The organism is Actinosynnema sp. NPDC023794 (assembly GCF_040639675.1).
GTDB classification, from domain to species: domain Bacteria; phylum Actinomycetota; class Actinomycetes; order Mycobacteriales; family Pseudonocardiaceae; genus Actinosynnema; species Actinosynnema luteola.
Genome location: NZ_JBFAFR010000023.1, coordinates 57,672 through 115,342, shown reverse-complemented (window position 1 = coordinate 115,342; position 57,671 = coordinate 57,672). Strand labels below are relative to the sequence as shown.

Sequence of the window (57,671 nt, the reverse complement as noted above, 5' to 3'; positions counted from 1 at the left end):
GGTGTTCGAGCAACTCGTCGCCGACCCGGACCGGCCGATCAGCCGGATCGACCTGCTGGCGCCCGACGAACGGCGCCGGCTGCTCCACGAGTGGAACGACACGGCCCGCGCTGTCTCCGGACCGACCCTGCCGGACCTGTTCCAAGCCCGAGCGCACACCGCACCCGACCACCCGGCGGTCGAGCTGGGCGACGAGGTGCTGACCTACGGGGAGCTGAACCGCCGGGCCAACCGGCTCGCCAGGCTGCTGGTCGAGCGAGGCGCCGGGCCGGAGCGGTTCGTCGCGATCGCGTTGCCCCGCACGGTCGACATGGTCGTCGCGGTGCTCGCGACGCTCAAAGCCGGTGCGGCCTACCTGCCGGTGGACCCGGCCTACCCGGCCGAACGGGTCCGGCACATGCTCACCGACAGCGGTGCGGCCGTGCTGCTGCGGGCCTCCGGGGTGTCCGTGCCCGGCGCTGACCGGTTCGACGGCGCGATCGTGGTGGAGGACGACGCGGAGGTGCGCGAGGTGGTCCGGCGGCTGCCCGACCACGACCTCGCCGACAGCGACCGGACGTCCCCGCTGCTGCCCGACCACCCGGCGTACGTCATCTACACCTCCGGGTCGACCGGTCGGCCCAAGGGCGTCGTGGCCACGCACGGCGGCGCGACGGCGTTGTCGACCGACCAGCGCGACCGGTTCGCGGTCGACCACGACACCAGGGTGTTGCAGTTCGCATCGCCCAGCTTCGACGCCGCCGTGCTGGAGACGCACGTCGCGCTCACCTCCGGCGCGACCCTGGTGCTGGCCTCCGACGAGCGGCGTGCGCCCGGCGCGCCGCTGGCCGCGTTGATCAGCGACGCGCGCGTGAACCTGGTATGCCTGCCGCCGACCGTGGTGGCGGCGTTCCCGCCCGACGCCGAGCTGCCCGCCGACCTGCGGATGCTGGTCGCGGGCGAGGCGTTCCCCCCCGAACTGGTCGACCGGGTCGCTGGGGTCGCGCTGGTGGTCAACGGGTACGGGCCGAGCGAGTGCAGCGTGGCGACCACGATGAGCGCCCCGCTGAGCGCCGGCGGAGGCGCGCCGATCGGCGCGCCCATCGCGAACACGCGGGTGTACGTGCTGGACGACCGGCTGCGACCCACCCCGGTCGGTGTCGTCGCCGAGCTGTACGTGTCCGGTGCCGGGGTCGCCCGCGGCTACACCGGCCGGCCCGGGTTGACCGCCCAGCGGTTCGTGGCGTGCCCGTTCGAGCAGGGCGCCCGGATGTACCGGACCGGGGACCTGGTCCGGTGGCGGGCGGACGGGCAGCTGGAGTTCGTCGGTCGGGTCGACCACCAGGTGAAGGTCCGCGGCTACCGGGTCGAGCTGGGCGAGGTCGACGCGGTGGTGGGAACCTGCCCCGGTGTGTCGCAGGCGGTCACGGTGCTGCGGACCGACGAAGCGGGTGCGGCGCTGGCCTGCTACGTCGTCGCCGCGGAGCCCGGCGTGGACGCCGCCCGGCTGCGGGAGCACTGCGCCCGCTCGCTGCCGGACTACCTGGTGCCATCGGTGTTCGTCCTGCTGGACGCGTTCCCGGTGACCCCAAACGGGAAACTGGACCGGACCGCGCTGCCCGCACCCACGGCGGTCGGGACAGGCCTGCGCGGGCCGCGGACACCGCAGCAGGAGGTGCTGTGCGGGTTGTTCGCGGACACCCTGGGGCTGCCCCGGGTCGGCGTCGACCAGTCGTTCTTCGAGCTGGGCGGCCACTCGCTGCTCGCCACCCGGCTGATGAGCCGCGTCCGCGCCACGTTCGGCGTCGAGCTGCCCATCCGGACGCTGTTCGAGGCGCCGACCGCGGCCGATCTCGCCGACCGCCTCGGTGGTGGCGCTGGCGGCGACGAGCTGGACGTCCTGCTGCCGTTGCGGCCCAGGGGGGACGGGCGCCCCCTGTTCTGCGTGCACGCCGGTTCGGGCATCAGCTGGGTCTACTCCGGGTTGATGCGCAGCCTCGGACCCCGCTACCCGCTGTACGGCCTCCAGGCTCGCGGCCTGACCGACCGGGAGCGGATGCCCGCGTCGATCGACGAGATGGCCGCGGACTACGTCGACCAGGTCCGCACGGTCCAGCCGCACGGTCCTTACCAGCTGCTGGGCTGGTCCTTCGGTGGCGGCGTCGCGCACGCCATGGCAGCCCGGCTCCGCGCGGCCGGCGAGGAGGTGTCCTTCCTCGGCCTGCTCGACGCCTACCCGCGCAACGACGAGATCGGCGGCGGTCGCGAGCTGGACGAGCAGGGGTTCTACCGGGTCATGCTGCGGCTCGCCGGGCTGGACCCGGCCACCGTGCCCGCCGGTCCGTTGCGGCATGAGCAGGTCATCGACCTCGTCCGGGCCGAGGGCAGCCTGCTGGCCACCCTCACGCCCGAGCACGTGCGCGGGATCGCGGCGGTGTTCAACAACAACTCGGTGATCCAGAAGGACTTCGTGCCCGGCTTGTTCGACGGCGACGTGCACTTCTTCACCGCGACCGTCGACCAGGTCGGCGAGGCTCACGAGTGGGCGCCGCACGTCGCCGGCGAGCTGCACGTGCACGGCATCGCCTGCGCGCATTCCGAGATGACCGACCCCGGACCGCTGGCCGAGATCGGTGCGATCGTCGCCGCGGCCCTCGACGGGAAGAGGTGGGCGTGAACGGTCCGAAGTGGACGGAGTCCGCCGAGGACGGCGGCTACTGGTCCGTGGTCACGCACGACCTGGCCACCGAGGTGCTCAAGACGCCGGGCGTGTTCACCTCCGAGGACGGGATGCGCCTGGGTGGCAATCCGGCGGCGGTCCGCGCGGCGGCGGGCAGGATGCTGACCGTCAGCGACGGTCCGCGGCACCGGCGCATCAAGGCGGTGCACACACCGTGGTTCAACAGCCGGGCGATGGCGGCCCTGTCGGACGACCTCCAGGAGCGCCTCGACGGTCACGTAGGCGCGTTGGTGGCACGGGAAGAGCCGTTCGACGTGATGTCGGAACTGGCCCGGAAGTTCCCGGCGTGGACGGTGTTCCGCATGATGGGGATCCCGGAAGGGGACTGGGATCACCTCGCACGGTGCACCGACACGGCCTACGACGAGTCCGAGGCCGGACCGGACGGCCGGATCGCCCGCAGCGTCGCGCACATGGAGCTCCTCGACTACTTCGCCACCCTGGCGGATCGACGCCGAGCCGATCCCGGTGACGACATCGTCTCGGCGCTGGTGCACACGGAGGTCGATGGGAGCACCCTGTCCGATGACGAGGTGGTGCTCAACTGCGACGGCTTGGTCGTCGGCGGGTTGCAGACCACCCGGCACGCCGCCGCTGGCGCGGTCGTGGCGTTCGCCGAGCACCCGCGGGAGTGGTTCCGATTGCGCGCCGATCCAGCTTTGCTGCCCACCGCGACCGAAGAGGTGCTCCGTTGGACATCGCCGCCGATGCACGTGCTGCGCACAGCGCGCACCGACGTGGTGTTGGGTGGGGCGCCGATCCGGGCGGGTGAGCGGATCGTGGTCTGGATCCCGTCGTGCAACCGGGACGAGCGGGTCTTCCCCGACGCGGAGGTCTTCGACGTCGACCGGCGGCCGAACCCCCACCTGAGCTTCAGCGCCGGACCGCACTACTGCGTGGGTGCCCGGCTCGGTCGCCTGGAACTGGAGTGCTACCTGCGTGCGCTGGCGCGGTTCGTGGCCGGTTTCGACCTCGTGGGCAGCCCGGTTCGGCTGAAGTCGAACTTCCTCACCGGGTGGACAGCCGTACCGGTCAGCTGCCGACCCGGCTGATCCGGTCGCCATCGGTCGAGGACCAGGCGTTGAGCTGCAAGACGTCGAGCCCTTCACGGCTACGCCTGACGGACGCTGCGGGGCAGCAACCGCAGGAGGGCAGGCAAAGCGTGGTCGCTGCGGTGACGGTGGCCGAGCCGAGCGCGGTGGCGAGTTGCTGCCCGCGGTCGAGGTGCCACTCGCGCCAGGACGGTCCGGCGCATCTCCGGGGTGAAGTGGCGGGCGACTGGACGTCGCGGACCTGAGGTCGTTGAAGTCCGCTGTGGACGGGCTGCACGTCGACCGCCTCGACGCCGTGCCCAGCGTCGACCCGTCACCTCGCTGAACACAAGAGCGCCAGGCGCGCGGCGCACGGTCACAGGGGGTCGGCTCACAGGGAGGTGCGGAAGGGCCCCGTGATCTCGTAGGTGATGCCACCGCTGCTGGTGCCGGTGGTGCCGAGCTGGGAGGAGAAGTACAGGCGGTTGCCCGCGGGGTTGAAGGCGACGCCGCAGAGTTCCGACGAGCTCTGCTCGGTGACGCGGGCGAACGCGGCGACGACGTCGTCCGGGGTGATGACGCAGATCTCCATGTTGCCGCCGTCCTCGGCGACGTACAGGTCACCCACGGTGGCGCCGGTGATGTTGTCGACGCCGGTCAGGGGCGGGTCGCCGGCGAAGTCGTCGTCGTAGGCGATCGCGATGGTGTTGTCGACCGCGTCGTAGGCCCACACGCGGTTGTCGCCCTTGGTGGTGAAGAAGCACGTGCCGTTGCGGTAGTAGCAGCCCTCGCCGCCGTCGAACACCTTCATGCCCGAGACCTGCTTGCGGGTGAGGGTGGGGCTGCCGTCCGGGTCGGGCACGGTGGCCCAGGACAGCGCGCCGCCGACCTCCGTGAGCACCTGGAGGGTGCCCGAGGACAGGTCGCCCCAGGTGGTGGGGACGAACCGGTAGAACCCGCCGTCGCTTTCGTCCTCGGTCAGGTAGATCACCTCGCGGTCCGGGTCGGCCGCGGCGGCCTCGTGCGTGAATCGGCCCATCGCGTCCCGGCGCACGGCGGGCTTCACGCCGAACGGGTCGGTCTCGAAGACGTGGCCCCGCTTGGTCTCCTCGCACGACAGCCAGGTGTTCCACGGCGTCGCCCCGCCCGCGCAGTTGCGGGTGGTGCCGGAGAGGATGGTGTAGGCGTCGGTGATGTTGGCTTCGCTGTCGAAGCGCACGGCGCTCACGCCGCCCGAGCGGCCGTCCAGTTCCGCGTTGGACACGTAGATCCACCCGGTGCCGTCGGCGAAGCACGCGCCGCCGTCCGGGGCGCGGTGCCAGACGTGGTCGGTGCCCGGCACGGTCTCGGTGGAGCGGGCGATCACCCGGCTGGTGAACCCCTGCGGCAGCATGATCCCGTTGGCGTCGGCCGCTTGCAGCGGCCCGTAAGGGCTCGGTCCGGCCTTAGCCGGGTAGCCCAGGGCCTCCGGCCACAGGGTGAACCCGAAGGCCATCGAGGTACCCGCACCCACGACGGCCGTGCGGAGGAATGTGCGACGATCCACGCTGCTCTCCTTACGAGACTGGGAGTTCCATCCCGGACGATCCGGGTTGGGCTGCCGCCGGCACTCCGACGACCTCACGCAGGGTTGCGGTCATGCGCGAACGACCGTGAACAGCGTGGCGCCGGCCATGCCGGACCAGTCCCCGGCGGGACCTCGCTCGGTCCGGATCCCGTTGATGAAGACCGCGCCGGTGCCCGGTGAGCCCGCGATCGGCGGGATGACGAGCCCTCGCACCGCGGCCGGCCCGTTCGTGACGACGTCGACCCGGCCCGCCGCGTCCCGGGTGACCCGGACCTCCGTCGACGGCCCCTCATCGCGCACGACGGTGTGCGCGTCGGCGTCACCCCAGTAGCTCAGCACCAGGTCGTCGAAGGGGCCGTCGCCCACCCTGTCCTCCGGCTGCACCATCGGGATCAGCGCGCCACGCCGGACGTACAGGGGGATCTGACCCAGCGGCTTGCGGGTCCGCAGGTGGACGCCGCCGGCGTGGACCTCGCCGGTCCAGTAGTCCACCCAGTCACCGTGCGGCAGGTAGAGCGTGCGCTGTCCCTCCTGGTTGATCGCGGGAGCGACCAGCATGTCGGGACCCCACAGGTACTCCAGGTCCGCGGACCAGGCGCCGGGGTCGTCGAGCCCTTCCGCCACGAGGGGACGCAGCACCGGCACAGCGGTCTCGGCGGCGGCGACGACGGCTGAGTACAGGTAGGGCATGAGCCGGTAGCGCAGGCGGAGCGCCTCGGCGACCAGCGCTTCCGCCTCGGCGGGGAAGTCCCAGGGGAAACGGGTCTCGTTGCCGTGGAACCGCAGCAGCGGCGAGAACGCGCCGAACTGGGCCGACCTGACGAAGACGTCGGCGGTCGGCGCGCCGGTGAACCCGCCGACGTCGTGGCTCCAGTAGGGCACGCCGCTGAGCGCGTACGAGAGGCCGCCCCGCAACGTGCTGGCCAGCGCCGGGTAGGTCGCGTTCGTGTCGCCGGCCCACTGGCCGCAGTGCCGTTGCCCGCCGGTGAACGACGACCGCGCCCACACCACCCGGTGCCCGGCCACCCGTTCGGTGATGTCGACGACGGCGTCGTTGAACAGCAGCGAGTAGACGTTGTGCAGCGCCTCGCCGGTGAGCCCGTTCGCGGCCACGGCGTCGACCGGGACGCCCTCGCCGAAGTCGGTCTTGAACAGGGTCGCCCCCTGGTCCAGCAGCGGCTGGAGCAGCTCCTGGAACCAGGCGGTCGCCGCCGGGTTGGTGAAGTCGGTGATGCCGCACGCCGCCTGCCAGCCGTGCCAGACGTCCGCGACGTAGGTCGAGCCGTCCGGCCGCTTGAGGAAGTAACCCTTGGCGTCCCCTTCGGCGAACACCTCGGTCTCCACGCTGACGTACGGGTTCATCCACAGGCAGGTGCGGAAGCCGAGCTCATCGAGGCCGGTGAAGAGCTTCTTCGGGTCGGGGAACTGCTCCGCGTCCCACTCCATGTGCGACCAGAGCCCGTGCCGCTGCCAGTACGCGTCGATGTGCAGCACGTCGCACGGCAGGTTCCGCTCCCGGATCCGGCGGGCGACGTCGAGCGTCCGCTCCTGGTCGGAGCGGACGAAGCCGTTCGACATCCAGGTGCCCAGGGCCCACTTCGGCGGCACCTGCGGTGCTCCCGTGAGCCGGTGGTAGCGGCGGAGGATGTCCGGGACCTGAGGTCCGGCGATGACGAAGTAGTCGAGCAGGTCGTCGGGGGTGATGATCTGCGCGCACGTGTGGATCGAGTGGCAGAGGTCGAACTCGGTCGCCATCCCGCTGTTCACCAGCACGCCGTAGCCGCGGCTTGAGATGTAGAACGGGACGTTCTTGTAGGAACGCTCGGACTCCGAGCTGAACGCGTCGTAGTTCCAGCTGACGACGCGCTGGCCGCGCTTGTCGAAGGCGGTGAACTTCTCGCCCAGGCCGAAGAAGTGCTCGTCCGGCTCGGCGGTGAAGGTCTCGTGGTAGGCGATCACCTGCCCGTCACCGGTGGTCGACCGGCCGAACGGCAGCACTCGCAACCGGTAGCTGACGTCGGAGGCGTCCCCGTTCTGCGCGACGAGAACGCGGCCGGAGGCGTCTCGGAAGGACAGGTGCCACGGGTCCAGTCGGATCTCGGCCACCAGTCCGCCCGCGTCGACGGTCACCAGCCCGTCGTCGACGGTGACGGAGGCGCCCCGCGCGACGCGTTCCTCGACGAGGGCGATGGCGGGCTGGGACCGGGTGCGGACCTCCGCCGTCGGCGCCAGCCGCACGCGGACGACCGAGTCGTCGGTCGCGGTCACCGCGGCGAAGAGGTGGTCGCCGGCGGAGGTCTCCGCGCGCATGGTCACCTGGCCGTTCCCGGACTCCAGCACGGTCGCGCGGACCACGCGGGCGGCCCCGGGGTCGCCTGGCGCCCGCGACGGCAGGTCGAGCGGGTCGGCGACGTGGTTGATGAACGGCGTCAGCGGTGGCGTGTACGGCAAGGTCTGCTCCTGTCGTCGGGCGGCGGGCACGGGGGCGGACGACGGAACTCGCCGACCGGGGCTATCGGGTTGCCGGCGGGACAGCGCTCGGTGAGTCCGTCGGGGAGCGGCGGCGGTGGACGCGGAACTCGTCGCCGTCCGCGACGGCGCGCGACATCGCAGAATCACCGCACCATCTGCGGGACGCTGCGCCGGGTTATCGGAGGCGTTGTCCCGCCGCGGGACAACGCCTCCGATAAAAAGCTGACTGAATCCCCAGTGCTCAGACGATCTCGAACCTACTGCGTCCGGAACGGCGCTTGTCAAGGTTGATCGGATGACGCCTACGGACCCACTGTCGAATCATGATCGAATGATTATCGAACCGCGATCGAATAGGCTGGCTGAATGTCCTCCCGCCTGCGTGTTCGGGGGACTGTCCGGCTGTCGAGGCAGTGATCGTGGTATGATCGACTTATCGTGGTCACCGCTGTGTCGACCGCTTCTCGAGGTCGACTTCGCTCTGTTGGCGAGCTTTCTGCGAAGTGACTCCGAAAGGGTGGATATTCAGACCGCTGCGCGAACCGGGTTGTCCCTCCTTTTAGACGTGAGGTAACGTCAAATCGGACATACCGGAATGTGGTCAAGGGGGGTTGACTTCACGTGGTCGTTGCACGTGATCTTGAGTTTGCCGACCGGGGTGGTTCGCCGCGCGCGGGGTGTCGACCGCGGCCGGCCGAGAGTCGGGCTCCCGCGACGCGGTGATCATCAGAGCTCAGGCGTGCCTGGTCACAGCCGGTGCCGACCGCGAGCATCGCGAGATCCGGAGCTGAACGAGCCGGTGCCACCCGGGTTCCGCAGACCGTCGGACCGACCTCCCGCCGGAGGCGTGGCGCCAGGTTGTCGTCGCGATCCCGGATCGACGAACACCCGGCCGTGATCGTTTCGCACGAAATCAGCACCAGGCCGGCGAGGGACATCTCGCCGAATAACGCCACCAGCTGCCCCAGCAGAACTCGGAACAAGAGAACGGGTGGCGGGACGACCGAGCCCTCGCGCCGTTGAACAGGTGTCGCGCGGGAATCGGTCGGGCCGGCCTGCCCTACGACGACGAGGAAGTGGAAGTGCCTCAGCCATGACCAACGCCGCCGACCTTGACGCCGTGAGCAATCAGACCAGGCACGACGTGCCGCGGGCATCGCCCACCACCGGCAGGACGCCCACAAGGGTGCCGATCGCCACCCTGGTGCTTGCCGACTCGCCCCGGGTCGACGGGGAGAACGACGAGCACGTCCGGCTGCTGGCCAACCTGAGCGAGCCGCTGCCGCCGATCCTGGTGCAGCGGGGGTCGTTGCGGGTGATAGACGGCAGGCACCGGTTACGCGCGGCGGTGCTGCGCGGTGACCGTGAGATCGACGTGCACTTCTACGACGGCGACGCGAACGACTCGTTCCTGCTGGCCGTTCAGATCAACATCACGCACGGGTTGCCGCTGTCCCTGGTCGACCGCTCGGCGGCGGCGCACCGCGTCGCCAAGGCGAACCCGCTGTGGTCCGACGCCGCGATCGCCGAAGCGGTGGGGCTGGACCCCAAGACCGTGGCCGCGCAGCGCCGTGGCTGGACCGACGTGCCGGAGCCCGCCGCGCGGATCGGCCGGGACGGGCGGGTGCGCCCGATCGACACGGCCGCTCGACGTCAGGAGGCGGGTCGACTGCTGGCCGAGAACCCGAACGCCTCGCTCCGGCAGATCGCGCAGGAGGCGGGCATCTCGCTGGGCACGGCCTCCGACGTGCGCAAGCGGGTGCGCAGCGGCATCAGCCCCGTGCCCACCGGCCGCCCCGCCGCGGCGCCCGACGTGCAAGTGCCCCGACCGAGGCCCGGGGACTCGATCCACGCCGAGCCGAACGCGCGCGTGCTGTTCCAACGCCTGCGCCAGGACCCCTCGCTGCGGTTCAGCGAGCCGGGCCGGGCACTGCTGCGCTGGCTCGAGTTCCAGATGGTCGACGCGGACGTGCGGGAGCGGTTGCTCAGCAGCGTGCCACCGCACTGGCTCGACGGCATCGCCGTGCTCGCACAACGTTGTTCCGGCGCGTGGCAGGAGTTCTCGGAGCAACTGGAGGAGCGCAGGAACACCATCTCCAGCGAGTCCCGCTGAGCCGGGGTGTTCAACCCGGGACTTCCCGGGTTGAACACCCCGACCCGATCCGGCTCCGCGTCACAGCTGCTCGACGTGCTCACCGGACAGGTGGCGTCGGCAGTCGAAGATGTGCCGAGCGTGCCGGGTGATCTCGTCCGGCACGAACTCGTCGTGGTCGGTCAGCAGGACGACCAGGTCGGCGGAGGCAAGTTCGCCCGCCGTGCCGTCGACCCGCCGGACCACCCCGTCGAGCGGGGACGGCTCGACCACGTGCGGGTCCGCGCCCGCCACGTCCGCCCCCATGTCCACGAGCAGCTGCGCGACGCGCACGGCGGGCGACTCGCGGGCGTCACCGGTGTTCTTCTTGTACGCCAGGCCCAACAGCAGGATCCGGGAGCCCCGCACCGCGAGGCCGCGCCGGTTCAGCGCCGCGGTGACGCGGCCGACGACGTAGTCGGGCATGTGCCGGTTCACGTCGTTGGCCAACTCGACGAACCGGAAGCTCTTGCCCAACGTGCGCTCCACGCGCCACGACAGGTACGACGGGTCGATCGGCAGGCAGTGCCCGCCGACACCCGGACCGGGGGTGAACCGCATGAACCCGAACGGCTTGGTCGCGGCGGCGTCGATCGCCTCCCACACGTCGACGCCGAGCCCGTCCGAGAACATCGCGATCTCGTTGACCAGCGCGATGTTGACGTGCCGGAAGGTGTTCTCCAACAGCTTCGCGAGCTCCGCCGTCCTGGTCGAGCCCACCGGGACGGTCTGCTCGACCAGGGTGTCGTAGAACCGGTGGACCCGGTCGAGCGACGCCGCGTCCACACCGGACACGACCTTCGGCGTCGAGACCAGCGTCCAGTCCCGGTTGCCCGGATCGATGCGCTCGGGGCTGTAGCCGAGCGCGAAGTCCTCGCCCGCGGTCAGCCCGGACTCCTTCTCCAGGATCGGCGCGATGACCTCCTCGGTGGTGCCGGGATAGGTGGTGGACTCGACCACCACGCACGCGCCGGGACGCAGGTGCTCGCCCAGCGTCCGGGCCGCGGCCTCGGCGTAACTGAGGTCGGGCTGGCCCTCCCGCAGTGGCGTCGGCACGGTGACCAGCGCGACGTCGAAGCCGGAGCAGTCGCTCGCGTCGGAGGTCGGGTAGAGCGACCCGCTTCCGATGAGCTCCCTCATGTCGGCATCCGGGACGTCCTCGACGTAGGACTTCCCCGCTGCCAGGGACTTCACCCTCGACTCGTCCGGGTCGAAGCCGACCACCCGGTGCCCGACCCGGGCGGCGCGCACCGCCAACGGCAATCCGACGTACCCCAGACCCATCACCACTACCCGCTCGCTATTGATGTGCATGATCCAGCCTTTTCCCCTCGGCGAATGGAGTGCGACTGCGACAGCAGAAGCGCGTAGCGCTCGACGGGATAGTCATACACCCTTGCTCGGGCTACGGTGGATTCCACGGTGGCTGAACAAGTGCTCACCGAGAATTCGCAGAACTGAACTGGAGCGCCGGTGAAGGTTCTCGTGGCAACGCCCTGGTACCCCACTCCGCAACACCCGATCGACGGTGTCTTCGTCCGTGAGCAGGTGCGTGGCCTGGCCGAACACCACGACGTGGCCGTCCTGCACATTGCGCCGCCGGTGACCGGACCGGCACCGCCGACCCGCGTGGACGGAATTCCCGTCTTCACCGCCTCCTGGCGCGCTCGAACGGGGCCGATCGGTCGGGTGAGAGCGGTTCTCGACGCAGTGCGGCGGATTCGCCGAAGCGGATTCGAACCCGACCTCGTGCACGCGCAGATCGCCGCGAAAAGCGTCCCGGCGCTGGTCGCGGCGAAGCGGCTGTCCGTTCCGCTGGTGGTCACCGAGCAGTGGTCGCGCGTGATGGACCTCGACCCCCGGCCACTGCCTCCGGGGCAGCGCAGGTCGGCGGCGGCAGTCTACCAAGGGGCCGACGCCGTCCTCGCCGTCGGAAGCGAGCTGCGCAGGGCCATCAAGGACCTCACCCCGCGGGCACGGGTCCTGGTGGTGCCCAACCCCGTCGACACCACCGTGTTCCACCCCGGGCTGCGCCCGACGGCCACCGAGGACGGCCGCCTGCGGCTGATCACGACCGGTCGGCTGGTCGACTACAAGGGCGTCGACCAAGTCCTCCAGGCCACCGCTCTGCTGCGCGATCGCGGTCTGAACCCGCACCTGGACGTCATCGGCGAAGGCCCGGAGCTGGGCCGCCTCCGCGCGATGGCGGCCGACCTGCGGCTGGCCGACGCCGTTCGGTTCCACGGCAGGCAGCACAAGGCCGACTTCGCGCCGCTCGTCGCCGCCGCGCACGTCGCCGTGGTGGCCGGCGACTTCGAGACCTTCTGCGTCGCCGGTATCGAGGCCCTGGCGTGCGGCACCCCGGTGGTGGCCACCCGCTGCGGCGGCCCCCAGGACTACATCACCCCGCGCAACGGGCGGCTGGTGCCGCTCTGGGAACCGGGGTTGATGGCGAACGCGATCGCCGGGCTCGTCGACCGCGCGGACGTCGGCTCCCCGGAGGAGATCGCCCGGGCGACGGCCGCGGAGTACGGCATCGACGCCGTCGGCAGGCGCATCGCCGGGATCTACCAACGACTGCACCGACGCTGACCCGCTGGGAGCCGACCACGATGCACATCGACACCTACCACCGGGTGGTCCGAGCGGTGGACCTCCTGACCCCGCAACGGTTCCACGCACCCGTCGTGCCCGCGTTCGCCGGGTGGGCGATGCGCCGGGTTCCCGACCGCCGCCTGCTCGAACGCCGGATCCTGCCCGGCATCGCCGCGGCGCGGCACCGCAGGGTGCTGTTCGTCGGCACCAGCCGGGTGCCGGACACCCGCACGTACCACCTCGACTACCCGTGGGGCGACACGGAGTTCTGGACGATGGACAAGGACCCGGAGGCCGCGGCGTGGGGTGGCGACCGGCACTGGTCGGGCGACATCTGCGCCGTGTCCGAACGCTTCCCGGCCGGTTGGTTCGACTGCGTGCTGCTCAACGGCGTGCTGGGATGGGGCGTCGACACCGGGCCCGCTCAGGAGCTGGCGCTCGAGCAGTGCCGGGAGGTGCTGTCGCCGGGCGGGCTCCTGGTGGTGGGGTGGAACACGTCCAAGTGCGCCGACCCGCTGCGGTTGTCCGCCGTGGCGCGGCACTTCGAGCGGACCACGTTCGCCGGGCTGCCCGCCCGGTGCGAGTTCGCCGAGACCGACCACGTCCTCGACTTCCTGTCCGCCCGCCGCACGCCGCCGGGTGGGCCGGATCAGCCAACCGACGGCACGACGGTGAGGAACCCATGAGCGAACTGAACGACGGCGCGCGCGGTGCGGACTTCCTGGTGGCCGGGCTCAACCACGGCGCGCACGACTCGTCCGCCTGCCTGGTGCGCGGCGGCGAGGTGGTCGTCGTGGTCGAGCAGGAGCGGGTGAGCCGCCGCAAGCGCGCGATCGACGAGCCACCGGTCGAGGCGCTGCGCGCCTGCCTGGACCACGCCGGGTACAAGCTCGAAGACCTCGACGCGGTCGCGCTGGGTTCGGACATGGACCGGTTGGCCGCCTGGATGGACCTGACCGAGGCCGAGCGCCCCGAAGTCCTGCCCTACGACGACCCCGACCGGCTGTTCCCCGAGTCGGTTTTCGGCGACGGGACGCGTCCGCCGCTGGTTCCGGTCCCGCACCACATCGCGCACGCGGCGAGCACCTTCTGGCCCAGCGGCTTCGAGGAGGCCGCGGTGCTGGTCATGGACAACCGCGGCGAGGACACCGCCACCACCCTGCTCCGCGGCGGTCCGGACGGGTTCGAGGTGCTGCGGGAGCACGGCATCGAGCACTCGCTGGGCCTGTGGTACCGCATCGCGACCCAGTACGCGGGCCTGTACTCCAAGGACGGCACGGCGGGCAAGCTCATGGGGCTGGCCTCCTACGGCCGGCCGAAGTACGACGTGGCGTTGCGCCACACCGGGCACGGCCCGGAGTGGCGGGGTGTGCCCGGTGCCACCGAACGCGGTCGTGCGCTGCCCCCGCAACGCACCACGCAACTGCTCGAGTACTTCGCGGAGCACTGCTTCCCGTACGAATCCGGCATCACCGGGGAGCCGATGGCGTACGCCGACTTCGCCGCGTCGGTGCAGGACGCGTTGGAGACGACGATCCTCGAGCTGTGCCGCGAGCTGCACGACGCGACCGGGCTGACGTCGTTGGCGCTGGCCGGTGGGGTGGCGCTCAACTGCACCGCCAACGGGCGCATCGCCCGCGAGGGCCCGTTCGAGCGGATCTTCGTCCAGCCGATGTCGCACGACGCCGGGGTCGGCCTCGGCGCGGCGCTCGAGGTCAGCAGGACCGCGCGTCCGGACCTGTTCTCCCCGGAGCCGATGACGCACGCGTACCTCGGGCCGGGCTTCACCGACGAGGAGGTGGCCACCGCGCTGCGCGACCGGGGGCTGGAGTCCGAGGAGCTCGGCGTCCTCGAGCTGGCCGAGCGCGCCGCGGACCTGCTGGCCGCGGGCGCGGTGCTGGGCTGGTGCCAGGGTCGCGGCGAGGTGGGGCCCCGGGCGTTGGGCGCGCGCAGCCTGCTCGGCGACCCGCGCAGGCGGGATCACCTGGTGCGGATCAACCAGCTCAAGGGCCGTGAGGTGTGGCGGCCCCTGGCGCCGAGCGTGCTCCGCGAGCACTACAGCAGGTTCTTCGCCGGTGTGCCCAATCCCTTCATGATCGTCGCCGCCGAGGTGCGACCGGAGGTCCGTCCCGCTGTGCCCGCCGTGGTGCACGTGGACGGCTCCGCCCGACCGCAGGTGGTCGACGGGGACAGCGCGCCGCACTACGCCGCGCTGCTGCGGGCCTTCGAGCGGCGGACCGGACTGCCGCTGGTGATCAACACCTCCCTCAACAGCGCGGGCAAGCCCATCGCCAACACGCCGGCCGAGGCCGTCGACATGTGCCGGGAGATGGGTGTGGACGCCATCGCGGTCGGGTCGCACCTGGTCCGGTTCCGCTGACGAGGTGAACCGATTTCCACAGAGGAGGGACGATGGCCTGGCGCCGAGAGCGGCTTCGAGTGCTGTACCTGACCTGTCATCTGCCGTTCCCGGCGCACAGCGGTGGACGGCTGCGCGACGCCGAGCTGATCAGACAGCTCGCCGAGCACGCCGACGTGCACCTGCTCGTGGTGTCGAAGACCTACGAGCAGGACCGTGCGCACGAGGCCGAGGCGGTCAGGCACTGCGCCTCGGTCTCGATCCTGCCCGCCTCGCGGCCCGTCGACTCCGACACCGCACCGGAGAAGGTGCGCAGGCACCGCTGCCCCGGCATGCGCGCGCTGATCGCGGCGAAGCTGGCCGCGACGGACTTCGACGTGGTGCACGTTGAGGGCTACTACCTGATGCAACACGTCCCTCTGGACTGCCGGGTGCCGGTGTTCCTCGGCACGCAGAACGTGGAGTACCTGCTGGAGGAGCAGCGCTGCCTGCTCGCCTCCGCCGAACCCTCCCCGTCGGACCGCCGTGAGGAGGAAACCGCGTGGTCCCGGGCCGACGCGTGCGGCGCCGTCAGCCTCGACGACCTCGTCCACATCAAGGCACGGCTGCCCGACGCGGTCGTGCGGTGGACGCCCGACGGAGCCGACCACGTCCGTCGGGAGCCGCACGTGGCGGACCCGTTGCCGCAGCTCGGGACCGGCCCGCGAGTGCTGTACCTGGCCAACTTCGGCTACGAGCCGAGCGCGGACGCGGCGAGGGTGCTCTGCGACCGGATCTGGCCCGCGATCCGGTCCCGGGTGCCCGAGGCGAACCTCGTCCTCACGGGCGCCAATCCGCCGGGCTGGCTGGTCGCCGCCGCGTCGCGCCGTCCCGGCATCACCGTCACCGGCCCCGTGGAGTCCGTCGGGCCGCACCTGGCCGCGGCCGACGTGTTCCTGGCCCCGCTGCGGATCGGTGGCGGCGTGAAGGTGAAGATCCTGGAGGCGCTGGCGGCGGGGTGCGCGGTCGTCACGACGCCCATCGGCGCGCAGGGTCTGCCCGACGAGGCGCGGGCGGCGATGGTCGTGGCCGAGGACGACCAGGGCACGATCGACGGCACGGTCCGCCTGTTGCGCTCGGAGGAGCAGCGGCGGTCGCTGGAGGCCGCGACCAGGGAGGCGGTGCGGTCGCTGCCCGGCTGGGGGCAGGCGTCGCGGTTGCTGCGGGACGGGTGGCTGGCGATGCTCGACCGGGTGCGGACCAAGGCCGAGGACGAGCAGCTCTGCGCCAGCGCGGGCTGAGCCCACCGACGAGGCCGTGCGGCGCGGTTCGACCCCGCACGGCCTCGTCGGTGTCACAGCTGTCGCACGGCTGCGGCAGCAGCGGAGAAACCGGCGTGGATCGCCGCCACCGCCTGGTCGATGTCCCGCTCCCGCATCGCTTCGCAGACGAACCAGTGGTGGCTCGGGTGCAGCAGCAACCCTTCGCGCAGCGTCGTGGCGTAGAACGCCTGGGACGCGACCTGGTTGATCCGATCGTCCTCGTAGTGGAACTCGAGCCACGGCGTGGGGGCCAAGCCGATCGGCCGCGCCGGGATCCGGCAGTCGGCGGCTGCCGCGGCGATGCCCGCCTGGAGCCGGCGGCCGAGCTCCCACAGCACCGCGGACGTCTCGCCGGTGCGCACCACGTCGATCGTCGCCACCGCCGCCGCCATCGCGTCGGAGCTGCGGTAGAAGGTGGACGAGCTGGAGATCCGCCTGGAGTGGACCATGATGTCGCGACGACCGGCCACTGCGGACACCGCGTACCCGTTGCCCATGGCCTTGCTGTAGGCGACGAGGTCCGCGCGGACGCCGAAGTGCTCTTGCGCGCCGCCCGGCGCGATCCGGAACCCGGAGCGCACCTCGTCCAGGATGAACAGCGCGCCGCGGGACCGCGTCAGTTCCGCGACCGCGGCGAGGTAGCCCGGGGCGGGTTCCTCGATCTCGTAGGGCATCATCACCACGCACGCCAGGGCGTCACCGATCTCCGCGACCCGGCGGCGCAGCCCGGCGATGTCGTTGTACTCGAACGTTTCGACGTGGTCTGCGGCGCCGGGGACGAGCCCGTTGGTCCTCGGCGCGCACCACTCGTGCCACCCGTTGTAGCCCCAGCGCAGCACGTGCGCACGCCCGGTCGCCGCCCGCGCGAGCCGGACCGCGACGGCGGTCGCGTCGGACCCGGTGCGGTGCAGCGACACCATCTCGGCCCCGGGCGCCGTCTCGACGAGCAGCTCGGCCAGCCGCAGCTGGGTCGGGGTGTGCAGGCTGCGGGCGACGCCGTCGGCCAGTTCTGACTTGACCGCGGACTCCACGCGGGGGTCGGCGTGACCGAGCACCACGCTGCCGAATCCCAGGATGAAGTCCAGGTACTCGTTGCCGTCGACGTCCCACACGCGCGCGCCGCGCGCCCGCCGGGCGAAGACCGGGTACACGGGTTCGGCGAAGTCGCGCCCCAGCACGCCCGGCCTGCCGGTGAAGCTGGCGTCCACGCGTTCGGCACGGGCCAGCATCCGCCTCGAATCGGTGACACCCGGCCACTTCCCGGTTGGCTGACGACTGATCAGGTCCACGGGGCCTCCTCGGTTCGCTTGCCGATCCGGGTGAACTATTGCAGCGGCGGCGCGGTGTTCTGAATAGTCGATCGAGGAGCGGGACGCCGCGCGGACCAGGTCGAGCCCGCGTTGCCACCGGCACTCGCCGCTGCCGACGAGCCCAGGAACGGGGATCCATGCGCGCACTGATCACGAACGACGACGGCGTGGCGGCACCTGGCCTGCACGCCCTCGCCGACGCGCTGGCCGCGGAGTTCGACGACGTGGTCGTCGTCGCCCCGGCCGCGGACTGGAGCGGCGCCGGCACGGCGATCAACCCGGGCACGCGCACCGGTGATCTCCGCCCACGAGCGGTGGAACTGCCCGGCCTGGCCGGGGTCCCGACCTACGCCGTCGCCGGTCCTCCCGCGCTGGCCGTGCTGGTCGCCCTGACCGGCGCCTGCGGACCGCGCCCGGACGTGGTGTTCTCCGGGATCAACAGCGGTCCGAACATCGGCGTCGGCCTGCTCCACTCCGGCACCGTGGGCGCCGCGCTGACCGCGGCCATCGGGGGAGTCCGGGCGCTGGCGGTGAGCCTGGACGGCCACTGGCACCTCGGCGTGGACCCGAACAAGGAAGTCCGGCGCCGGCACTGGGGCACCGCGGTCGGGGTGGTCGTCGACCTCGTGCCGACCCTGGTCTCGCTGGACGAGCCGTTGGTGCTCAACGTCAACGTGCCGGATGTGCCGTCGGACCGGCTGCGCGCGGTGCGGGACACCGCGATCGCGCCCGTGGCCGTGCTCGACCTGGTCGACCTCGACGGCGTCGCGCGGCTCGACATGCGCCCCGGCGTCGATCCACCGCCGGGCGGACAACCGACCGACGCGGCGTTGCTGGCCGCCGGGCACGTCACCGTCACGGCACTGAGCCTGGCGAGGTCGCTCGTTCCCGCCGACTTCGCGGATCCCCGGGCAGCGGTCGTGGAGGCGTCGTGAAGCCGGAACTCACCGACGCCCCGCCGGCACGCGCGCTGGACTGGGTGCGCAAGGCGGTCGGACGTGGATCGGACGTGCTCGACGTGCGACCGTTGGCCGGAAGCACGTCAGCGGTGCACGCCTTGACCGCACGCACCGCGTCCGGTGCGGCGATCCGGCTGGTGCTGCGGCGTTATGTCCGGCCGGAGTACTTGGCCTCCGAGGGCGATCCGCCCGGCTACGAGACCAACGCGCTCCGGTTGCTCGACGGCGGACCCGTGCCGGCGCCCCGACTCGTCGCCGCCGACGTCACGGGGGACGAGTGCGACGTGCCCGCCGTGTTGATGACGCTGTTGCCGGGCGAGCCGCGCAAGCCGCCGCCGGCCGCCGAACTCGCCGACTACCTGCGCGGGCTCGCCGAACCGCTACCCGGCATCCACAGCACACCGGTGAACAGGGCCCTGCGCCCTTACCGCCCGTACTTCGCGGACGTGCAGCTGCGCCCGCCGTTCTGGGCGAAGGACCCCGCCATGTGGGAGCGGGCGATCGCCATCCACATCGGACCCGTGCCGCAGGGCAGCTCGTTCATCCACCGGGACTACCACCCCGGCAACGTGCTCTGGCTCGACAACGCCGTCCAAGGCGTCGTGGACTGGGCGAACGCGAGCGCGGGACACCCGCACGCGGACATCGGCCACTGCCGGGAGAACCTGTGCACGGTCGGTCCGGACGTCGCCGAGCGGTTCCTCGACGCCTACCGGGCGGTGTCCGGGGACAACTCGGAGTACGACCCCTACTGGGACATCGCGGCGGCCGTGGGCTGGGCCCCGATCTCCGAGGAGGCTCCCGACCGACCGGACCTCTACGAGTCGTTCGTCGCGCGCGCCGTCGCCAGGGCGGCGCGCACCTGAATCGTCACCCCCGGCCTTCCGAAGAGGTGGAGCATGGCACCAGACAGTCGAACGACTGCGTCATCGGCCGGTAGCAGGCCATTGCGGTACCTGATCACCGGTGGCGCGGGCTTCATCGGGTCGCACCTGGTCGACGCGCTGCTGGCGCGGGGCGACCAGGTCACCGCGCTGGACACCCTGTCGACCGGCCGCGCGGTCAACCTCGAAGCGGCGGCGCGCGATCCGCGCTTCGAGTTCGTGCGCGGGTCGGTGCTCGACGAGTTGGTCGTCGACGAGCTGGTCCACCGGTGCGACGTGGTGGTGCACCTCGCCGCGGCGGTCGGCGTGCGGCTGATCATCGAGCAGCCGCTGCACTCGTTCACCACGAACATCCGCGGTTCGGAGATCGTCATCGAGGCCGCCCACCGCTACCGGCGCAAGGTCGTGGTGGTCAGCACCTCGGAGATCTACGGCAAGAACGGCGACCTCCCGCTGTCCGAGGACGCCGACCGCGTGCTGGGCAGCCCGACGGTGGCGCGGTGGGCGTACAGCACGGCCAAGGCGGTCGACGAGATCCTCGCCGCCGCCTACCACCGCGAGCGTGGTCTGGAGACGGTCACGGTGCGGTTGTTCAACACCGTCGGCCCACGGCAGAGCGGGTCCTACGGCATGGTGATCCCGAGCCTGGTCGACCAGGCGTTGCGCGGCGACCCGCTGACCGTGCACGGCGACGGGAAGCAGACCCGGTGCTTCGCGCACGTCGCCGACGTGGTCGACGCCTTCCTGCTGCTGCTGGACAGTCCCGGTGCGGTCGGCGAGGTCTTCAACGTCGGCTCCCAGCACGAGATCAGCATCCTGGACCTGGCCAGGGAGGTGGTCCGGGCGGCGGGCAGTTCGTCGACCGTCCGCCTGGTCCCGTACGACGAGGCGTACCCGGTGGGCTTCGAGGACATGCGCAGGAGGGTTCCGGACACCACCCGGCTCACCGCCCTCACCGGGTGGCGGCCCAGCCGCACGCTCCCGGAGATCCTCGCCGACGTCGTCGCCGAGAAGACGCGGACGGCGGGCCTCGTCCACGCCGCCGACCAGGTGACGCCGTGACCCGGCTCCGCTGGGGGATCATCGGCACCGGGTACGCCGCGACGCTGTTCGCCTCGGACCTGGCCAGGGCCGAGGCGAGCCGTCCGCACGCCGTGGCCGGACGTGATCCCGCGCGCACGGCTCGGTTCGCCGCGGAGTTCGGCGTGCCCGTCGCGCACCGCACCCCCGAAGAGCTGCTGGCCGACCCGGACGTCGACGCCGTCCACGTCGCCGTTCCGCACACCGAGCACGGGCGCTGGGTGCTGCGGGCGATCGAGGCGGGCAAAGCGGTCCTGTGCGAGAAGCCGCTCGCGGTGGACCCCGACGAAGCACGGGCGCTGGTGGCAGCGGCCACCCGGTCGGGCACCTTCCTCATGGAGGGGTTCATGTACCGGCTCCACCCGCAAACCCGGCTCGTCGCCGATCTGGTCGCCAAGGGCGTGCTCGGCGACGTGCGACTGATCCGAGCGTCGTTCACCATCGACGCCGCCCGCGACCCCGGCCACCGGTTGTTCGACCCGGCGCTCGGCGGCGGCGCGATCCACGACCTCGGGTGCTACCCGATGTCGATGGCGCGGCTGATCGCGGGTGCGGTCGAGGGACGGTCGCACGCGGAGCCCGACCTGCTCGCCGCGGCGGGGCACATCGGCCCCACCGGGGTGGACGAGTCGGCGTCCGCGCTGCTGCGCTTCCCGACCGGTGTCGTCGCCCAGCTGAGCGCCGGTCTGACCGCGCCCGCCGAACGGGGGCTGCGGGTCGAGGGGACCGCGGGCGCGCTCGTCGTCACGGATCCCTGGTCCGGCGGTCGCCCCGCGGACGTGCTGACCGCCGACCAGACGGCAGACAGCGGCGCGGTGCGGCTGCTCACGGCCGGGGGCAGCGAGGTGATCCCGGCCGTGGCGGACCTGCCGCTGTTCGCGGGCGAGGCCGACCACGTGGCCGAGTGCCTCGCCACGGGACGCACGCAGTCGCCGGTCGTCTCGCTGGACGACACCCTCGGCAACGTCGCCGCGCTGCACCGCTGGCGCGCGGCCATCGGCTGACCCTCGAACCGGACAGGAGGACCATGCCCCACCAGAGCACAACCCCCGGTCGACCGTCGCACGGGCTCCCGGCGCCCGCCAGGGTGCTGGCCGTGGGCGCGCACCCGGACGACGTCGAGTACGGCGCCGGCGGCACGCTGGCCAAGTGGGCGGCCGCGGGCAGCGAGATCCACACGGTCATCTGCACCGACGGGTCCAAGGGCACCTGGGACCCGGCCTCGGATCCCCTGGAGCTGGCCTCGCGCCGCCAGGCCGAACAGCGGGACGCCATGGTGGCGCTGGGCGGGAAGGCGGACAACGTCGGCTTCCTGGGCTGGCTGGACGGCGAGCTGACCGCCGGGCTGCGCCAGCGCTGGCAGCTGACCCACTGGATCCGCCTGTGTCGGCCGACCGTGCTGCTCGGGCACGACCCGTGGCGGCGGTACCTGATCCAGACCGACCACCGGGAAGCCGGGTTCCTGCTGACGGACGCGCTGGTCGCGGCGGCGGACCACACCTACTTCCCCGAGATGCGGCTGCCGCCGCACCGGGCGGAGGCGATGTTGCTGTGGGACGCCGACGAGCCCGACCACGTCGAGGACGTGGACGAGCACCTCGACGCGAAGCTGGCGGCGCTGCTCGCGCACCGCAGCCAGTACCGCAACTCCATGGGGATCCACCCCGGGACCGAGGAATCGGACACCGCCGCGTTCCGGGCGCGGATCACCGGCAAGCTCGCCAGGCAGGCGGCCGGGCTCGGGTTCGGGCACGGTGAGGCGTTCAAGCTCCTGCGCCTGACCGATCCCAACGAGGGCTGATGGCGGGTGGGACCCGCTTCCCGGGTCCCACCCGCCTTCGCGGTCAGCGCAGGTCGTCGTCGGGCACGATGTCGACGAACCGGTCCTGCCACAGCTCACGCAGCCGGGCGACCAGCTCGCGCCCGTCGTCCGCCACGGCGCCGCCCGCCGCGAACCCGCCCGGCGTGGGTGGTTCGGAGTGGCGCAGGAACTCGGCCAACTCGGCGGTGATCGGCTTGGTCTTGCCGCCGGTGTAGGTGAACCGCACCTCGTGCCGGGCACGGTGGCCGGCGGGACCGGCGTCGTGACTGCTGATCACCGACACGGTCGGCGCGAGCACGACCCGCAGCCCGAGGAACGCGCGCCAGTCGTCCGGCTTGCGGCGCACCACGACGGAGTCGATCACGAGGGCGTCCAACCCGGTCGTCAGGAAGCAGCGCACCGCGTCGTCGAGGGTCTGCACGATCGGCTCGGCGTGGTTGTTGAACGAGGTGTTGAGCACCACGGGCACCCCGGTCAGCTCACCGAAGCCGTGGATCAGGTCCCAGAAGCGCTCGTTGTCCGCACGCCGCACGGTCTGCGCGCGGGCCGTCCCGTCGACGTGGGTCACCGCGCCCAGCTCGTCCCTGACCTCCGGGCGCACCCTGACGACGTAGGACATGAAGTCCAACCGCGCCCTGGTCGCCGGCAGGTCGAAGTAGTCCGCCGCGCGCTCGGCGAGCACGGCCGGGGCGAACGGCCGGTAGGACTCCCTCAGCTTGACCATCTCGTTCACGCGGTCCTGGTTGGACCTCGGCCGCGGATCGGCGAGGATGCTGCGGTTGCCCAGGGCGCGCGGCCCGAACTCGGAGCGGCCCTGGACCCACCCGATCACCGAACCGCTCGCCAGGAGCTCGGCCGCGGTGGCCGCGATGTCGTCGACCTGCTCGAACTCCACCAGCGCCGACCAGCGCTCCAACCCCTTCGCCGCGTCGCCGCCGGGCACGGCTTCCGGCCCCAGGTAGGCCGTGCGGAGAGGCTCGGGGCTGAACGTGCGCGGCGAGTGCTGCCGGGCGACCTCGAACGCCGCCCCGACCGCGGCGCCGGAGTCGTGCGCGGCCGGGTCGACGAAGACCTCGTCGAACAGGCCGGAGGAGAGCAGACGCCCGTTGAGCGTGCTGTTGTGGCCGACCCCGCCGGCCACGCACAGCCGCCGCAGCCCGGTCGTCTCGCGCCAATGCCGGACGACGTGCAGCACGATCGTCTCCAACGTCTGCTGCAACGCCGCGGCGAAGTCGCGGTGGCGCTGGTCGAACGGCTCGCCCTTGCGGCGAGGCGCGAAACCGGCGTCGAGGAAGTGCCGCTGCAGGCGGCGCCAGTCGAACTCGTACCCGCCGTCGGGCAGCAGCTCGTAGAGCTGGTCGAACACCGGCAGGTACGTGGAAGGGTCGCCGTACGGGGCGAGCCCCATCACCTTGTACTCGTCGAACCGCTTGTAGCCCAACAGCTCCACGGACTGCAGGTACAGGTGTCCCATGGACTTGGCGATGGGCAGCGAGTGCAGCGCCCGCAGCTCGTGCCCCTCGCCGTGGAAGAAGGTGAGCGACTCGTTCTCCCCGTTGCCGTCGACGACCGCCACCAGCGACTCGTCGAACCCGGAGTGGTGGAAGACCGACCGCGCGTGCGCGAGGTGGTGCTTGACGAAGACCACGCGCTCCGGGTCCACGGTCGCGCCGAACTCCGCGCCGAGCTGCTCGACGATCAGCGAACGGCACCAGCGGACCGGCACTTCGGGGTGTTCGACGTATTGCACGCCCAGTTCCCGGTCGGTGTGGTCCTCGCAGAAGAAGAACGCGATCAGATCGACTTCCTCGAATGTGACGCCCGCGTGGTCGAGGCAGGCGCGCGCGGCCCGCCTGCTGAACTTGTTCGTGTGTTTTATGCGATTGAGCCGCTCTTCCTCGACCGCCGCCAGCAGCACGCCGTCGCGGACGAGCGCGGCGGCGGAATCGTGGTAGAACCACGTCGGCAGACCAGGGATGAAGTCATGCTCCAGATCCCCGAAGCAGCAGCTCAGACCGAGAACGAGCATCGTGGTGAACTCTCCTCTGTTCGGCGGTGCCCGGACCGGTGACGGCAGGCGGCGCACACGTCCCGACTGAAACGGAAAGGGGAAGCAACACCGGGCACGGTCCATCGTGCAGCAGTCGAAATAGTGCCGCAACCGTGCACGACGCCCATTGTCAGTACCTTTCGCGACCGCAGGCGACTCGCCCATAATGCCGTGACGGGCACGGGTGGAAACCGGCCCTCACCTGCCGACCGAATCGGGGATCGCCATGCCGCGCCAACCGGTGCTGTTCGCCTACCGGCCGTACGGCCTCGGGGACCTGCTCGTGGTCGTGCCCGCGCTGCGGGCGCTGGCCGACAGCTTTCCCGACCACCACCGGGTGCTCGTCACCCCGGCCGTGTGGGCGCCGCTGGCGGAGCTGACCGGGGCCGTCGACGAGGTCGTCGACACGCAGCGCCACACGATCACGTGCACGCCGTTCACGCGTCCGCCGATCGAGGAGGCCGCGGTGGTGGTCAACCTCCAGGGACGTGGACCGGGCAGCCACCGGATGCTGCTGAGCGGGTTTCCCGCCGCACGGCACATCGCCTTCGGCAACGCCGAGGCGGGGGTGGCGGGCCCGGCGTGGCGGCCCGGTGAGCACGAGATGGCCAAGTGGTGCCGGATGCTCAGCGAGTCCGGCATTCCCGCCGATCCCAGCCGGTTCCGCCTCCCGGCGCCGGACCGCGAGCCTCCCGAACGGGCCGTGGGCGCGGTGCTCGTGGCACCAGGAGCCGCCTACGGCGCGCGTCGGTGGCCGCTGGAGCGGTGGGTGGAGGTGACGCGCTGGTTGCGGCGCAACGGCCACCGGCCGGTCATCACCGGCCACGGCGCGGACGAGGTGGCGCAGGCGCGGGAGATCGCCCGGCAGGCGGGCGTGGACGACGGTGCTGTGCTCGCCGGCGCGACCGGTGACGTGCTGGACCTCGCCGCCGTCGTCGCGGCGGCGGTCGCCGTCGTCGCGCCCGACTCGGGTCCCGCGCACCTGGCGACGGCACTGGGAACTCCGTCCGTGCTGCTGTTCGGCCCGTCGGCGCCGGCCGTGTGGGGTCCGCCCGCACGGGAGTCCCGTCACCGGGTGCTGTGGCACGGCGTGACCGGGGACGCCTTCGCCGACGAGGTGGACCCCGGACTGGCGCGCATCACCGTCGACGAGGTCCTGACCGAGCTGGACGGTGTGCTCGCGGGCTCACCCGCCCGGTGAGCTCAGGCGCGGGCCCAGCGGTCCAGGAACTCGTGGCCGGTGGTCACGACGTGCTCGGACCACTCGGTCCCGCTCGCCCAGGTGAGGTTGCGCAACACGCAGTGCGCCGCGTAGACGGCCAGTGCGCCGCGGTCGGTCGTGCGAAGGATCTCCTCCGCCAGTCGGTCCCGGACCCCTGGCCCGGCCTTCGGCCAGGCCGCCAGGTCCCAGTCGACGGTCATCAGGTCGTAGGAGGCGTCACCGGTGCGGCACGACTGCCAGTCCAGCACCGCCGTCACCCGACCACCGTCGACGAGCACGTTGGCAGGCCCGAAGTCGAAGTGGACCAGGTCGTCCGGGGTCCGGTCGGGCAGCGGAACCGCGGCGGCCGACGTGCGCAGGCGGGACAGCAGCTCGGCAACCGGCGGCTCGCACCCCACCAGCGCCGAAGGCCGGCACAGCGGCGAACGGTCCTCGACCAGCCCTCCCAGGACGAGGTCCCACCAGTCCCCGCCGGTCCCCGAACCGGCGCCCCGCTCGCGGTCGACCACCGCGATCAACTGCTCCAGCGTGACGCCGTCGACGTGCTCGACCGGGCTGCCCGCCACGTACTCCTGCAGCTCGAACCACCACTCGCCCACCCGCCCGGCGGCGACCTGACGCGGAATCGGGCAGCCCGCCGCCCGCAGCCTCGCCAGCGCGGGCTCCACGTGCTCCTCGGCATGCCGGGCTTCCCGCCCCCAGGGCAACCACTTGAGCACCAACCGGGCGCCGTCCGGGCCGGTCACCTCGTAGGCGCCTTCGTCGCCCGTGGCGAACCTGCCCACCAGCGTCAGCGCCACACCGCGCTCGCGCCGCACCAGTTCGACGACCTCGTGAACCTGCTCGTCGACGTCTGCCATACCGGCGTGTTCCTCCTGCCTCTCCTCGGGCACCGGGCCGCACGCGCGTCAGCCGCCCTTGCTCTGGTAGCCACGCACGCTGTGGAGCCACCACCAGCACGCCGCCGCGAAGGCAATCAAGTCGATCAAGGGTACCGCGTGGGCGATGAACGCGGGCGCAGGTCCGTCACCCGCACGTCCGAGGATGACGGACGCGGGGAAGAACGCGATGAAGGCGATCGGGAAGACCGTCATGAAACCGATCCGCAGCAGCATCGGGAAGATGCCGATGGGGTAGTTGGCGAAGGCGGTGATCAGGTTGTCCGTCCAGGTCATCAGGATGTCCGACGCCTCGGTCCGGAACGCGAACGACGCCATGACGAGCTGGATCGCCCCCTCCAGCAGCGCGGCGCCGATCACCGCCGCCACCAGGAACAGCAGCAGCGGCAGCGTCCACTGGATGTCGAGCAACTGCAGCGCCGTGGTGAACAGCACGATCGCGACCGCGAGATCGCCGAACACCGAGACGTGGAACTCCCGCAGCAGCACCTGGAGCAACGGGGAGACAGGCCGGTGCAGCACCACGTCGAACTCGCCGACCCGCACCATCTCCGGCACCCGCGACAGGTTCTTGAACAGGAAGAGGTGAACGCTGTGGCTCAGCACCCGCAGGGCGGCCACCAGCATCACCTCCGGCGCCGTCCAGCCGCCGAGCGAGTTGAACTGCTGCAGCACGACGACCGCGAAGGTCAACGCGCTCAACTGGAACAACGCGGCGTAGAGCAAGGACAGCAACAGGTCCATCCGGAAGCGCAGCCGCACGCGCAGGTTGGCCCGGGTGAGCCGCCAGATCAACGTGAGGGGGTTGCGCGGGGTCGGTGGGGCGGGCGTCCACACGTCGTCGACCACGTCAGCCTCCCGAGATGACGAGCCGTCGGGACGCCGCGTGCCACAGCACCCGCGACAGCAGCGCCAGCAGCACGCCCCACCCCGCCTGGACCAGCAGGATCGTCGTGGTCTGCGCGGGCGTGATGCGTCCGATGTGGACCGAGACGGGCAGGTTGAGCGTGGCCTGGAACGGGAGCAGCTGGTTGACGCTGATGAACCAGGGCGGGAAGAACCAGATGGGCACGATGGCGCCCGAGCAGAGGTCCTGCACGAAGGTGTTGAGGCTCCTGAGCCCGCGGTTCGTGGTGAACCAGAAGCACGACACCTCGACGAGGAGGGTCAGGTAGTACTGCACGACCTGGCCGAGCACCAGGCTGATCAGCGTGACCGCGAGCACCCCGGGCGATGACGGCGCGGTGACCAGACCGAGGAACCCGCACGCCACCGCGCCGACGAGCGCGAGGGCGCTGCCGTAGAGGGCTTCTCCCGCCGAGCGCAGGAAGAAGTACCGGCCGGGAGCCATCGGACGGGTGAACCAGTACACGATCGCGCCGTCGGTGACCGCGCGGTACACGGAATCCCTGGTCAGCACGCGGGTTCGGCTGATCAGCACGCCGAGCGCGGAGTACGACACCGCCTGCTCCAGCGTCATTCCGCCCTGGATCCCGGACCCCGTGTCGTAGAGGGTCGTCCACAGCACCCAGTACAGGAAGATCTGCACCGTGATGCCGAACGCGGTCGCGTAGAGCCTGCCGCGGTCGGCGAGCTCCACCGCCGGTCCCAACCGGAGCAGCCGCCACGGGCTCCCGGTTCGAAAGCCGCCCGCCGTCACGACGCGCGCCGGTCCGCCGCGACCAGCTCCGACGTCCCCTGGTACACATCGCGCATCAGCTCTTCGAGGCTGCGCTTGCGGAACGAGCAGTCGGCGACCGGCGCGGACGCGGTGAGCGCCCTGAGCACCCGCTCCGGCTCGGCGTCGCCGGCCAGTCGGTAGCGAGCCTCGGCACCGCTCTGCTCGACCAGGAGGCAACCGGGCAGCACGGGAGCGCGGGTGGGGCGGGCGAAGACCACGCAGAGGTCGCGCGTCGCGCCGGTGCGCCGCTCGAGCTCCTCGACGTCGCCGTCGAAGACCAGTCTGCCGCCGTTGATCAACAGCAGTCGCCGGCACAACCGCTGGACGTCGCCCATGTCGTGGGTGGTGAGCACCACGGTCCGGCCCAGCTCTCGCACGACGTGGTTCAGGAAGCCGCGCACCTGCTCCTTGACCACCACGTCCATGCCGATGGTCGGCTCGTCGAGGAAGACGATCGGCGGCGCGTGCAGCAGCGCCGCGGCGAGGTCGGAGCGCACCCGCTGGCCCAGCGACAGGTGGCGCGCCGGGGTGTCCCAGAACGTCGACAGCGCGAGCAGGTCGTCGAACTCGGCGAGCCTGCGCCGGAAGACCTCCCCGGGGATGCGGTGGATGTCGTGCAGCACGTCGAACGAGTCGCGAACCGGCAGGTCCCACCACAGCTGGGTGCGCTGCCCGAACACGACCCCGATGCCCGCGGCGTGGCGGATGCGGTCGCGGTGCGGGACCCGGCCGTTGACCACCAGCGACCCGGAGCTCGGCACGAGGATCCCGGTCATCATCTTGATGAGCGTCGACTTGCCCGCGCCGTTCGGGCCGAGCAGACCGACCAGCTCGCCGCGCTCGATGGCGAAGCTGACCCGGTCCACGGCCGTCCGCTCCTCCCGGCGCGGACGCACGAGCGAACGCAAAGCCCCGGCGATACCGGGATCCCGCCGCACCACGCGATAGGCGCGGGTGAGGTTTCGAGCCTCGACGACGGGATCGGAACTGCGTGCGGGGATCGGGCTCACTGCGAACTCCAGTGGATCGGCGTTGCGCGGGACGATCGACGTGGGTCCATCACCGGGATCCGTGTCTACCGCACGCGCGGCGCCTCGGTCACGTCGCACGGAGACGGACCGGGTCGAACATTGCCCTGATCGGCGACCCGGCAATAGCGTCGTGACGCGGCCGCATCTTCGACGTCATCCGCACAACCCCCGGAGAGCAGGAATGGAGCACTACACCGCGGTTCCGCCGACTCCGACCACCGACCTGGGCACGGCGAGCAGCGACCTGGCCGAGTCCGGGTACTGCGTGATCACCGATGTGCTCGGGCGCGCCGAGCTCGCTGCGCTGCGCGCCGGCTTCGCCGAGGTCGAGGCGAGGGACCGGGCGGCAGGCAACCCGTGGTACTCACGGGGCAACTACCGCATCACCTCGCTGTTGAACCACGGCCCCGAGTTCGTCGCCCTGGCCGAACACCCCACCGCACTCGCCCTCACGGAGCAGCTGCTCGGACCGCACCACCTGCTGTCGAGCATCACCGCGCACGTGACCCTGCCCGGGAACACGGCCCAGTCGGTGCACGCCGACCAGCAGTACATCCCCGAGCCGTGGCCGTACGCGATGGGCACCCAGGCCTGCTGGCTCCTCGACGACTTCACCGAGGCCAACGGCGGCACCGTGGTCCTGCCCGGCAGCCACCTGACGGGCCGGGCGCCCACCAAGGAGGAGGTCGCCGCCGCGACCACCGTCTCGGTCAGCGCGGCGGCCGGCAGCCTGCTCGTCCTCGACGGCCGGGTGTGGCACCGAGCCGGGGTGAACACCACGCCCGACACGATCCGCCGCGGCATCTTCGCCCACTACTGCTCGCCGTTCATCCGACAGCAGGAGAACTTCTTCCGCTCCCTGCGCCCGGAGGTCCGCAGTGGACTGTCGCCGACCATGCGCCGGTTGCTGGGCTACGACATCTGGGAAGGGCTCGGCGGGGTCGACGGGCTGCCGGTGGAGTGGATGGGCACGGGTCGACGGACCGGGCCGACGAACGCGGACGGCCTGTTCGACACCTGAACCCCGGCCGTCACCGGCGACCGACGAGCCCGGCCACGACGGCGCGGAGGTCGGGCCCGCCGGGTCGGACGAGCAGCCCGGTGGCGCCGGCCGCCTCGGCCGCCTCGACGTCGGAGGCGCGGTCTCCCACCACCACCGCACGGGCCGGGTCCACCCCGAGCTCGGCGGCGGCGCCCTCGATGAGCCCGGGTGCGGGTTTGCGGCACCGGCACCCTTCGGCGGGCGCGTGCGGGCACACGGCCCAGACGTCGAACGGTCCGAGCAGCCGCTCGATGCGATCGGCGACGGCGAGGACCGCGCGCCGGTCGAGCAGGCCGCGCCCGACGCCGGACTGGTTGGTGACCACGCCCAGCGCCACGCCCTCGGCGCGCAACGCGTCCACGGCCCACCTGGCGCCGGGAACGGGGAAGACGAGGTCCGGATCGCCGTTGTACGGCACGTCGTGCACCAGGGTCCCGTCGCGGTCGAACAGCACCGCTCCCGGCAACCCGCCGCCGGCCGGTCGGAGGGGGCGAGCGCCACGGGAACCGCGGATCAGCCACATGCGATCTCCCTCGCGTCACGGCAGGGCCCGCCGCGGTTGTTCCGGTTCAGCGCAGTCGCAGATGTGGAGGTTACTGGTATGGGCACCGACGAACACCACGACGACGCCGGGTTCGCCACGGGGCACATCGATCGTCTGGTCGAGGCCGCCTCGCGGCTGGACACCGACCGGATCCGGGGGTGGGGCCGGGCGCTCGCCGCACTGCTGTCCACCGGTGGACGCGTCCTGGTGGCGGGCAACGGCGGTTCCGCCGCGGAGGCGCAGCACCTGACCGCCGAACTGGTCGGCCGCTACCAGCACGAGCGGCGCGCGTTGCCCGCCATCGCCCTGCACGCCGACACGTCCACCGTGACCGCGGTCAGCAACGACTACGGCTACGAGGAGGTCTTCGCCAGGCAGGTCCGCGCCCACGGCCGAGAGGGCGACGTGCTGCTGTGCCTGTCGACCTCCGGTCGCAGCGCGAACCTGCTGCGCGCGGCCGAGGCGGCGGCGGAGATCGGGATGACGACGTGGGCGCTGACCGGACGTGCGCCGAACCCGCTGGCGGAGCTGTGCGACGACGCCGTGCCGGTCGACACCGATGCGGTCGCCACCGTGCAGGAGTGCCACCTGGTCGGCATCCACGTGCTCTGCGCGTCGCTCGACGCCGCGCTCGGTGTGCGGGCCCCGGCGCCACCCGCGCCCGCGGGGCGGCGCCGGCTGGTGGTCGTGGGCGACGCACTCCTGGACCGCGACCTGATCGGCGCGGTGAGCCGGATGTCGCCGGAAGCGCCGGTACCGGTGGTCGACTCGATCACCACCACGACCCGACCGGGTGGCGCCGCCCTGGCCGCGGTGCTCGCCGCCAGGGCGGGCGACGACGTGGTCCTGGTGACCGCGCTGGCCGACGACCTGGACGGCACCCGGCTGCGCGAGTCGCTGAGCGCCGAGGGCGTCGAGGTCATCGACCTCGGCCTGCGTGGCCGCACCCCGGTGAAAGCGCGGGTCCGCTCCGGCGGACGCACGATGCTGATGCTGGACGAGGCCGATCGGAACCCCGGCGCAGTCGGCGCCCCACCGGCCGACCTGGCGCGGACGCTGCGGGACGCCTCGGCGATCCTGGTGTCGGACTACGGACGTGGTGTGGCCGGCGTGCCCGCCGTCCGCCGGGCGATCGCCGAGGTGGCCAGGTCCGTGCCGACCGTGTGGGACCCCCACCGCGCGGGTGCGCCTCCGGTGGCCGGGACGTGCCTGGTGACGCCGAACCGCACGGAGGCCGCGGTCCTGTCCGCCAACCCGAACCCCGGTGCGAGGACGACCGGGCTGGACGAGGACACGGCGAACGGGCGGGCGTTGCTCGAAGCCTGGGGCGTGCCCCGGATCGTGGTGACGCGTGGTGCTCAGGGTGCGCTGTTGGTGGAGAACACCGACCGGGCCCCACTGGTGATCACCGCGGAACCGGCCACGGGCGAGGACACCGTCGGCGCCGGGGACCAGTTCGCCGCCGCTGTGGCCGGTGGTCTCGCGCGCGGGGAACTGCCCTCGGTGGCCGTGCCGAAGGCGGTGGCCGTGGCGACCGCCTTCGTCGCCGCGGGTGGCGCGTCGGCACTCGCGGAGCGCGCGGTCGCACCCGCTCACGAGCCGGAGGCCCCCATCGCCATGGCCGAGCGCGTGCGGGCGAGCGGCGGGCGCGTCGTGGCGACGGGCGGGTGCTTCGACATCCTGCACGTCGGGCACGTGTCGATGCTCGCCGAGGCGCGCAGGCTCGGCGACTGCCTCATCGTGTGCCTCAACGGTGACGCCTCGGTCGCGCGGCTCAAGGGATCGAACAGGCCGATCGTCCCCGCGTCCGAGCGGGCCGCGATGCTGAGCGCGCTGCGCAGCGTCGACGCCGTTCTCGTCTTCGACGAGGACACCCCGGAGCAGGCCCTGGACCGACTGAGGCCGGACGTCTTCGTCAAAGGCGGCGACTACGCCATCCACGAACTGCCGGAGGCGGCGGTGGTGGAGCGCCACGGCGGTCAGGTCGTCACCGTCCCGTACGTGACCGGGCGCTCGACCACGTCGCTCATCCGCAGCGCGGCCGGCACGGACCCGAACCCGTCGCTGGAGACGCGATGACGTCCGACATCCTCCCCACCCGGGTCCGCTCGGCCCTGGCCGGACTGGACCGCACGCCCGTCGGCCGCCACGTCGAGGAGGTGCTGCGCCTGCACGCGGAGCTGTCGGAGCTGCGGGCGGACCGGGGCACGATCGCCGAGGTCGTCCGGGCGAGCCTGGAGACCGCCGCGTGCGGGCTGGTAGCGCTGGTGCACGACGCCGGCCACGCCCGCGAGGAGGTTCTTCGGGAGGCGCTCGGGATGGCCAGGGCGGCGGTGGTGGCCGCCGGGATGGCCGTGGTGGAAGCCGACGACGAGAGGAGACGAGGTGACGGCGACGCGCAACCCCCCACCAGGTGAAGCCGCCTCGGCGGGGCCCGTGGTGTCGAGAATCGCGTTGGGCGGCCGATTCGGGGAGGAGGACGCCGGGCTCTCGCGGGCGCGGCTGGACCGGTTCGCCGAGCGCGGCGGGCGCTGGGTCGACACCGCGCACAGCTACGCGGACGGGCGGTCCGAGCGGACGATCGGTTCCTGGCTGCGCGCCAACCCCGGCGTGCTGACCTTGGAGACCAAGATCGGGCACCCGGACGACGACGGCCATCTCGACCTCGGCGCCGCCCGGCTGACCGCGGAGCTGGACGAGTCCCGGCGGCGGCTCGGGCTGGAGTGCGTGGACGTGGTGCTGCTGCACCGCGATGACCCCACCCGCCCGGTCGCCGAGTTGGCCGAGGTGCTCGCGAGCTTCGTGGCTCGGGGCGCGTGCGAGCGGGTCGGGGTCTCGAACTGGTCGGCTCCCCGCCTGGCCGAGCTGATCCCCGTCCTGCGGACGCACGGCTGTGACCCGGTCGTCAGCTACCAGTGCAGCCTGGCCGAGCCCGTCCGTCCACTGTGGCCGGAGACCAGGAGCGTGGCCGACGTGCGCGACGTCCTGGCCGAACACACCCCCTGGCTCATCGCGTGGGCGGCACAGGCACGTGGCTACTTCGCGGGTCGTCCTGAGCCCGTGTCGGCGGACGCCACCGACCCGTTCGCCACCGACGTCAACGCGGAGCGGCGGGAGCGCTGCCGACAGCTGGGCGGGGAGCACGGGCTGCCACCGGAGACGATCGCCCTGGCCTGGCTGCTGAACACCACCTCGGCGACGGCGGTCGTCGGTGCGCGCTCACTGGCCGAAGTGGACGCTTCCCTCGACGCCGCGGACGTCTCTCTCGACCCGGAGACCTGCGCTTGGTTGGCCGACGGCTGACCCGGGCCGCGGGGCCTCCGTGCCGGGGTCGGCGGCGAGCAGGTCGGCGGCGACGTCCGTGATCTTCCGCCACGCCAGGTCGAGGTGGGCGGAGGTGGTGGCGGTGCCACCGGTGGCCAGGCGCAGGGTGCGGCGCCCGTGGACGTCGGTGTGGCTCAGGAGCAGTTCGCCGGAGGTGGTGAGGCGGCGCAGCAGTTCGGCGTTGGTGGCGTCGTCGGCGCGCAGCCGGAAGCACACCAGTCCGAACGGATGGGGTGCGACGACCTCGAACCGCTGGTCTGCGCGGACTTCCCCGACGAAGGACTGGGCGAGGGCGATGCCGTGGCGGATGTGGGCGCGCAGCCCTTCGGCGCCGTACCAGCGCAGCACGAACCACAGTTTCAGCGCCCGTGAGCGGTGCCCGAGCGGGATCTGCCGGTCGCGCAGGTCCACGGCGGCGGGGTGGAGGGCGGTGCTCCCGCTCAGGTAGGCGGGTGTGGTGGTCATGGCCGCAGTGAGGGCCCGCCGGTCGGTGACCCACATGGCGCCGCAGTCCAGGCCGGTGAGCAGCCACTTGTGCGGGTTGACGCAGTAGCTGTCCGCCAGCTCCACGCCGTGGTGGATCCACCGCATCTCGGGGCAGATCGCCGCGACACCGGCGTAGGCGGCGTCGACGTGCAGCCAGATGCCGTGCTCCCGGCACAGCTCGCCGATCTCGGCCAGCGGGTCGACGGCGGTGGTGGACGTGGTGCCGACGGTGGCCGCGACCATGACCGGCACGTTCCCGGCGGCGATGTCGGCCTCGACCAGTGCGCGCAGGTGATCCACCCGCATCGCCAGCGCTTGCTGGTCGACGTCGACCAGTCGGAGCCGGTCCTCGCCCAGGCCGGCGACGCGCACGGCCTTGGCGATGGAGCAGTTGCCCTCGGTGGAGGTGTAGACCGTGTACCGGGTGCCCGCGCCGCGGCGTCGCCAGCCTTCGCCGCCGCGTCGCCACAGGGCCGCGGTCAGCGCCACGAGAACGCCGGCGGACGCGGTGTCCTGGAGCACGCCGTTGCCGCGGAAGGCGGCGGGCAGGCCCAACAGATCGGCCAGCCAGTCGCACACCACCCCCTCCAGCTCGGTCAGCGCCGGATTGGCCGACCACAGCATCGCCTGCGGGTTGAGCCCGGCGGTGAGCAGTTCGCCCAGCACCGACGGGCCGGAGTTGGTCATGGGGAAGTGGCCGAGGAACATCGGGTGCTGCCAGTGCGCCAGGCCCGGTGTGATGAGCCGGTGGACGTCGGCGAGCAGGTGCTCGAACGGTTCGCCGTGCTCAGGTGCGCGTGCCGGCAGCGACGCCGCGACCTGTCCCGGCGCCACGTCCGGCGTGACGGGGCGCTGGTCGAGGTCGGTCCAGTAGCGGGCCAGCCAGTCGACGACCGCGTAGCCGTGGTGGCGGAACTCCTCGGCGCTCATGTGGCAGGGCGGTCCTGGCCCGTCGGGTGGTGGCATCAGGTGTGGGCTCCGTGGGGGAACAGGGCGCGGTAGGCGGTCAGGTGCTCGGTGTCGTCGGCCAGGAACGGCAGGTCGGAGCGGACCATGCGGCGCACCGCCAGCAACGGGACCGGTGCGTACAACGGGCGGAACGCCGGGTTGCGGATGCCACCGGCCGCCGGCGGGCCGTCGTGGAACTGGCCGATCATCAACCCGACGCGGACGAACGCGGTCTTCGAGATCCGCTGTGCCTCGTCCACGGCCCAGGCGACATCGCCTGGACCGAGCGCGGGGAACAGGACCAGCAATGCCTGGTGGAGGTCGGCGGGATCGGTCCGCGCGGTGAACCAGTCCCGGTAGCGGTCCATGAGACCGACCACCTCGCCGGTGTGGACCGGTCGACCGGTGACCACGGCCACCGACAGCGCCTGCGCGGCCAAGGCGTGGGGGACGTAGGGGCACACCGGTCCCGAACGACCCAATCGCGGGTGGGTGCGGCACAAGTAGTTCCGCACCCACCGGTCGACCGCGACGGACACCCCGTTCTGCCCACTCCACGGCACGGGCGTGGCGAACACCGTCGAGTGAACCGCTCTCACGCTTGGTCGAACACGTGACCGGCGTCGTCGGCGGTGTAGAACGCCACGGCGCTGGCCAGCACCTCGTCCACGCTGACCCGGCCGTCGCCGTCGGTGTCGATCCGCGCCGCCTGCTCCGCCGCACCCGGCATGGTGGCGCCCATGGCCCGCAGCACCCGCGTCCACTCGCCGAGGTCGACCACACCGTCGCCGTCGACGTCCGCGACGTCCGCGACGGCCTCCGCCCACGGCCGTGCGATCAGCTCGAACCCCTCCGGGTTGTGGCGCAGGCGCACCTGGGCGGCGTCCACGAACTCCGACTCGGTGATCCCGCCGTCCCCGTCGGTGTCCGCGACCTCCAGCAGACCGGAGAAGAAGGTCCGCGCGCCGTCGAGCAACCGCATCCCCTCGGGCGACTCGGGGTCCCGTCCGCACGAGACGGTGATCGCCCGCGCCATCGCCTCGAAGTCGGTGACGTCGACGACCCCGTCCCGGTCGCGGTCGAAGGTGGCGAAGCGGGCCGCCATCTTGGCGGAGTAGGCGCTCTGCGTGGTGGTCACGGACAACATCTCCTCGAAGTCGAACCGGCCGGGGTGCTTCGATCGACGCCCGGTGCCCCATGCTCACCGCAGCCCGCACCTCACCACCCGCCTCCAACCGTGCTTGTACTCGATCAGGTGAAGTGAAATCACCCCATGGGTCGCCTGGTTGTCGTCAGTGATGTCGAACCGCGCATCGGCGGCTGTGAACGCAATCGGACGGGGGTGTTCGACCCGCCTTCGAGTCGACCTCGTCGAGCGCGCGGCGAACGCCGAAACGGTCCGATGACAACCATCCGGCGCCGCCACCGAACCTGCCCGACGTCCCGCTCCTCCTGGAATCGTGGCGTAGCTGTTCCGCCGCCGACTCATCCCCCTGACCGGCATGCCGATCTTCGCCGGCCGTCGCCACGACGACACCGCTCGCCTCACCCGGGCACCGTGGTCGGATGCGGGGCGGTGACCGTTCCGGCCGGTGCCGGCGAACCGGGGCGGCGGACGCGACGGTCCGCTCAGCCGCGACGGCTTCTGGTACGACCGCACCGGCGGCCACGTGGACGTGCACCCGTCGGTGGTCATCCGCTACGGCGAAGTCGACGTCGGGTGCTGCGGTCCGCCCGGACTGCGACCGCCGCCTTCGCCCGCGCGGGGTGACCACCTGGTCGTCGGCGGGGCGATCCCGCTGCTGGGCCGGAGCCTGCCGACGTGGCCGCGCCCGGACCGACGCCGTCGCCGGATCGGCGGGCCGACCCGCAGCGCGAGGAGGACCGTGGCGGTCAGTCGCCGTGTTCGCCGTCGTCGCGGTGATCGGTGCCCTGGATCGGTGACGAGGGCTGGTCGTGGATCGGCCCGACCGCGGAGCCGAGCGTCCACGCCGTGGCCGCCACCAGCACCAGAACGGCCCCGTACAGGCCGAGCTTCGCCAAGGGGGACAACCGCGCCACCCGGTCGCCGACGTCGCCCATGCCGATCACCAGGCCACATCCCGCGACCAAGGCCACTGCGAGCACCCCGGCGACGATCGCCATCACGAGCGGCCCACCGGACGGACTCCGACCACGCGGAGAAGGCAGCGGCTGCGTGCAGGGCCGGTGCCGTGGTGGATCAACGACCAGTACCCCGTCGGCGCGCGGCAGTTCTTCCGAGAAGGTGATCGGGGGACGCCTCGACGTCCAGGAGTCGCCGGCACGTGTGCTCAGCCGACTTCGGTGGCTTCGTCGCCGGCCGCGCGCAGCAGGTCCTCGCGGGCACGGGCGACGCGGGAGCGGATGGTGCCGATCGGGCAGCCGGCGATCTCGGCGGCCTCGGCGTAGGGCAGGCCCAGCACCTGGGTGAGCACCAGGGCCTCGCGGCGGTCGGGGGCCAGTGCGTCGAGCAGCACGTTGAGCTCCACCGCGTCCTCGAAGCCGCTGTGGGCCGCCTTGCGGTCGGCTTCCCGGGCCCAGTCCGCACCCGGCGACAGGCGGGGGCGGGACTGCGCCACGCGGATGTGGTCGACGACCACGCGGCGGGCGATGACCAGGAGCCAGGTGCGGGCAGACGAGCGGCCGGCGAAGCGGCGCAGGCTGGGCAGGGCGCGGGCGTAGGTCTCCTGCGCGAGGTCGTCGGCGAGCCCGACATCGGACAGGTGGGCGACGAAGCGCCACACGTCGCGCTGGGTGGCGCGGACGAAGCGCTCCAGGGCGTCGCGGTCGCCGGAACGCGCATCGAGCGCCCAGCGCGTCACCTCGTCGTCGGATGCTTTCACGATTCCGGATCGTATCCACCCGATGTCGGGAACTCGTGAGCCGAATGGAGCGACAATTGGTGTGTGGACTGCCAAACCTGCCGTGAAGCGCTCTCGGCCCGCCTGGACGGCGAGGCCGAGCCCGTAGCCGCCGCCGAGACGGACGCGCATCTGGCACAGTGCACCGCCTGCACCAGCTGGCAGGCGAGCGCACAGGCGCTGACCAGGACCATCCGCGTCCGGCCTGTCGGGCCGGAACCGGACCTGGTCGACGCCGTGCTGGCCGCCGCCCCACCCCGTCACACCGCCCTGACCCCGCGCCTCGCCCTCGCCGCGGTCGCCATCGTCCAACTGTGGCTCGGTCTCGACCAGCTGCTCGCCGGGGCCACCGGCGGGCATCCCGGGCACGGGATCTCCACGCACCTGTTCAACGAGGGCGCGGCGTGGAACCTCGCGCTGGGCATCGGCCTGCTGGTGGCCGCCGTGAACGCGCACCGGGCCTCCGGGCTGCTGCCCACCCTGGGCGGGTTCGTCGCCGTGCTGGTCGCGTTCTCCGTCAACGACCTGCTCGCCGGCACCGCGACCGCCACCCGGGTGGTCTCGCACCTGCCCCTGCTCGCCGGTCTGCTCCTGCTCTACCTCGTCGCCCGCGCCCACCGGGGGCAGCCGACGCGGGGGACCCCCGCCAAGCACGATCACGACCACAGCGACCGCGACGACTCCGACGGAGACGACGTCGCGCCGCAGCCGGGCGGACGTCGCGGACGAACGCGCCACCTCCGACCCACCGCCCACCGCCGAGCCGCCTGATGCCACAGACACGCCGGGATGGTCCTGACCCACCGTCCTGGCGTCACGCATCGACCGACGACGGGCGAAGCCACGGCGCACCACAGCGAACCTTCCGGAGTCCGATGTCCAGAGGTCGCCTCGACCCCGCTGTCGTTCCCGGCACCGCTCGGACGGCCCGGTGATGAGACCGGTGGACGATCGGCTGCGCGTCCTCGTCGTGGCCTACGACGACGCGCAGATCCTCGACATCGCCTGCCCCGCCGGGGCTCTCGACATCGCCAACCGCTACGGCGCGAGCCCGCCCTACGACGTGGAGTTGGGCACGCTCGGCCGTCGGGCGGCCCGCAGCTCGGGCGGCATCACGCTGGGCGCCGGGCGCGGGCTGGAAGCGGTGACCGGACGACTGGACACGCTGCTCGTCGTGGGTGGCGTCGGGTCGGAGCGGGCGGCGGCGGACGAGCGGCTGGTGGCGCAGGTGCGGCGGTTGGCCGCGCGCAGCAGGCGGGTCGCGTCGGTGTGCACCGGCACGGACGTGCTGGCCGCCGCCGGGTTGCTCGACGACCGCCGGGTCACCACGCACTGGGGCTACGGCGACCGGCTCGCCGCTCGGCACCCGGCGGTCGCGGTGGACGTCGGGCCGCTCTACATCCGTGACGGCAACGTCTACACCTCCGCCGGCGTGACCAGCGCCCTCGACCTGACGTTGTCGCTCATCGAGGACGACCACGGGTCGACACTGGCCCGCGCCGTGGCCCGCGAGCTGGTCACCTACCTGCACCGGCCCGCCGACCAGGCGCAGATCAGCACGTTCCTGGCCGCCCCGCCGCCGGGCGACCGGCTGGTCCGGGACCTCACCGGCTACATCGCGAGCCACCTGGCCGACGACCTGACGCCCGCGGCGCTGGCGGCTCGCGCGGGCGTGAGCACACGGCACCTGACCCGTCTGTTCGCCACCCACCTCGGCACGACCCCGGCCCGGGCCGTGCGGTCCGCGCGCGCCGAGGCGGCGGTGCACCTGGTGCGCTCCAGCGGGCTGGCGCTGGACGCGGTCGCCCGCCGCTGCGGGTTCGGGTCGGCGCAGACGCTGCGGCAGGCGCTGCTGGACCACTACGGCGCGAGCGCGGACACGATCCGCAAGATGCCGGACATGCCGCGGGCACAGGTCACCGCCGGCGGCGACACTCCGGTGCCATGACGCGAAAGACGACACGCAGGGCACTGCTCCGGGCGGGCGCCGCCACCGCCGCGCTGGCCGCCACCGCGCACGCCCCGACCGCGCAGGCCGACGCCTCGCCGGCCGGGCGTCCACCCGGCGCGGGGCCGAGGATCGGGATCCTGCTCTACGACGGCTTCAGCCTGTTGGACCCCGCCGGCCCGGCCGAGGTCCTGGCCCGGTTGCCCGGCGCCACGGTGACCATGGTCGCCGAGCGGCGCGGGCCGGTGCGCACCGACACCGGGGACGTGGCGCTCGTGGCCGACCGGTCGGTCGCCGAGGTGGACGACCTGGACGTCGTCCTCGTCCCGGGCGCGGGCGAGCGGGGCACGGTCGGGGCCATGGGCAACCAGGCGCTCCTGGACTGGATCCGCCGGGTCCACCGGCGCAGCCGTTGGACCACGTCGGTGTGCACCGGCTCGCTCGTCCTCGCCGCGGCCGGGTTGCTGGACGGCCGTGAGGCCACCACGTACTGGGCCTCGGCCGACTACCTGAGCACCGCGTTCGACGTGACCTACCGGCCCGAGCGCTACGTGCGCTCCGGCAAGATCATCACGGCGGCCGGTGTCTCGGCGGGCATCGACATGGCGCTGTACCTGGCGTCGCTGATGACGGGGGAGAGGACGGCGCGGGCGATCCAGCTGGCCGCGGAGTACGACCCGCGACCTCCGTTCGACTCGGGCAACGCCGCGCACGCCGACGCGGAGCTCAAGTCGTTGGCCCTGCGGCTGCTCGCCGAGTCCCAGGTGTGATCCCAGGACAGGCGACCGTCACACCGCCGCGTCGACGCGTTCGCCCCGGACCACCGGGATGATGCCGCCCGCGGCGGCTTGGGCGCGGTGCAGGGCGAGTTCGGCGGTGGGGCCCTCGGCGAGGACGATGCCGGTGCCGGAGCGCTGGTCGGTCAGGTGCTCCAGCACGTCGCCAGGGCTCGCGGTCGGGTACCACTCGGGATTCCCGGGCAGGTGGGGCAGCCGGTCGAGACCGGTCCAGCCTTCCAGCACGCCGGCTTCGCGCGGGTAGACGACCACGAATCCGGTCGCGGTGCCCCCACCCGCCGCGCCGTCGAGCAGGTCGGGTCGCCGGTCGAGGGCGATCTGGACCATCGAGTCGTAGGCGTTGACGCCCAAGGCCCGGCACAGCGCCTCGCCGACGAGGGCGCCGCCGATGCGGGCGTTGATCTCGACGACCTCGGGACCGGTGGCGGTGAGCACGAACTCGGTGTGCGCGAAGCCGCGCTCGTGCCCTGCGGCTCGCAGCACCCGGCTGATCCAGTCGGCCAGCGCGGCGTGGGCGGAGTCCGGGAAGGCGACCGGGAACCCGGAGGCCTCCTCCCGGCGCAGCGGTTCGGGGGACATGACCCGGCTGAGCAAGCCCAGCAGTCGGGTCTCGCCCTGCCAGGTGACGGTTTCGGCGCTGTAGAGGGGGCCCTCGAAGTAGGGTTCCGCGATCAGTCGGCCTTTGAGCGGGGTGACGGCCGCTTGCCCGAGGGCGGCGTCGCGTTCGGCGGGGGAGCGCGCCAGCCACACCGCGCGGGACGACGTGCCTGCGGAGTCCTTGAGCACCAAAGGGAACGCCTCGGCGGTGTTCGGGTCGAGCGGGCCGCTGCGACTCAGGCCGTGCTCGTGGAGCTTGGCCCGGACGGCGGCCTTGTCCCGCAGCACGCGCACCGCGTCGGGGACGGGACCGGGCAAGCCCAGACGTGCGGCCAGGTCCGCGCCGGGCAGCGCCCAGGTGTCGGTGGAGCTGATCAGCCCGGCCAGGTCGGGAACGCCTCTCAGCGCCCGCTCGCACGCCACCACGTCGGTGGTGTCGACGTCCACCACACGAACCCGGTCGCCGCAGCGGGACAGCTCGTGCGCGTAGATCGAGCGGTCACCGGTGAGCAGGACCAGGTCGTGACCCTCGGCGCGGGCCGCGTCGGCGAGGCGGCCGAGGCCGAAGGTGAGGGCTTCCAGCAGCACGATGGTCACGGCACGGGGTCCTTCCTGCGTTCCTGAACACGTTCCTGGGCGGGGACGGCCGGTCCGTGCGGGCGTCGTGCCCAGTCGATCGCGGCCCACGGCGGGGTCAGCTCGTCGAGCGAGCCGATCTCGACGGGGTCGAGCAGCGCGGGGTCGACGGCTTCGCGGTGGCGGGTGAAGACGCGCTCGGTGTAGCGGTGGCCGGTGTCCGCGCCGATGACGACGTGCGTGCGCAGCGGATCGCGCGCGGCCTCCCACTTAGCCGCCAGGTGGGCCGCGCCGGTGGACAGGCCGGCGAAGACGGCGTGCTCGCGCATGAGGCCGATGGTGGCGGCCATGGTGGCGAAGGCGGAGTTGCGCGTCGCCACCGGCTCCCTGCTGCGCCGCTTCCCGGACCTGCGCCTCGCGGTCGGCGTGGAGGAGCTGTCCTGGCGGCGCGGCCGGATGGCGCGCGGCCTGGACCAGCTCCCCGTCACCTGGTCTTCCGCATCCTGACGGCGAGGAAGAACGGCGTCTGCCGCGTCTTGAGGAACCGCCGCTCGTCGATGCGGCGGGCTTCCTCGGTGGCCTGCGGTTCGACGACGCGCTCCACCGTGAACCCGGCGTCGAGGAGCTCGTTCAGGAACGTCTGGAGCGTCATGCGGCGATAGCTGACGGTGAACCCGTCACCCACGCTCGACGTGACGCGCTCCTCGTCGAAGTAGGACCCGCCGTGCCACGTCCAGTCGGCGGTCGGGTGAGTCGTGGACACCAGCAGGACACCGCCCGTCGGTGCACTTCGGCGAGCAGCTGCCGGCGGGCCTCGACGTGGTGGTGCACCAGGGCCATCACCACGACGTCGGACGAGTCGTCGGCGAGGAACGCCAGCGGTTCTTCCAGGTCGTGGTGGTGCAACGTCACCGCCGGGTCGTCCCTGATGCGCTCGCGCGCGTGACCGAGCATCGTCTCACCGCCTTCGACCCCGACGACCTCGCCCGCTCCCCGCGCGCGCAACTCGGCGATGTAGTGCCCTGCGCCGCAGCCCACGTCGAGGACGCTCAACCCCGAGACGTCGCCTGCCAAGGCGAGCACTGCCGGCCGGTCGGTGTGGGCGTTGTAGGGGCTGTCGGTCGCACGGTGGGCGAAATGATCACCAAGAGGACCCTCGTGAGCGGTGTGGACGCGCATCGGCCCATGATGCCGACACATCTCGCGCAGGCGGCCTGGACGCAGCCGAGGCGGGCGCCCACCCGCGAGCCCGCCGCAGGGATCACCGGGATGCGGCGGTGTCGGGTCGCCACCAGCAGCCCGCATCGTCATGCGGCACGGGTTCGCCCGCCGGTGGCTTCGTACAGGGCCTTCGCGGCGTGGTCGGCCTCGTCGGTGAACAGTCACATCTCGCGATGTGGAGCAACCCGTGATCCTCGGCAGCCAACCGGTGGACACGCACCCCGGCATCCTCCGCCGAGAGCCGGCCCGCCCGCCCGGTGCTCGACGCGGCACCTGTCACGTGTGGTTCCCCCTCTGCCTGGTGACAGCGGGCACGCGCGGCACGTGTGGCCGGTGGGCGCGCGGTAGAACAGGCAGCAGCTGCGGCGGGTGCCGTCGGGGGACAGCGCGTCGCGCAGCGTCGGTGCGGTCAGCAGGCGGTCGCCGAGGTCGCCGAGGTCCGCGGGCAGCGACCGCAGGGCGCTGCGCAGGGCTGCCGCGGCGTTGCCCCACAGCAGACCGTCGGCGACCCTGGCGACGGAGCGCAACCCGGTGTGGAACGGCTTCATGTGCTCCTCGACGACAGCGCGCAGGAGCAGCGGGGTCGGGTCGCCGGTGGTGGTCCAGCCGCCCGGCTCGGGCAGGGACAGCCGCACGGAGGCGTCCTCGCCGATGCGGTACCGCAACCGGTCCAGGTCGGGGACGACACCGCCGCCGGCCAGCGCGCCGAGGGCGACCGACCACAGCCCGGCCGCCACCAGGAACTGCAGGGTCGAGGCGGCCACGCGCGCCTCGGTCATCCCGAAGTGCGCACCGACCTGCCGCACGGCGTCGGTCAAGGCGTCCGGATCGTCGTGCAACGAGCGAAGCAGCTCGCCGGTGCGATCCTCGTCGACGGTGAAGTACGGGCTGGTCGCCGCCGTCGAGGCCAGAGCGGCGGCGACCTCAGCCGGGTCGGCGCGCCGGATCGCGCGCGGCCCGGCCGACAGCGCCTTCCTGGACGCGGCGTCGCGAAGGTCGGTCCGTTCCGCGTCGGCGAGCCGGGCCCCGGCCGGTCGGGGTGACGGGTGATCGCGGCACAAGGACTCCGGCAGTCGTGTCGTCGGCGAACTCGTCGGAGGTCGCGTCGAGACAGGCGCTCGGTTCGTCGTGCGGCAACAACATCGTTGGCCTCCAAGTGCCTCCGGGAGTGGGTGGTGACGTGGACCGGCGGCGCGTGCGGTGCGGTGGAAACCGGGTTCCTCGTCCCGGTCCCCACCGCTGTCCTGCAATCGGGCTCAACGTGGAAGGGCCCTTGCACAAGTGGTCGTGCACGACCCGACACCGGTTCCCGTGATGAGACGGCTGTTTCACGCGCGAGGCCCGGCCGCGCCACATTGCCAAGAGCTGGTTCTTGCTAGAGAGTGGCAATAAGCCACCACGGAGTTCCGGAGCGCCTCATGAGCCAGTACGTGCTGCCCGACCTGCCCTACGACTACGCGGCCCTCGAACCCGCGATCACGGGGGAGATCCTGGAGCTGCACCACAGCAAGCACCACGCGGCCTACGTCAAGGGCGCGAACGACACCCTCGAACGGCTCGCCGAGACCAGGGAGAAGGAGGACTTCTCCGGCATCGTCGGCTTGGAGAAGACCTTCGCGTTCAACCTGTCGGGGCACGTGCTGCACACGATGTTCTGGGACAACCTGAGCCCGGACGGCGGCGACCGGCCCGACGGCGAGCTGGCCGCGGCCATCGACGAGCACTTCGGCTCGTTCGACGCGTTCGCCAAGCAGCTCTCGGCCGCGACCACGCTGGTGCAGGGCTCGGGCTGGGGCGTGCTCGCCTGGGAGCCGCTGTCGCGGCGCCTGGTCGTGGAGCAGGTGTACGACCACCACGGCAACGTCGGCATGAACACGACCCCGGTGCTGGTGTTCGACGCGTGGGAGCACGCCTACTACCTGCAGTACCGCAACGTGCGCCCGGACTACGTGCAGAAGCTGTGGTCGCTGGTGAACTGGGCCGACGTGACCCGCCGCTTCGACGCCGCGCGGGCGGGCGGCTCCGGGCTGGTCGCACCGTCGAAGTAGCCCCTGAAGGACCGGCAGTGGTGCTCCGACAGATCACGCACTGCCACCGCCGTGTCCTCGCCTCCAACGGGCGGGGACACGGCTCGGCGTACCGGCCGCGTTCCCGCCGCCCGTGAGCAGGCGGCAGCCGGTACCTCGACGGCTCCGGCGACGTGCCTGCCGACTTCTCGCGCGACGCACCCCCTGACGGTCGTCAGGATGACGGTCCCCGCTGCCCGTGGTCGGATCGAGGCGACTGCTGACGGTCGAGGACCAAGGGGGACAAGTGGCGCGTACGGGATCGTTGCACGCTGCGGTGCTGGGTGCGTTGTCGCCGGCCGAGGACGCCCCGGCCTGCGTCGGTGTGGGGGAGCGGCTGTCCCGTGCCGGGCTGGCGGAGCGCTCCGGCCGACTCGCCGCCCGGCTCGTCGACGCCGGCGTCCGGCAAGGCGACTTCGTGGGCCTCTTCCTCGAACGCGGGCCGGACATCGCGGTCGCCGTGCTGGGTGTCCTGCGGGCCGGCGCGGCGTTCGTGCCGCTCGGTCTCGACGAGCCCGCGCACCGGCGCGCGAAGATCGTCGCCGACTGCCGGCCCGCCGCCGTGGTCGTGCACGGCGCGACGCGGTCGCGGTTCACCCACGACGGGATCCGGGTGCTCGACCTGGACGGCCCCGCAGTCGCGGGAGCGGGGGAGACGACCGCCTCCGCGGACCCGGGAGCCGCGGCGTACGCGATCTACACCTCCGGGTCCTCCGGTGAGCCCAAGGGCGTGGTCGTCGAGCACCGCAACCTCGCACCACACCTCGACTGGCTCGCCGCGTCACTGCCGCTCGGCCCCGGCGACCGCCTGTTGCAAGTCGCCCCGTACACGTTCGACGCGGCCCTGACCGACTTCTTCTGGCCGTTGAGCGCGGGAGCCACGGTGGTGTCCCTCCCCGAGGGCGACCACCTGGACCCGTTCGCCATCGCCACGGCGCTCGTCGACCAGGAGATCACCGCGGTCCGGCTGCCACCGGCGATCATGCCGCTGCTGCTCGACGAGCCGGTGTTCCGGCGCGCCACGCACCTGCGCTACCTGATCTGTGGTGGTGATCGGCTGCCCGCCGCGCTGGCGCGCCGGATCACCGACGCCCTTCCCCGGGTCCGGCTGTTCAACCGGTACGGACCGACCGAGGCCGCGGTCGCGGTCACCTACCACGAGTTCGACCCCGCCGTCGACGTCGAGGGGGACGTGCCGATCGGTTCGGGCGTCACCGGCACCGAGCTGCGCCTCGCGGACGGCTCCCCGCTCGCGCCCGGCGGCGAGGGCGAGTTGCTGATCGGCGGCGCGTCCGTCGCGCGCGGCTACCTCGGCGACCCCGGGCTCACGGCCGAGCGGTTCGTCGAGCTGCCCCCGCTGGGACGGGTGTTCCGGTCGGGTGACCGGGTCCGGGTCGACGCGCGCGGCGCACTCGTCTTCCTGGGCAGGGACGACGACCAGGTCCAGGTCGCCGGCCACCGCGTCGAGACCGGGGAGGTGCGCACGGTGCTGTGCACGCACCCCGGAGTGGAGGACTGCTTCATCACGGCGCGCGAGAACGTGCCCGGCACGCTCGCCGCGCACGTGGTGGCCGCCGCGTACCGGCCGACGGCCGAGGAGCTCCGCGGGTACCTGCGGGCGAGGCTGCCGCGGCACATGGTGCCGAGTGAGCTCACGTTCGTGGACGCGCTGCCGATGACCGATCGCGGCAAGGTCGACCTCACGGCACTGCGCGGGTCGGCCGCGGCGGGTGGGCAGGCGACCGGGGACCCGCTGCGCGACGCGTGGCTGGAGGTGTTGGGCACGGCGGGCGACGCCGGGTTCCTCGCGGCCGGCGGCACGTCGCTGCAGGCGGCCCGGCTGGCGAACCGCCTCCGGTCCAGGTTCGGCGTCTCCGTGACGACCGCCGACATCCTGCGGCACGACGGCTACCACGAGTTCGAGGCGTGGTTCCGGACGCTCGGGACGTCCGCGCCCGCGTTCACCGCACACCGGCCGCCCGGCGCCGACGCCCCGCTCTCCCACCTGCAGGAGCGCCTGTGGTTCATGCACGAGTTCGCGCCCGACGAGCCGGTGTACAACTTCCAGGCGATCTACCACTTCACCGGTGACCTCGACGAGGCGGCGTTGCGGGCCGCGCTCGCCGGGATCATCGACCGGCACGAGGTGCTGCGCACCACGTTCGTGGCCCGCGACGGCGTGCCCCACCAGGTGGTGCGCCCCGAGGGCGAGCCGTCGGTGACGGTGGTGGACCTGCGGGACACGGGCACGAGCCCGGACCGGCGCCGGGCGGCGGCACGCGAGCTGGCCGAGGAGTTCGTGCGCCGACCGTTCGACGTGACCACGCCACCGCTGATCCGCTGGTGCCTCATCCGCCTGGACGACCACGAGCGGTGGCTCGTGCACAGCCAGAGCCACCTGACCCACGACGGCTGGTCGTTCTCGGTGTTCCTGACCGAGTTGCTCGCCCGCTACCGCGCCGCCGTCGCCGGCGTCGAGGTCGAGCTCCGCGAACCGCCGATGCAGTGCGGCGACTTCGCCTACCGCCAGAAGCGCTGGTGGGACGAGCACGGCGGGCACGCGCACCTGCCGTACTGGCTGGACCACCTGCGCGGGGTGCCGCCGCTCGCCCTCACCCCGCGGCCCGGCGCGCCGACCGACCAGTCCGGCACGCAGGTGCGGCGACGGGTGTCCGCCGAACTGGTCGCCAAGATCAAGGACGTGAGCGGCGCGCTGAACGTCACGCCCTTCATGTTCTGCTTCGCCGCGTGGAACGCGTTCGTGTGGACGCTGACCGGTCAGCGCGACTTCGCCGTCGGCACCGCCGTGGTGAACCGGCCGTGGGAGGAGGCCGAGCGCATGCTCGGCTGCGTGCTGAACAACATCGCGATCCGCACCGCGGTGTCGCCGGGCGACGACTTCCGCACCTTGGCGCGGAGGACCGCCGACGAGTTGCTGGCGGGCTACGCGCACGACGGCGCGCCGCTGCACGCGATCGTCGAGGAGCTGAGGCTGCCGAGGAACCTGGAGAACCCGCTCTTCCAGACCACGTTCAACTTCCACGACGCCCCCTTCCCCGACCTCGCGCTGCCCGGTGTGCGGCTCGTGCTCGAGGAGGCGATCGCCAACGGCACGTCGAAGTTCCCGATCGACGTCATCTTCATCACCGACGCGCAGCGGCGCACCGGCGGCACGGGCGGTGAGGAGTACGACGTGGTCTGGCACGCCTCGGCGCGGTACTTCGACGCCGCCCGGGCGGAGGCGGCGGCGGACGCCTTCCTCGCGCTCCTCGCGACCGCGGCCGAGAACCCCGGTGTGCGGTTGTCCGACCTGCGGACGTTCACACCCCCGGTCGCCGATGTCACCGACGCCGGTGTCGCGGTCGCCGCCGCTTCGACCGACGACCCGGAGGTGGTGCGGGTGCGCGAGCTGGTCCGCGCCGTGTGGACGGAGCTGCTCGGCGTGCAGGTGGGCGAGCACGACAACTTCTTCGAGCGCGGTGGTCATTCACTGCTGGCGGTCCGCGCCGTGAGTCGGATTCGGAGCCGGCTGGGTCGGCGGGTGCCGGTGCGCCTGATGTTCGAGGCGCAGACGTTGCGCGAGTTCGCCGCCGCGGTCGTGGCTTCGACGGCCGGCGCGGGGATCGGGTCGTGAGCGCCGAGGTGGGCGTCCACGAGGCGCCCGGACTGATGCCCGCGGACGCCTTCCCCCGGCTCCGGGAGGCGTTGGCCCACGCACACGCGAACACCCGGCTGGCCGGTCGGAAGATGGATTCGGCCGGGGTGCGCCCGGACGACGTGCGCCGGCCCGACGACCTGCGGCGGGTGCCGGTGACCACCCGCGCCGAGTACCGCCAGGCCTTCCCCGCGGGCGTGCTCGTCCGCGGGGCGACCCTGAGCGACCCGATGGTCGTGCGCAGCCGCAGTTCCGGCACCGCGCACGAGCGGCTGATCAGCGCGGACTACTCCTTCACCCTGGCCGAGCGGCGGTTCGGCGCGCTCGACGTGAACCGCCCGCTGATGGAGCTGCTCGCCGACCCCGCCACCCGGCGCAGCGTCCGCTACGCCGCGCCGAACTGCTCGGACGTGGAGTGCTCGCTGCCCACCACGACGTTCGAGGATCGCCTGCTGCCCAACGGGATGCTGGTGCTGCCCTCCTCTCACGACCTGTACTCGACCTCCGAGGAGATGTTGGACAAGGCGTGGGACGAGATCCACGGCTGGGCGCCCGACTACCTGTCGTGCGACGCCACCAGGTTGGCGCACCTGCTCCGCACCAGGCGGGACGGCAGGGCGCTCCCCGGTCGCGCGCTGATCCTGACCTACAACTTCGCGCCCGCGTTCGCGACCGGGCAGCTCCGCGCCCGGTTGCCCGCGGGGATGCCGGTCGCGAACTCGGTGACCATGTCGGAGTGCGGGTGGGTGGCCGCCACGTGCGAGCACGGCACCCTGCACCTCAACGTCGCCGAGCTGTGGCTGGAGCTGCTGGACGCCGAGCACCGCCCCGCGGGCCGGGGCGCGATCGGCGAGCTGGTGGTGACCACCCTCGGCGAACCGCTCGCGCCCCGGGTCCGCTACCTGACGGGCGACCTCTACCGGCTGCTGGACGGCTGCCCGTGCGGTCACCCGCACCCGGCCGTGCGCTTCGAGGGCCGGTGGCGGGACGCGCCCGTGTGCGCGGACGGGTCGCGGATGACCACCCGCGAGGTCGACGAGCTCGTGGGTGCGCCGGAGCACCTGGTGAGCTACCGCTTCCACCAGCACGCGCCGGACCACGCCGAGCTGCGCTACATGTCGGACCGCGGTGCGGTGCGGCAGTGGGAGGAGCAGGTGCGGGAGCGACTCGCCGCCCGGCTCGACCCGGCGTGCCGGGTCGAGGTCGAGGTGACGCCGTTCCTGCCGTCCGAGCGCTCCGGCAAGTTCCTCACCTGCACGACCGCGCTCTCTTGAGACCGGGAGGACCTACCGTGTCCAGCACCGACATCGCCGAGGCCGTGCGGGCGGACCTGCCGATCACCCGTCCGGTGGCCGACGAGCGACCGCTCGTCTACCTGGACAGCGCGGCGACCACCCTGACCCCGGAACCGGTGATCGCCGCGATCGCCGGCTACTACCGCGACGTCAGCGCCAGCGTCCACCGGGGCAAGCACATGCTGTCCGACATCGCCTCCACCCGGTTCGAGGTGGTGCGGTCCCAGACCGCCACCGAGATCGGCGCGGGCACGCACGAGACGGCTTTCGTGCCCAACACCACGGCCGCGCTCAACATGGTCGCCGCCGGGCTCGGGCTCGGCCCGGACGACGTGGTGCTCGCGCCGTTGGACGTCCACCACTCGAACCTGCTGCCGTGGCGGCGGCGGGCCCGGGTCCGGTTCATCCGGCTCGACGACGACGCGACCATCGACCTCGACCACTACGGCGAGCTGCTCGCCGGGCGCCCGGCGGTCGTGACGGTCAGCCACTGCTCCAACGTCACGGGCCGGTACGCGCCGGTGGCGCTGATGGCGCGGATGGCGCACGAGGCGGGCGCGCTGTTCGTGCTCGACGCCGCGCAGTCCGTGCCGCACGGGGCGATCCGGCTGGCGGGCACCGGCGCCGACTACGCCGCGTTCTCCGCGCACAAGATGCTCGGACCCACCGGCATCGGCGTCCTCTACGGCCGGCTCGGCGCACTTGACCCGCTCCTGCTGGGCGGTGGCACCGTGGACTGGGTCGACACCGAGGGCATCCGACCGAGGGACGCGCCGCACCACCTCGAGGCGGGCACTCCGCACGTCGCCGGGGTCTACGGGCTCGGCGCGGCGCTGGAGTACCTGCGCGGCCTGGGCTGGGACGAGGTCGCGGCCCACGACGCGGCGCTCGCGGACGAGCTGTACCGGCTGGTCGCGGCGCGACCCCACCTGGATCCCCTCGGTGGTGTCGGCGCCACCGACCGGGCCGCCATCGCGAGCCTGCGCATGCCGCCCGGCACGGACGCGGACGAGGTCGCCCGACTGCTCAGCGACTCCTACTCCGTGATGTGCCGGTCCGGGAAGCTCTGCGCGCAGCCGCTGGTCGACGCGATCGGCGACGGGCGCCCCGTGCTGCGGATCTCCGCGTACCTCTACACCCGGCCCGAAGACCTGCGCACGGCGTTCGAAGCGTTGGACGAGGTGCTGTCGGTCGTCGGCGTGCCGATCGGCTCCCGGGGATGACGATCGACTACCGCCGGCACTTCGAGGAACACGCCGGGCACTACTCCGAGCAGGTCGCGCCGCTGTTCGCGGTGACCCACCGGCACCTCGCGTCCTGGGCCGCGGGACTGCCCCCGACCCGGGTGCTCGACGTCGCGTGCGGCGACGGCAGGGTGGCCGCGGCGATCGCCGAGCACGGCCACGAGGTGATCGCCTGCGACCGGTCGGCGCCACTGGTCCACCGCGCCGGGCGGGCCCGCGTGCACGCGCTCATCGCCGACGCGCACGCCCTGCCGCTGCGGGACGGCAGCGTCGGAGCGGTAGTGTGCAACCTCGGGCTGCAGTTCTTCGACCAGCCGGTGGTCGCGCTGCGCGAGATGGCCAGGGTGGTCGAGCGGGGAAAACCGGTGATCATCACCATTCCGGACAAGTCGGTCGGGGCGGTGGTGCCCGCGGCTCCTCCGCCCACCGAGGCGCTCGCGGCGGCGGGACTCGCGATCGTGGCGGAGCAGACGCTTGCCGAGCAGGTCCACCTGCACGACGTGTCGGCGATCGTGGCGGTGTGGCGGGTCGAGCTGGGAACCCGGCACGAACTCGCCGAGGTGTCGGACGAGGAGCTGTTCGACCTCGCGGGAGTGCTGGTGCAACGGGCCGGAGGAGGAGTCGGCGTGTCGTTGGGATTCCGCGTCTACAGCTGCACGGCCGGCTGAGCGGTGCCGTCGGGGAAGTTGTGGCGCAAACCGGATTTCCTGAGGTTGTGGGCCGCCCAGACGATCAGCGAGACCGGCACCCAGGTCGGCGCGCTCGCCGTCCCGCTGCTGGCGATCGGTGTGCTCCAGGCGTCCGCGGCGCAGCTGGGCCTGCTCGGGGCCGCGCGGACGCTGCCGTTCCTGTTGTTCGCCCTGCCCGTCGGAGCGCTGCTCGACCGGATGCGCCGCAGGCCGGTCATGGTGGCCTCGGACTTCACGCGCGCCGCGCTGCTGGCGAGCATCCCCTTGGCGTACGCGTTCGACGCGCTGACGATGTGGCACCTGTTCGTCGTCGTCGCCCTCGTCGGTGCGCTGACCGTGTTCTTCGACGTGGCCTACCAGAGCTTCCTGCCCGCGCTGGTCGACCGGCCGCTCCTGACCGAGGCGAACGCCAAGCTGACCACCACGCGCTCGGCGGCCGAGGTGGTCGGGCCGGGCGCGGCGGGGTGGCTGGTCGGCGTGGCCGGCGCCGCGAACACACTCGTGATCGACTCCGTGAGCTACCTGTTCTCCGGGCTCCTCTGCCGGCGGATCCGGCACGAGGAGCCCACCGCGCCGGCGGGAGGCGCGAAGCGGTCGCTGCGCCGCGAGATCGGCGAAGGTCTGCTGTTCGTCCTCCGGCACCCCGTGCTCGGCCGGATCGCCGCGTGCGCGGGGCTCACGAACCTGGCGTCCTCGATCGGGACCGTGCTGCTGCCGCTGTACATGATCCGCTCGCTCGGCTACTCGCCCGGGCTGGTCGGCCTGGTGCTGGCGATCGCGGGGCTGGGCCTCGTGCTCGGTGCGGTCATCGCGTCCCGGTTGGCCGGGCGCTTCGGGCTCGGCCGCACCATCGTGGGCAGCGCGATCGCCTCGGGGCTCGGGCTGGTGCTGCTCCCGTTCGCCGGTCCCGAGCTGTCGCTGCCGTTCCTCATCGGCGGCCGGGTCCTCTTCGGACTGTCGGTGCCGCTGTTCAACATCACGCAGGTCAGCCTGCGCCAGGCGGTCACGCCGCACCGGTTGCTCGGCCGGATGAACGCGTCCATGCGCTTCCTGGTGTGGAGCACCATCTCGTTGGGCAGCCTGGCCGCCGGGCTGCTGGGCGAGGTCATCGGGCTGCGCGCGGCGCTGGCGGTCGCCGCCGCGATCGGTGCGCTCTCCTGGCTGACGCTGCTGTCGTCGCCGGTTCCCCGCCTGCGCGAACTGCCAGCGGCGGACGGGGCAGGAGGCTGAGGTGCTCGGTCCGCACCAGGTCGAACTTCAACGCCTGCGTCACGAGCGCCTCCCGCTTCAACGCCCGCGTCATCCCGGTCTGCGCCACCACGCCGAGCTTCTCGGCCAGGTAGTCGATGTGGTAGTTGACCGCCGACCGGCTCAGCGCCCGGTCGTCGCCGAAGCGGCTCAGGCGCCGCGAGACCTGCGCCGGCATCGGCACGGCCCCCGGGCTCCACCGGCGCAGCCTCGGCTCGCAGAGGCAGACGAGCACCATGAAGTACCGGCTCTCCTCGTCCAGCAGTCGAAGCGCGCCGCCGGGGCCACCGGACGCCACGTCGGCGGCAGGGCGTTCCGGCGCGTACACCGTGAAGCTGTTCCGCGCGCCCCTGACGGTCAGCACGACCCGGCTCAGCTCGAACGGGATCGGCACCTCGCCGCGACCGGCCCTCACCTTCACGTACTCGCCCGCACCTTCGAGGTTGTCCACGCAATAGGTGCCGGACGTGCTCGAGTTCGCCATGAGCCAGTAGCCCTCGAACGCGTGGATCCACCCGGCGGGCAGCGGGAGGTCGGCGCCGACGGCGAGCGCGCCGTCCCGCTCGCGCCAGCCGAACGCCACGCTCTGGCCGTTCGCCACCTCGATGACCGGTGGTCGTCGGCCCGGCTCCTCGTCCAGGCAGATCAGGATGGATGTCGTCGCGGTGCCGACGCGCTCGGCCTCAGCCCGCGACATGGGAGCTGTCCCGGGCGGCGTCGACGAGCGCGGCGGTCACCCTGCCGGCGACCGAGGGCGGAACGATCGTGGGGTCGTGGTCCACTCGCAGGTGGAGCTCGTGCTTGTCGTAGGACGCGGACACCACGACCGGCGTGCCGACCCGCATCCCGGGCAGGTACGTCTCCCGGCCGGTCGCCCCGTCGAGCACCAGGGTCGGGCGGCGGGTGCGGTCGTCCAGCGTGAGCACCAGGTCGAGGTGGCCGCCCCAGCGGGAGCCTGCGGCCCTGGCCGCCCGCACGACCTCGTCGAACGGTGTGTCCGCCCACTCCAGGTCGTCCCACCACCCGGCGCGGACGTCGGCGAGGCGGTCCGGGAGCTCGCCGGGCGGGTTGGCGATCACCGTGTTGAGGAAGCACCCGACGACGGCGCCGTCACCGCCTCGACCGCCCCACGTGTAGCAGACCGGAGCGGCGCCGTCGTGCTCGGCGAGCACCTCCTGGCAGGCGGCGAGCAGCGTCGGGAACAGGCGGCTCCGCCCGCCTGGCGGCACCGACAGCGGAACGCGTTGCCACGCGGATTCGGACCCGCCCGTCCCTCCGGGGCGGCGGTCCCGGCCCCACAGACCCGGCGCGGCGTCGCGGAGCCGGGCCGTCCAGTGCGCGAGCGCGTCCGGGTTGCTCGCCTCGTGCTCGTGGTCGAGCTGGCGCTCCACCGCGTCCCGGTAGCGGTCGAGCTCCTCGGTCATCGCGGTGTCCGGCACCTCCACGTCGTCGTCGTAGGCCGCGGCCAGCTCGCCGAGCACCCGCCCGATGGACACCTCGTCGCACACGAGGTGGTCGAAGGCCAGTGCCAGCAGGTCCCGTCGGTCGTCCCGGGCGACGAGGACGCGGAACGGACCGCACCCGGCGGGCCAGTGGTCGAGCGCGGACCGCGCGGCGCGACCGGCGTCCGGACCGGTCGGTTCCTCGACGATCGGCCTCGCGTCGGGTGGACCGATCCGCAGCACCGGCACACCGGCGATGGTGTCGGCCGACGCCCGCAGCGCCGGGTGGCGCCGCGCGATCGCCCGTGCGGCGCGGTCGAGCCGCCGGGTCGAGAGCACCGCGGGCGGGAACTCCACGAAGACCGGCACCACCTTCACCCGACCGTGCGGGTCGGCGGACCTGGTGTGGTGGAAGCGCCGCTGGGCGCCGGTCAGCGGCATCACGGGGTCACCGCGGTCCGCGCGGGCGTCGATGGCGGCGAAGTGCTTCCGGTAGCTCCGGGTGATGCTCCGGTGCAAGGTGGCCTCCCGTGGGTCTGGGCGGGCTGGTCGACGCGGTGCGGTCAGGTCAGGTCGGGTGGCCACCGCAGTTCGAGTCCGGCTGCCCACAGCCTGCCCGCCGTCTCGAGCAGCGCCGTGCGGTCCGGCGTGCGCTCGAACGCGCCGGGCAGCGTCCTGAGGACGAACGAGTCCGGTGGCCGGCCGGGATGGGCCGCGGCGAGCCGGGACAGCGTCCGGCCCGGTCCGAACTCCACCAGGACCGGCGCGCGGAGGGACCACACCGCGGCGAGGTTGTCGGCGAACCGGATGGTCGCGGTGACGTGCCGGGCCCAGTAGTCCGGGTCGACGGCCTCGTCCGCGCCCAGCCACGAGCCCGTCGTGTTCGACAGCAGGGGCGCCCGCGGCCGGGCGCGCTCGGTGGCGGCGACGGCCGCGCGCAGCGGCCCGACCACCGGCGCCATCATCGGTGAGTGGAAGGCGTGCGCGGTCGGCAGCCGTCGAGTGGTGATCCCGGCCGCGACGAGCGCGTCGCCGGTGTCCTCCAAGGGGCCCGGCGGGCCCGACAGGATGGTGAGCTCCGGGCCGTCGAGGGCCGCTACGACGACCTCGTCCCGCAGGTGCGGCGCCACCACGTCGGCCGGCGCCACCGCGGCGAGCATCCCGCCGGGCGGCAGGTCGGCTATGAGCCGTGCCCTGGCCACCACCAGTCCCACCGCGTCCGGCAGCGTGAACACGCCCGCGACGCAGGCGGCCACGAACTCGCCGACGCTGTAGCCGAGCACGGCCGACGGCCGGAGCCCGACCGACTCGCAGGCGCGGGCCAGCGCGTACTGGACGGCGAACATCAAGGGCTGGGCCACCTCGGTCCGGTGGATGTCCTCGGCGACGCCACGGCGATCGAACACGGCGGCGAGGTCGGTCGCGCGGTCCCCGGTCGCGACGCCGTCCACGCCGTGCGGGTAGAGCACCGGGTCGAGGTCGAGGCCGTGGTGGCGCCGCAGGATCGAGAAGCACGCGTCGAGGTGCTCCCGGAACGGCGGCAGGCACCGGTGCAGTCCCGCCGCGAGGCCCGGGTAGTGGTCGCCGACACCGGAGAACATCCACACCACGGCGCGGTCGGGCCGGGCCGTCGCGGTCAGCACGCGGCCGGGGTCGCGCCCGCGGAGCCTGCGCGCCGCGTCGGCGGGACCGGTCGCGACGAGCACCCGGCGGCACGACCGCGCGGGTTCGGCGCGCAGCTCGTCGGCCAGCGCGGCGAACCCGGCGTCGTCCAGCGCGTCGAGCCGGTCGCACACCCGGTCGGTGGCCGACTCCAGCGCCTCGGGCGTCGACGCGGACAAGGCGAGCAACCGGACGTCCGTCGCCCGGCTGGTGACGGGTGGTGTGGTCATGCGGACAGGGCTTCCACGACGTCGCGGGGCCAGCCGGCCGGATCGAGGCCGTGCTGGCACAGGAACGCGTAGGCCAGCCGTTCGAGCCCGAAGCCCGCGCACGCGGTGTGCACGGGCACGCCTGTCGCCGTGATCCCGTAAGCTTTGCCGAAGAACTGCTCGTGGAAGTTGAACGAGCAGACCGCGACGTCGCGACCCGGCTCGATCGGCAGCCGGAACTCGTACTTCAACCGCAGGACCTGCTGGGACCACACCCGGTCGGCGGTGCCCGCGTCCACGAAGAACGGGTCGCTCGCCACCTCGCAGCGCCCGCCGAGCCCCAGCGCCACCACGAGGTCGCGGCACCGCCGCATGAGCCGCTCCCGGGCGTCGAGCACCTCCGCCCGGGAGCCGAGGAACACGACCTCCCTGATCGTGAAGTCCCACAGCCGCTCGAGCGAGCGGTGGTAGCGCGCCTCGTGGCGGAACGACTTGCCCCGCGAGGTGACGACCACCGGCAGCGCGGGCAGCGACCGGTCGGCCAGCTGGTGGTAGGTGTGGAAGCACATCGTCGGCGGCAGGCAGTGGTCGAAGTCGCCGCTGTGCGACCGCAGCCGGGCCGCCACACCGTCGCCGTCGTCGGGCGGGGCGAGGAACTCCCGGTAGGTGTCGAGGTCGCCGTG

At 72.6% G+C, this 57,671-nt stretch carries 50 protein-coding genes and 1 pseudogene (2 of these 51 cut by a window edge); 28 read left to right on the top strand and 23 right to left on the bottom strand.

Features of this window, described 5'->3' with window-relative positions; genetic code table 11:
- Both AB0H12_RS33230 and AB0H12_RS33225 read left to right on the top strand, forming a co-directional pair.
- Nucleotides 1-2,656 carry the final stretch of an amino acid adenylation domain-containing protein gene (locus tag AB0H12_RS33230; RefSeq protein WP_499628361.1) on the top strand. The gene continues 5,417 nt to the left of window position 1, outside the view, so 2,656 of the gene's 8,073 nt are visible here — the last part of the coding sequence; its start codon lies off the left edge, out of view; the stop codon is at nt 2,654-2,656.
- Entirely contained in the window at nt 2,653-3,771 is a 1,119-nt protein-coding gene (locus AB0H12_RS33225; protein ID WP_499628360.1) for a cytochrome P450, read from the top strand. The genes AB0H12_RS33230 and AB0H12_RS33225 overlap by 4 nt, the downstream gene beginning before the upstream one ends.
- A 370-nt stretch (nt 3,772-4,141) precedes the next feature.
- Here the strand turns inward: AB0H12_RS33225 and AB0H12_RS33220 are convergent, their stop codons facing one another.
- Together AB0H12_RS33220 and AB0H12_RS33215 are read right to left on the bottom strand one after the other, a co-directional pair.
- A complete protein-coding gene (locus tag AB0H12_RS33220) occupies nt 4,142-5,296 on the bottom strand; it encodes an alkaline phosphatase PhoX (protein ID WP_499628359.1) in 1,155 nt (384 codons plus the stop codon).
- A gap of 90 nt (nt 5,297-5,386) precedes the next feature.
- Complete coding sequence (locus AB0H12_RS33215; protein WP_499628358.1) at nt 5,387-7,768, bottom strand: TIM-barrel domain-containing protein; 2,382 nt, start codon at nt 7,766-7,768, stop codon at nt 5,387-5,389.
- Nucleotides 7,769-8,909: 1,141 nt separating this feature from the next.
- On the opposite strand from AB0H12_RS33215, the gene AB0H12_RS33210 reads away from it, so the two are divergent.
- Nucleotides 8,910-9,902 (top strand): streptomycin biosynthesis protein, encoded by a 993-nt coding sequence (locus AB0H12_RS33210; protein WP_499628357.1) that lies wholly within the window; start codon nt 8,910-8,912, stop codon nt 9,900-9,902.
- Nucleotides 9,903-9,962: 60 nt separating this feature from the next.
- On the opposite strand, the gene AB0H12_RS33205 is transcribed toward AB0H12_RS33210, so the two are convergent.
- A complete protein-coding gene (locus tag AB0H12_RS33205; protein ID WP_499628356.1) occupies nt 9,963-11,234 on the bottom strand; it encodes a nucleotide sugar dehydrogenase in 1,272 nt (423 codons plus the stop codon).
- A 159-nt stretch (nt 11,235-11,393) separates the two neighbouring features.
- On the opposite strand from AB0H12_RS33205, the gene AB0H12_RS33200 reads away from it, so the two are divergent.
- The 4 genes from AB0H12_RS33200 to AB0H12_RS33185 are packed head-to-tail and all read left to right on the top strand — an operon-like array spanning nt 11,394 to nt 16,154.
- Complete coding sequence (locus AB0H12_RS33200; RefSeq protein WP_499628355.1) at nt 11,394-12,512, top strand: glycosyltransferase; 1,119 nt, start codon at nt 11,394-11,396, stop codon at nt 12,510-12,512.
- Between the two features lie 20 nt (nt 12,513-12,532).
- Nucleotides 12,533-13,201: a class I SAM-dependent methyltransferase gene (locus AB0H12_RS33195; protein WP_499628354.1), complete on the top strand. Its 669-nt coding sequence runs from the start codon at nt 12,533-12,535 to the stop codon at nt 13,199-13,201.
- A complete protein-coding gene (locus tag AB0H12_RS33190) occupies nt 13,198-14,895 on the top strand; it encodes a carbamoyltransferase family protein (RefSeq protein ID WP_499628353.1) in 1,698 nt (565 codons plus the stop codon). The genes AB0H12_RS33195 and AB0H12_RS33190 overlap by 4 nt, the downstream gene beginning before the upstream one ends.
- A gap of 32 nt (nt 14,896-14,927) precedes the next feature.
- A complete protein-coding gene (locus AB0H12_RS33185) occupies nt 14,928-16,154 on the top strand; it encodes a glycosyltransferase (RefSeq protein ID WP_499628352.1) in 1,227 nt (408 codons plus the stop codon).
- Nucleotides 16,155-16,207: 53 nt separating this feature from the next.
- Here AB0H12_RS33185 and AB0H12_RS33180 read toward each other — a convergent pair whose 3' ends face one another.
- A complete protein-coding gene (locus tag AB0H12_RS33180; RefSeq protein ID WP_499628351.1) occupies nt 16,208-17,464 on the bottom strand; it encodes an aminotransferase class III-fold pyridoxal phosphate-dependent enzyme in 1,257 nt (418 codons plus the stop codon).
- 158 nt (nt 17,465-17,622) lie between these two features.
- Here AB0H12_RS33180 and surE point away from each other — a divergent pair, with 158 nt between their 5' ends.
- The 5 genes from surE (at nt 17,623) to AB0H12_RS33155 (ending at nt 22,209) form a co-directional block, all read left to right on the top strand.
- Entirely contained in the window at nt 17,623-18,420 is a 798-nt protein-coding gene (surE, locus tag AB0H12_RS33175) for a 5'/3'-nucleotidase SurE (protein WP_499628350.1), read from the top strand.
- Complete coding sequence (locus tag AB0H12_RS33170; RefSeq protein ID WP_499628349.1) at nt 18,417-19,310, top strand: phosphotransferase family protein; 894 nt, start codon at nt 18,417-18,419, stop codon at nt 19,308-19,310. The genes surE and AB0H12_RS33170 overlap by 4 nt, the downstream gene beginning before the upstream one ends.
- 81 nt (nt 19,311-19,391) lie before the next feature.
- Nucleotides 19,392-20,390, top strand: coding sequence for an NAD-dependent epimerase/dehydratase family protein (locus tag AB0H12_RS33165; protein WP_499628348.1), 999 nt, complete (start codon nt 19,392-19,394; stop codon nt 20,388-20,390).
- The gene (locus AB0H12_RS33160; protein ID WP_499628347.1) at nt 20,387-21,412 is read left to right on the top strand and encodes a Gfo/Idh/MocA family oxidoreductase; all 1,026 of its coding nucleotides are present in this window, start codon (nt 20,387-20,389) and stop codon (nt 21,410-21,412) included. Before AB0H12_RS33165 ends, AB0H12_RS33160 begins: the two co-directional genes overlap by 4 nt.
- 23 nt (nt 21,413-21,435) lie before the next feature.
- Nucleotides 21,436-22,209: a PIG-L deacetylase family protein gene (locus AB0H12_RS33155; protein ID WP_499628346.1), complete on the top strand. Its 774-nt coding sequence runs from the start codon at nt 21,436-21,438 to the stop codon at nt 22,207-22,209.
- A 43-nt stretch (nt 22,210-22,252) separates the two neighbouring features.
- Here AB0H12_RS33155 and AB0H12_RS33150 read toward each other — a convergent pair whose 3' ends face one another.
- Nucleotides 22,253-24,259, bottom strand: coding sequence for a carbamoyltransferase family protein (locus AB0H12_RS33150; protein ID WP_499628345.1), 2,007 nt, complete (start codon nt 24,257-24,259; stop codon nt 22,253-22,255).
- 247 nt (nt 24,260-24,506) lie between these two features.
- Here AB0H12_RS33150 and AB0H12_RS33145 point away from each other — a divergent pair, with 247 nt between their 5' ends.
- Nucleotides 24,507-25,481 carry a glycosyltransferase family 9 protein gene (locus AB0H12_RS33145; protein WP_499628344.1) on the top strand — a complete coding sequence of 325 codons (975 nt, stop codon included), beginning with the start codon at nt 24,507-24,509 and terminating at the stop codon, nt 25,479-25,481.
- 2 nt (nt 25,482-25,483) lie between these two features.
- On the opposite strand, the gene AB0H12_RS33140 is transcribed toward AB0H12_RS33145, so the two are convergent.
- The 4 genes from AB0H12_RS33140 to AB0H12_RS33125 are packed head-to-tail and all read right to left on the bottom strand — an operon-like array spanning nt 25,484 to nt 28,948.
- Entirely contained in the window at nt 25,484-26,362 is an 879-nt protein-coding gene (locus tag AB0H12_RS33140) for a phosphotransferase enzyme family protein (protein WP_499628342.1), read from the bottom strand.
- A gap of 48 nt (nt 26,363-26,410) precedes the next feature.
- The gene (locus AB0H12_RS33135; RefSeq protein ID WP_499628341.1) at nt 26,411-27,250 is read right to left on the bottom strand and encodes an ABC transporter permease; all 840 of its coding nucleotides are present in this window, start codon (nt 27,248-27,250) and stop codon (nt 26,411-26,413) included.
- Nucleotide 27,251: 1 nt separating this feature from the next.
- The gene (locus AB0H12_RS33130) at nt 27,252-28,001 is read right to left on the bottom strand and encodes an ABC transporter permease (RefSeq protein ID WP_499628340.1); all 750 of its coding nucleotides are present in this window, start codon (nt 27,999-28,001) and stop codon (nt 27,252-27,254) included.
- 56 nt (nt 28,002-28,057) lie between these two features.
- Entirely contained in the window at nt 28,058-28,948 is an 891-nt protein-coding gene (locus AB0H12_RS33125) for an ABC transporter ATP-binding protein (RefSeq protein WP_499628339.1), read from the bottom strand.
- Nucleotides 28,949-29,294: 346 nt separating this feature from the next.
- On the opposite strand from AB0H12_RS33125, the gene AB0H12_RS33120 reads away from it, so the two are divergent.
- Nucleotides 29,295-30,134, top strand: coding sequence for a phytanoyl-CoA dioxygenase family protein (locus AB0H12_RS33120; RefSeq protein ID WP_499628338.1), 840 nt, complete (start codon nt 29,295-29,297; stop codon nt 30,132-30,134).
- Nucleotides 30,135-30,144: 10 nt separating this feature from the next.
- Here AB0H12_RS33120 and AB0H12_RS33115 read toward each other — a convergent pair whose 3' ends face one another.
- Complete coding sequence (locus tag AB0H12_RS33115) at nt 30,145-30,678, bottom strand: D-glycero-alpha-D-manno-heptose-1,7-bisphosphate 7-phosphatase (protein WP_499628336.1); 534 nt, start codon at nt 30,676-30,678, stop codon at nt 30,145-30,147.
- Between the two features lie 78 nt (nt 30,679-30,756).
- Here AB0H12_RS33115 and AB0H12_RS33110 point away from each other — a divergent pair.
- The 4 genes and pseudogenes from AB0H12_RS33110 to AB0H12_RS33095 form a co-directional block, all read left to right on the top strand.
- Nucleotides 30,757-31,344, top strand: a pseudogene (locus tag AB0H12_RS33110) (D-sedoheptulose-7-phosphate isomerase); the annotation flags it as partial.
- Complete coding sequence (gene rfaE2, locus AB0H12_RS33105; protein ID WP_499628364.1) at nt 31,336-32,778, top strand: D-glycero-beta-D-manno-heptose 1-phosphate adenylyltransferase; 1,443 nt, start codon at nt 31,336-31,338, stop codon at nt 32,776-32,778. The pseudogene AB0H12_RS33110 and the gene rfaE2, both read left to right, overlap by 9 nt.
- Entirely contained in the window at nt 32,775-33,116 is a 342-nt protein-coding gene (locus AB0H12_RS33100; RefSeq protein ID WP_499628335.1) for a hypothetical protein, read from the top strand. Before rfaE2 ends, AB0H12_RS33100 begins: the two co-directional genes overlap by 4 nt.
- Complete coding sequence (locus tag AB0H12_RS33095; protein ID WP_499628334.1) at nt 33,085-34,002, top strand: aldo/keto reductase; 918 nt, start codon at nt 33,085-33,087, stop codon at nt 34,000-34,002. Before AB0H12_RS33100 ends, AB0H12_RS33095 begins: the two co-directional genes overlap by 32 nt.
- On the opposite strand, the gene AB0H12_RS33090 is transcribed toward AB0H12_RS33095, so the two are convergent.
- From AB0H12_RS33090 to sigC, 5 genes are all read right to left on the bottom strand, one after another.
- Complete coding sequence (locus tag AB0H12_RS33090; protein ID WP_499628332.1) at nt 33,919-35,439, bottom strand: pyridoxal phosphate-dependent decarboxylase family protein; 1,521 nt, start codon at nt 35,437-35,439, stop codon at nt 33,919-33,921. The genes AB0H12_RS33095 and AB0H12_RS33090 overlap by 84 nt on opposite strands.
- 35 nt (nt 35,440-35,474) lie before the next feature.
- Nucleotides 35,475-36,056 carry a DUF6875 domain-containing protein gene (locus AB0H12_RS33085; protein ID WP_499628331.1) on the bottom strand — a complete coding sequence of 194 codons (582 nt, stop codon included), beginning with the start codon at nt 36,054-36,056 and terminating at the stop codon, nt 35,475-35,477.
- Nucleotides 36,053-36,595 (bottom strand): EF-hand domain-containing protein, encoded by a 543-nt coding sequence (locus AB0H12_RS33080; RefSeq protein WP_499628330.1) that lies wholly within the window; start codon nt 36,593-36,595, stop codon nt 36,053-36,055. Before AB0H12_RS33080 ends, AB0H12_RS33085 begins: the two co-directional genes overlap by 4 nt.
- Nucleotides 36,596-37,350: 755 nt before the next feature.
- Entirely contained in the window at nt 37,351-37,584 is a 234-nt protein-coding gene (locus AB0H12_RS33075) for a hypothetical protein (protein ID WP_499628329.1), read from the bottom strand.
- 185 nt (nt 37,585-37,769) lie between these two features.
- The gene (gene sigC, locus AB0H12_RS33070) at nt 37,770-38,324 is read right to left on the bottom strand and encodes an RNA polymerase sigma factor SigC (RefSeq protein WP_499628363.1); all 555 of its coding nucleotides are present in this window, start codon (nt 38,322-38,324) and stop codon (nt 37,770-37,772) included.
- A gap of 60 nt (nt 38,325-38,384) precedes the next feature.
- Between sigC and AB0H12_RS33065 the strand changes: the two genes are divergently transcribed.
- From AB0H12_RS33065 to AB0H12_RS33055, 3 genes are all read left to right on the top strand, one after another.
- Nucleotides 38,385-39,110 (top strand): zf-HC2 domain-containing protein, encoded by a 726-nt coding sequence (locus AB0H12_RS33065; protein WP_499628328.1) that lies wholly within the window; start codon nt 38,385-38,387, stop codon nt 39,108-39,110.
- Nucleotides 39,111-39,282: 172 nt separating this feature from the next.
- The gene (locus AB0H12_RS33060) at nt 39,283-40,287 is read left to right on the top strand and encodes a GlxA family transcriptional regulator (RefSeq protein WP_499628327.1); all 1,005 of its coding nucleotides are present in this window, start codon (nt 39,283-39,285) and stop codon (nt 40,285-40,287) included.
- Nucleotides 40,284-41,057, top strand: coding sequence for a DJ-1/PfpI family protein (locus AB0H12_RS33055; RefSeq protein ID WP_499628326.1), 774 nt, complete (start codon nt 40,284-40,286; stop codon nt 41,055-41,057). Before AB0H12_RS33060 ends, AB0H12_RS33055 begins: the two co-directional genes overlap by 4 nt.
- A gap of 18 nt (nt 41,058-41,075) precedes the next feature.
- Here AB0H12_RS33055 and AB0H12_RS33050 read toward each other — a convergent pair whose 3' ends face one another.
- Together AB0H12_RS33050 and AB0H12_RS33045 are read right to left on the bottom strand one after the other, a co-directional pair.
- Entirely contained in the window at nt 41,076-42,278 is a 1,203-nt protein-coding gene (locus AB0H12_RS33050) for an ATP-grasp domain-containing protein (protein ID WP_499628324.1), read from the bottom strand.
- Nucleotides 42,275-42,586, bottom strand: coding sequence for a hypothetical protein (locus AB0H12_RS33045; protein ID WP_499628323.1), 312 nt, complete (start codon nt 42,584-42,586; stop codon nt 42,275-42,277). The genes AB0H12_RS33050 and AB0H12_RS33045 overlap by 4 nt, the downstream gene beginning before the upstream one ends.
- Between AB0H12_RS33045 and AB0H12_RS33040 the strand changes: the two genes are divergently transcribed.
- Complete coding sequence (locus AB0H12_RS33040) at nt 42,585-42,764, top strand: hypothetical protein (RefSeq protein WP_499628322.1); 180 nt, start codon at nt 42,585-42,587, stop codon at nt 42,762-42,764. The genes AB0H12_RS33045 and AB0H12_RS33040 overlap by 2 nt on opposite strands.
- Here the strand turns inward: AB0H12_RS33040 and AB0H12_RS33035 are convergent.
- From AB0H12_RS33035 to AB0H12_RS33025, 3 genes are all read right to left on the bottom strand, one after another.
- On the bottom strand, nt 42,742-42,909 hold the full coding sequence (locus tag AB0H12_RS33035; protein WP_499628321.1) for a hypothetical protein: 168 nt from the start codon (nt 42,907-42,909) through the stop codon (nt 42,742-42,744). The two genes, AB0H12_RS33040 and AB0H12_RS33035, sit on opposite strands and share 23 nt — an antisense overlap.
- Nucleotides 42,906-43,436, bottom strand: a complete 531-nt coding sequence (locus AB0H12_RS33030) for a class I SAM-dependent methyltransferase (RefSeq protein ID WP_499628320.1) — start codon at nt 43,434-43,436, stop codon at nt 42,906-42,908. Before AB0H12_RS33030 ends, AB0H12_RS33035 begins: the two co-directional genes overlap by 4 nt.
- A gap of 203 nt (nt 43,437-43,639) precedes the next feature.
- Nucleotides 43,640-44,539: a (2Fe-2S)-binding protein gene (locus tag AB0H12_RS33025; RefSeq protein WP_499628319.1), complete on the bottom strand. Its 900-nt coding sequence runs from the start codon at nt 44,537-44,539 to the stop codon at nt 43,640-43,642.
- Between the two features lie 357 nt (nt 44,540-44,896).
- Between AB0H12_RS33025 and AB0H12_RS33020 the strand changes: the two genes are divergently transcribed.
- From AB0H12_RS33020 to AB0H12_RS32995, 6 genes are all read left to right on the top strand, one after another.
- Complete coding sequence (locus tag AB0H12_RS33020; RefSeq protein WP_499628318.1) at nt 44,897-45,526, top strand: superoxide dismutase; 630 nt, start codon at nt 44,897-44,899, stop codon at nt 45,524-45,526.
- Nucleotides 45,527-45,791: 265 nt separating this feature from the next.
- Nucleotides 45,792-49,178 (top strand): amino acid adenylation domain-containing protein, encoded by a 3,387-nt coding sequence (locus AB0H12_RS33015; protein WP_499628317.1) that lies wholly within the window; start codon nt 45,792-45,794, stop codon nt 49,176-49,178.
- A complete protein-coding gene (locus AB0H12_RS33010; RefSeq protein ID WP_499628316.1) occupies nt 49,175-50,473 on the top strand; it encodes a phenylacetate--CoA ligase family protein in 1,299 nt (432 codons plus the stop codon). Before AB0H12_RS33015 ends, AB0H12_RS33010 begins: the two co-directional genes overlap by 4 nt.
- A 17-nt stretch (nt 50,474-50,490) precedes the next feature.
- Nucleotides 50,491-51,717 carry an aminotransferase class V-fold PLP-dependent enzyme gene (locus AB0H12_RS33005; protein WP_499628315.1) on the top strand — a complete coding sequence of 409 codons (1,227 nt, stop codon included), beginning with the start codon at nt 50,491-50,493 and terminating at the stop codon, nt 51,715-51,717.
- A complete protein-coding gene (locus tag AB0H12_RS33000) occupies nt 51,714-52,406 on the top strand; it encodes a class I SAM-dependent methyltransferase (RefSeq protein ID WP_499628314.1) in 693 nt (230 codons plus the stop codon). The genes AB0H12_RS33005 and AB0H12_RS33000 overlap by 4 nt, the downstream gene beginning before the upstream one ends.
- Nucleotides 52,407-52,409: 3 nt before the next feature.
- Entirely contained in the window at nt 52,410-53,657 is a 1,248-nt protein-coding gene (locus AB0H12_RS32995; protein WP_499628313.1) for an MFS transporter, read from the top strand.
- Between the two features lie 701 nt (nt 53,658-54,358).
- Here the strand turns inward: AB0H12_RS32995 and AB0H12_RS32990 are convergent.
- The 3 genes in view from AB0H12_RS32990 to AB0H12_RS32980 are tightly spaced (at most 44 nt apart) and all read right to left on the bottom strand, a layout consistent with a single transcriptional unit that may run on beyond the window.
- A complete protein-coding gene (locus AB0H12_RS32990; protein ID WP_499628312.1) occupies nt 54,359-55,636 on the bottom strand; it encodes a condensation domain-containing protein in 1,278 nt (425 codons plus the stop codon).
- A 44-nt stretch (nt 55,637-55,680) separates the two neighbouring features.
- Entirely contained in the window at nt 55,681-57,009 is a 1,329-nt protein-coding gene (locus AB0H12_RS32985) for an acyltransferase domain-containing protein (protein ID WP_499628311.1), read from the bottom strand.
- Nucleotides 57,006-57,671 carry the 3' portion of a class-II aminoacyl-tRNA synthetase family protein gene (locus AB0H12_RS32980; RefSeq protein ID WP_499628310.1) on the bottom strand. 549 nt of this gene lie beyond the right edge of the window, so 666 of the gene's 1,215 nt are visible here — the last part of the coding sequence; its start codon lies beyond the right edge, outside the window; it ends in the stop codon at nt 57,006-57,008. Before AB0H12_RS32980 ends, AB0H12_RS32985 begins: the two co-directional genes overlap by 4 nt.

Bases quoted from the DNA above. Each gene is read 5' to 3' on its own strand.
- AB0H12_RS33205 (WP_499628356.1), bottom strand. From the start codon at position 11,234: ATGCACATCAATAGCGAGCGGGTAGTGGTGATGGGTCTGGGGTACGTC.
- AB0H12_RS33195 (WP_499628354.1), top strand. From the start codon at position 12,533: ATGCACATCGACACCTACCACCGGGTGGTCCGAGCGGTGGACCTCCTG.
- AB0H12_RS33190 (WP_499628353.1), top strand. From the start codon at position 13,198: ATGAGCGAACTGAACGACGGCGCGCGCGGTGCGGACTTCCTGGTGGCC.
- AB0H12_RS33185 (WP_499628352.1), top strand. From the start codon at position 14,928: ATGGCCTGGCGCCGAGAGCGGCTTCGAGTGCTGTACCTGACCTGTCAT.
- surE (WP_499628350.1), top strand. From the start codon at position 17,623: ATGCGCGCACTGATCACGAACGACGACGGCGTGGCGGCACCTGGCCTG.
- AB0H12_RS33155 (WP_499628346.1), top strand. From the start codon at position 21,436: ATGCCCCACCAGAGCACAACCCCCGGTCGACCGTCGCACGGGCTCCCG.
- AB0H12_RS33150 (WP_499628345.1), bottom strand. From the start codon at position 24,259: ATGCTCGTTCTCGGTCTGAGCTGCTGCTTCGGGGATCTGGAGCATGAC.
- AB0H12_RS33145 (WP_499628344.1), top strand. From the start codon at position 24,507: ATGCCGCGCCAACCGGTGCTGTTCGCCTACCGGCCGTACGGCCTCGGG.
- AB0H12_RS33140 (WP_499628342.1), bottom strand. From the start codon at position 26,362: ATGGCAGACGTCGACGAGCAGGTTCACGAGGTCGTCGAACTGGTGCGG.
- AB0H12_RS33120 (WP_499628338.1), top strand. From the start codon at position 29,295: ATGGAGCACTACACCGCGGTTCCGCCGACTCCGACCACCGACCTGGGC.
- AB0H12_RS33115 (WP_499628336.1), bottom strand. From the start codon at position 30,678: ATGTGGCTGATCCGCGGTTCCCGTGGCGCTCGCCCCCTCCGACCGGCC.
- AB0H12_RS33100 (WP_499628335.1), top strand. From the start codon at position 32,775: ATGACGTCCGACATCCTCCCCACCCGGGTCCGCTCGGCCCTGGCCGGA.
- AB0H12_RS33090 (WP_499628332.1), bottom strand. From the start codon at position 35,439: ATGAGCGCCGAGGAGTTCCGCCACCACGGCTACGCGGTCGTCGACTGG.
- AB0H12_RS33055 (WP_499628326.1), top strand. From the start codon at position 40,284: ATGACGCGAAAGACGACACGCAGGGCACTGCTCCGGGCGGGCGCCGCC.
- AB0H12_RS33040 (WP_499628322.1), top strand. From the start codon at position 42,585: ATGAGGCCGATGGTGGCGGCCATGGTGGCGAAGGCGGAGTTGCGCGTC.
- AB0H12_RS33045 (WP_499628323.1), bottom strand. From the start codon at position 42,586: ATGCGCGAGCACGCCGTCTTCGCCGGCCTGTCCACCGGCGCGGCCCAC.
- AB0H12_RS33035 (WP_499628321.1), bottom strand. From the start codon at position 42,909: ATGACGCTCCAGACGTTCCTGAACGAGCTCCTCGACGCCGGGTTCACG.
- AB0H12_RS33030 (WP_499628320.1), bottom strand. From the start codon at position 43,436: ATGCGCGTCCACACCGCTCACGAGGGTCCTCTTGGTGATCATTTCGCC.
- AB0H12_RS33020 (WP_499628318.1), top strand. From the start codon at position 44,897: ATGAGCCAGTACGTGCTGCCCGACCTGCCCTACGACTACGCGGCCCTC.
- AB0H12_RS33000 (WP_499628314.1), top strand. From the start codon at position 51,714: ATGACGATCGACTACCGCCGGCACTTCGAGGAACACGCCGGGCACTAC.
- AB0H12_RS32985 (WP_499628311.1), bottom strand. From the start codon at position 57,009: ATGACCACACCACCCGTCACCAGCCGGGCGACGGACGTCCGGTTGCTC.